At 38.4% G+C, this 57,671-nt stretch carries 56 protein-coding genes, 5 tRNA genes and 5 pseudogenes (1 of these 66 running past the window's edge); 59 read left to right on the top strand and 7 right to left on the bottom strand.

Annotated elements, in window-relative coordinates; genetic code table 11:
* The 29 genes and pseudogenes from dnaK to N178_RS10480 form a co-directional block, all read left to right on the top strand.
* Positions 1–1,595, top strand: partial view of a molecular chaperone DnaK gene (gene dnaK / locus N178_RS10615; RefSeq protein ID WP_013059242.1) — the 3' portion only. 223 nt of this gene lie to the left of the window's left edge; the window shows 1,595 of its 1,818 coding nt (coding positions 224–1,818); the start codon falls outside the window, past its left edge; its stop codon occupies positions 1,593–1,595.
* Positions 1,596–1,830: 235 nt separating this feature from the next.
* Positions 1,831–2,961 (top strand): molecular chaperone DnaJ, encoded by a 1,131-nt coding sequence (gene dnaJ, locus N178_RS10610; RefSeq protein ID WP_013059241.1) that lies wholly within the window; start codon positions 1,831–1,833, stop codon positions 2,959–2,961.
* Positions 2,962–3,078: 117 nt separating this feature from the next.
* Complete coding sequence (gene prmA / locus N178_RS10605; RefSeq protein WP_028411654.1) at positions 3,079–4,020, top strand: 50S ribosomal protein L11 methyltransferase; 942 nt, start codon at positions 3,079–3,081, stop codon at positions 4,018–4,020.
* Between the two features lie 19 nt (positions 4,021–4,039).
* On the top strand, positions 4,040–4,792 hold the full coding sequence (locus N178_RS10600; protein WP_045292084.1) for a 16S rRNA (uracil(1498)-N(3))-methyltransferase: 753 nt from the start codon (positions 4,040–4,042) through the stop codon (positions 4,790–4,792).
* Positions 4,793–4,797: 5 nt separating this feature from the next.
* Positions 4,798–6,156 (top strand): tRNA (N(6)-L-threonylcarbamoyladenosine(37)-C(2))-methylthiotransferase MtaB, encoded by a 1,359-nt coding sequence (gene mtaB / locus N178_RS10595; RefSeq protein ID WP_045292083.1) that lies wholly within the window; start codon positions 4,798–4,800, stop codon positions 6,154–6,156.
* Positions 6,157–6,382: 226 nt separating this feature from the next.
* Positions 6,383–6,556 (top strand): 30S ribosomal protein S21, encoded by a 174-nt coding sequence (gene rpsU / locus N178_RS10590; protein ID WP_013059237.1) that lies wholly within the window; start codon positions 6,383–6,385, stop codon positions 6,554–6,556.
* Between the two features lie 15 nt (positions 6,557–6,571).
* Entirely contained in the window at positions 6,572–7,015 is a 444-nt protein-coding gene (locus tag N178_RS10585) for a GatB/YqeY domain-containing protein (RefSeq protein WP_013059236.1), read from the top strand.
* A gap of 178 nt (positions 7,016–7,193) precedes the next feature.
* Positions 7,194–8,525: an NfeD family protein gene (locus tag N178_RS10580; RefSeq protein ID WP_045292082.1), complete on the top strand. Its 1,332-nt coding sequence runs from the start codon at positions 7,194–7,196 to the stop codon at positions 8,523–8,525.
* Positions 8,525–9,508, top strand: a complete 984-nt coding sequence (gene floA / locus N178_RS10575; protein ID WP_013059234.1) for a flotillin-like protein FloA — start codon at positions 8,525–8,527, stop codon at positions 9,506–9,508. Before N178_RS10580 ends, floA begins: the two co-directional genes overlap by 1 nt.
* Before the next feature lie 31 nt (positions 9,509–9,539).
* On the top strand, positions 9,540–10,001 hold the full coding sequence (locus N178_RS10570) for a hypothetical protein (protein WP_045292081.1): 462 nt from the start codon (positions 9,540–9,542) through the stop codon (positions 9,999–10,001).
* Positions 10,002–10,060: 59 nt separating this feature from the next.
* Entirely contained in the window at positions 10,061–10,345 is a 285-nt protein-coding gene (gene yqfC / locus N178_RS10565) for a sporulation protein YqfC (protein WP_013059232.1), read from the top strand.
* 16 nt (positions 10,346–10,361) lie between these two features.
* Positions 10,362–11,548: pseudogene (gene yqfD / locus N178_RS10560) on the top strand (sporulation protein YqfD).
* A gap of 3 nt (positions 11,549–11,551) precedes the next feature.
* Positions 11,552–12,526 (top strand): PhoH family protein, encoded by a 975-nt coding sequence (locus N178_RS10555; protein ID WP_045292080.1) that lies wholly within the window; start codon positions 11,552–11,554, stop codon positions 12,524–12,526.
* Between the two features lie 63 nt (positions 12,527–12,589).
* Complete coding sequence (locus tag N178_RS10550; RefSeq protein WP_045292157.1) at positions 12,590–14,698, top strand: HD family phosphohydrolase; 2,109 nt, start codon at positions 12,590–12,592, stop codon at positions 14,696–14,698.
* The gene (gene ybeY, locus N178_RS10545; RefSeq protein WP_045292079.1) at positions 14,695–15,165 is read left to right on the top strand and encodes an rRNA maturation RNase YbeY; all 471 of its coding nucleotides are present in this window, start codon (positions 14,695–14,697) and stop codon (positions 15,163–15,165) included. Before N178_RS10550 ends, ybeY begins: the two co-directional genes overlap by 4 nt.
* The gene (locus N178_RS10540) at positions 15,149–15,520 is read left to right on the top strand and encodes a diacylglycerol kinase family protein (RefSeq protein WP_016765589.1); all 372 of its coding nucleotides are present in this window, start codon (positions 15,149–15,151) and stop codon (positions 15,518–15,520) included. The genes ybeY and N178_RS10540 overlap by 17 nt, the downstream gene beginning before the upstream one ends.
* A 91-nt stretch (positions 15,521–15,611) precedes the next feature.
* Positions 15,612–16,010 carry a cytidine deaminase gene (locus tag N178_RS10535; protein ID WP_013059226.1) on the top strand — a complete coding sequence of 133 codons (399 nt, stop codon included), beginning with the start codon at positions 15,612–15,614 and terminating at the stop codon, positions 16,008–16,010.
* Positions 16,003–16,908: a GTPase Era gene (gene era / locus N178_RS10530; RefSeq protein ID WP_045292078.1), complete on the top strand. Its 906-nt coding sequence runs from the start codon at positions 16,003–16,005 to the stop codon at positions 16,906–16,908. The genes N178_RS10535 and era overlap by 8 nt, the downstream gene beginning before the upstream one ends.
* 155 nt (positions 16,909–17,063) lie before the next feature.
* Entirely contained in the window at positions 17,064–17,207 is a 144-nt protein-coding gene (locus tag N178_RS25880) for a YqzL family protein (protein WP_014458193.1), read from the top strand.
* Positions 17,208–17,234: 27 nt separating this feature from the next.
* Positions 17,235–17,999 (top strand): DNA repair protein RecO, encoded by a 765-nt coding sequence (recO, locus tag N178_RS10525; RefSeq protein ID WP_045292077.1) that lies wholly within the window; start codon positions 17,235–17,237, stop codon positions 17,997–17,999.
* Positions 18,000–18,257: 258 nt separating this feature from the next.
* Positions 18,258–18,896 (top strand): transcriptional regulator CcpN, encoded by a 639-nt coding sequence (gene ccpN, locus N178_RS10520; protein ID WP_025750542.1) that lies wholly within the window; start codon positions 18,258–18,260, stop codon positions 18,894–18,896.
* 33 nt (positions 18,897–18,929) lie between these two features.
* Positions 18,930–19,733 (top strand): pyruvate, water dikinase regulatory protein, encoded by an 804-nt coding sequence (locus N178_RS10515; RefSeq protein WP_013059222.1) that lies wholly within the window; start codon positions 18,930–18,932, stop codon positions 19,731–19,733.
* A 311-nt stretch (positions 19,734–20,044) separates the two neighbouring features.
* Positions 20,045–20,515, top strand: a complete 471-nt coding sequence (locus tag N178_RS10510; RefSeq protein ID WP_028411643.1) for a YaiI/YqxD family protein — start codon at positions 20,045–20,047, stop codon at positions 20,513–20,515.
* A 41-nt stretch (positions 20,516–20,556) separates the two neighbouring features.
* Positions 20,557–22,359, top strand: a complete 1,803-nt coding sequence (dnaG, locus tag N178_RS10505; RefSeq protein WP_045292076.1) for a DNA primase — start codon at positions 20,557–20,559, stop codon at positions 22,357–22,359.
* A gap of 70 nt (positions 22,360–22,429) precedes the next feature.
* Positions 22,430–23,563, top strand: a complete 1,134-nt coding sequence (gene rpoD / locus N178_RS10500; protein WP_013059219.1) for an RNA polymerase sigma factor RpoD — start codon at positions 22,430–22,432, stop codon at positions 23,561–23,563.
* Positions 23,564–23,944: 381 nt separating this feature from the next.
* Entirely contained in the window at positions 23,945–25,084 is a 1,140-nt protein-coding gene (locus tag N178_RS10495; protein WP_045292075.1) for an acyl-CoA dehydrogenase family protein, read from the top strand.
* A 131-nt stretch (positions 25,085–25,215) separates the two neighbouring features.
* Complete coding sequence (gene cccA / locus N178_RS10490; RefSeq protein WP_013059217.1) at positions 25,216–25,575, top strand: cytochrome c550; 360 nt, start codon at positions 25,216–25,218, stop codon at positions 25,573–25,575.
* 169 nt (positions 25,576–25,744) lie between these two features.
* Positions 25,745–26,449, top strand: a complete 705-nt coding sequence (locus tag N178_RS10485) for a tRNA (adenine(22)-N(1))-methyltransferase (protein WP_045292074.1) — start codon at positions 25,745–25,747, stop codon at positions 26,447–26,449.
* Positions 26,446–27,567 carry a Nif3-like dinuclear metal center hexameric protein gene (locus tag N178_RS10480; protein WP_045292073.1) on the top strand — a complete coding sequence of 374 codons (1,122 nt, stop codon included), beginning with the start codon at positions 26,446–26,448 and terminating at the stop codon, positions 27,565–27,567. The genes N178_RS10485 and N178_RS10480 overlap by 4 nt, the downstream gene beginning before the upstream one ends.
* A 55-nt stretch (positions 27,568–27,622) precedes the next feature.
* Here N178_RS10480 and N178_RS10475 read toward each other — a convergent pair whose 3' ends face one another.
* Both N178_RS10475 and N178_RS10470 read right to left on the bottom strand, forming a co-directional pair.
* Positions 27,623–28,573 (bottom strand): 4-hydroxy-3-methylbut-2-enyl diphosphate reductase, encoded by a 951-nt coding sequence (locus N178_RS10475; RefSeq protein ID WP_045292072.1) that lies wholly within the window; start codon positions 28,571–28,573, stop codon positions 27,623–27,625.
* 128 nt (positions 28,574–28,701) lie between these two features.
* Positions 28,702–29,415: a YqfQ family protein gene (locus tag N178_RS10470; protein ID WP_235915207.1), complete on the bottom strand. Its 714-nt coding sequence runs from the start codon at positions 29,413–29,415 to the stop codon at positions 28,702–28,704.
* A 176-nt stretch (positions 29,416–29,591) separates the two neighbouring features.
* On the opposite strand from N178_RS10470, the gene N178_RS10465 reads away from it, so the two are divergent.
* The gene (locus tag N178_RS10465) at positions 29,592–30,911 is read left to right on the top strand and encodes a DEAD/DEAH box helicase (RefSeq protein ID WP_013059212.1); all 1,320 of its coding nucleotides are present in this window, start codon (positions 29,592–29,594) and stop codon (positions 30,909–30,911) included.
* A gap of 28 nt (positions 30,912–30,939) precedes the next feature.
* Complete coding sequence (locus N178_RS10460; protein WP_045292070.1) at positions 30,940–31,827, top strand: deoxyribonuclease IV; 888 nt, start codon at positions 30,940–30,942, stop codon at positions 31,825–31,827.
* A 49-nt stretch (positions 31,828–31,876) separates the two neighbouring features.
* Here N178_RS10460 and N178_RS10455 read toward each other — a convergent pair whose 3' ends face one another.
* Positions 31,877–32,128 (bottom strand): DUF2624 domain-containing protein, encoded by a 252-nt coding sequence (locus N178_RS10455; RefSeq protein WP_013059210.1) that lies wholly within the window; start codon positions 32,126–32,128, stop codon positions 31,877–31,879.
* 273 nt (positions 32,129–32,401) lie between these two features.
* Here N178_RS10455 and N178_RS10450 point away from each other — a divergent pair, with 273 nt between their 5' ends.
* From N178_RS10450 to N178_RS10440, 3 genes are read left to right on the top strand one after another with little or no spacing between them, the layout of a single operon-like run.
* A complete protein-coding gene (locus N178_RS10450) occupies positions 32,402–33,181 on the top strand; it encodes a metal ABC transporter ATP-binding protein (protein WP_028411634.1) in 780 nt (259 codons plus the stop codon).
* Entirely contained in the window at positions 33,178–34,020 is an 843-nt protein-coding gene (locus N178_RS10445) for a metal ABC transporter permease (RefSeq protein WP_028411633.1), read from the top strand. Before N178_RS10450 ends, N178_RS10445 begins: the two co-directional genes overlap by 4 nt.
* Positions 34,017–34,430: a Fur family transcriptional regulator gene (locus N178_RS10440; protein ID WP_013059207.1), complete on the top strand. Its 414-nt coding sequence runs from the start codon at positions 34,017–34,019 to the stop codon at positions 34,428–34,430. Before N178_RS10445 ends, N178_RS10440 begins: the two co-directional genes overlap by 4 nt.
* A 30-nt stretch (positions 34,431–34,460) precedes the next feature.
* On the opposite strand, the gene N178_RS10435 is transcribed toward N178_RS10440, so the two are convergent.
* Positions 34,461–35,036 carry a 5' nucleotidase, NT5C type gene (locus N178_RS10435; protein WP_045292069.1) on the bottom strand — a complete coding sequence of 192 codons (576 nt, stop codon included), beginning with the start codon at positions 35,034–35,036 and terminating at the stop codon, positions 34,461–34,463.
* A 259-nt stretch (positions 35,037–35,295) separates the two neighbouring features.
* On the opposite strand from N178_RS10435, the gene N178_RS10430 reads away from it, so the two are divergent.
* On the top strand, positions 35,296–35,661 hold the full coding sequence (locus tag N178_RS10430) for a G protein-coupled receptor family protein (RefSeq protein ID WP_045292068.1): 366 nt from the start codon (positions 35,296–35,298) through the stop codon (positions 35,659–35,661).
* A 41-nt stretch (positions 35,662–35,702) separates the two neighbouring features.
* Here the strand turns inward: N178_RS10430 and ispG are convergent, their stop codons facing one another.
* Both ispG and N178_RS10420 read right to left on the bottom strand, forming a co-directional pair.
* Positions 35,703–36,806 carry a flavodoxin-dependent (E)-4-hydroxy-3-methylbut-2-enyl-diphosphate synthase gene (gene ispG / locus N178_RS10425; protein ID WP_201763664.1) on the bottom strand — a complete coding sequence of 368 codons (1,104 nt, stop codon included), beginning with the start codon at positions 36,804–36,806 and terminating at the stop codon, positions 35,703–35,705.
* Between the two features lie 151 nt (positions 36,807–36,957).
* Positions 36,958–37,290 carry a hypothetical protein gene (locus tag N178_RS10420; protein WP_045292067.1) on the bottom strand — a complete coding sequence of 111 codons (333 nt, stop codon included), beginning with the start codon at positions 37,288–37,290 and terminating at the stop codon, positions 36,958–36,960.
* A 76-nt stretch (positions 37,291–37,366) separates the two neighbouring features.
* Between N178_RS10420 and N178_RS10415 the strand changes: the two genes are divergently transcribed.
* Positions 37,367–38,575, top strand: coding sequence for an MFS transporter (locus tag N178_RS10415; protein WP_052942385.1), 1,209 nt, complete (start codon positions 37,367–37,369; stop codon positions 38,573–38,575).
* A gap of 147 nt (positions 38,576–38,722) precedes the next feature.
* Here N178_RS10415 and N178_RS10410 read toward each other — a convergent pair whose 3' ends face one another.
* Entirely contained in the window at positions 38,723–39,514 is a 792-nt protein-coding gene (locus tag N178_RS10410; RefSeq protein ID WP_045292066.1) for a DUF1189 domain-containing protein, read from the bottom strand.
* Between the two features lie 342 nt (positions 39,515–39,856).
* Here N178_RS10410 and N178_RS10405 point away from each other — a divergent pair, with 342 nt between their 5' ends.
* The 23 genes and pseudogenes from N178_RS10405 to N178_RS10310 all read left to right on the top strand — a co-directional run bounded on the left by N178_RS10405 (position 39,857) and on the right by N178_RS10310 (position 57,642).
* Positions 39,857–40,342, top strand: coding sequence for a DUF456 domain-containing protein (locus tag N178_RS10405; protein ID WP_045292065.1), 486 nt, complete (start codon positions 39,857–39,859; stop codon positions 40,340–40,342).
* A gap of 62 nt (positions 40,343–40,404) precedes the next feature.
* A tRNA-Asn gene (locus tag N178_RS10400) sits at positions 40,405–40,479 on the top strand.
* Between the two features lies 1 nt (position 40,480).
* Positions 40,481–40,554: transfer RNA gene (locus N178_RS10395), tRNA-Met, on the top strand.
* A gap of 40 nt (positions 40,555–40,594) precedes the next feature.
* Positions 40,595–40,669: transfer RNA gene (locus N178_RS10390), tRNA-Asn, on the top strand.
* A gap of 3 nt (positions 40,670–40,672) precedes the next feature.
* Positions 40,673–40,749 (top strand) — tRNA-Ile (locus tag N178_RS10385).
* Positions 40,750–40,760: 11 nt separating this feature from the next.
* Positions 40,761–40,853: transfer RNA gene (locus N178_RS10380), tRNA-Ser, on the top strand.
* Positions 40,854–41,050: 197 nt separating this feature from the next.
* Positions 41,051–41,659, top strand: coding sequence for a superoxide dismutase SodA (gene sodA, locus N178_RS10375; RefSeq protein ID WP_013059198.1), 609 nt, complete (start codon positions 41,051–41,053; stop codon positions 41,657–41,659).
* A gap of 129 nt (positions 41,660–41,788) precedes the next feature.
* A pseudogene (locus N178_RS10370) lies at positions 41,789–43,067 on the top strand (MFS transporter).
* A gap of 161 nt (positions 43,068–43,228) precedes the next feature.
* Positions 43,229–45,407, top strand: a pseudogene (locus N178_RS10365) (peptidoglycan D,D-transpeptidase FtsI family protein).
* Positions 45,408–45,856: 449 nt separating this feature from the next.
* Positions 45,857–46,654, top strand: coding sequence for a phosphate ABC transporter ATP-binding protein PstB (gene pstB, locus N178_RS10360; protein ID WP_370506071.1), 798 nt, complete (start codon positions 45,857–45,859; stop codon positions 46,652–46,654).
* 22 nt (positions 46,655–46,676) lie between these two features.
* Positions 46,677–47,336 (top strand): phosphate signaling complex protein PhoU, encoded by a 660-nt coding sequence (gene phoU / locus N178_RS10355; protein WP_045292064.1) that lies wholly within the window; start codon positions 46,677–46,679, stop codon positions 47,334–47,336.
* 193 nt (positions 47,337–47,529) lie between these two features.
* A complete protein-coding gene (locus N178_RS10350; protein WP_045292063.1) occupies positions 47,530–48,024 on the top strand; it encodes a DUF4912 domain-containing protein in 495 nt (164 codons plus the stop codon).
* Positions 48,017–50,335, top strand: coding sequence for a glycosyltransferase (locus tag N178_RS10345; protein WP_045292062.1), 2,319 nt, complete (start codon positions 48,017–48,019; stop codon positions 50,333–50,335). The genes N178_RS10350 and N178_RS10345 overlap by 8 nt, the downstream gene beginning before the upstream one ends.
* Positions 50,332–52,611 carry a sugar phosphate nucleotidyltransferase gene (locus tag N178_RS10340; RefSeq protein ID WP_045292061.1) on the top strand — a complete coding sequence of 760 codons (2,280 nt, stop codon included), beginning with the start codon at positions 50,332–50,334 and terminating at the stop codon, positions 52,609–52,611. The genes N178_RS10345 and N178_RS10340 overlap by 4 nt, the downstream gene beginning before the upstream one ends.
* Positions 52,612–52,852: 241 nt before the next feature.
* Positions 52,853–53,002: a 50S ribosomal protein L33 gene (gene rpmG, locus N178_RS10335; RefSeq protein ID WP_013059189.1), complete on the top strand. Its 150-nt coding sequence runs from the start codon at positions 52,853–52,855 to the stop codon at positions 53,000–53,002.
* 46 nt (positions 53,003–53,048) lie between these two features.
* Entirely contained in the window at positions 53,049–53,615 is a 567-nt protein-coding gene (locus N178_RS10330) for a 5-formyltetrahydrofolate cyclo-ligase (RefSeq protein ID WP_045292060.1), read from the top strand.
* Positions 53,616–53,622: 7 nt separating this feature from the next.
* Positions 53,623–54,398: pseudogene (locus tag N178_RS10325) on the top strand (DUF92 domain-containing protein).
* 51 nt (positions 54,399–54,449) lie between these two features.
* On the top strand, positions 54,450–54,626 hold the full coding sequence (locus N178_RS27005; protein ID WP_013059186.1) for a hypothetical protein: 177 nt from the start codon (positions 54,450–54,452) through the stop codon (positions 54,624–54,626).
* A gap of 134 nt (positions 54,627–54,760) precedes the next feature.
* Positions 54,761–55,918: a rhomboid family intramembrane serine protease gene (locus N178_RS10320; RefSeq protein ID WP_237758441.1), complete on the top strand. Its 1,158-nt coding sequence runs from the start codon at positions 54,761–54,763 to the stop codon at positions 55,916–55,918.
* A pseudogene (locus tag N178_RS27990) lies at positions 55,809–56,093 on the top strand (rhomboid family protein); the annotation flags it as partial. The gene N178_RS10320 and the pseudogene N178_RS27990, both read left to right, overlap by 110 nt.
* A gap of 15 nt (positions 56,094–56,108) precedes the next feature.
* Entirely contained in the window at positions 56,109–56,282 is a 174-nt protein-coding gene (locus N178_RS27520; RefSeq protein WP_237758440.1) for a hypothetical protein, read from the top strand.
* Positions 56,283–56,464: 182 nt separating this feature from the next.
* On the top strand, positions 56,465–56,671 hold the full coding sequence (locus N178_RS10315; protein ID WP_028411617.1) for a YqgQ family protein: 207 nt from the start codon (positions 56,465–56,467) through the stop codon (positions 56,669–56,671).
* Between the two features lie 2 nt (positions 56,672–56,673).
* A complete protein-coding gene (locus N178_RS10310) occupies positions 56,674–57,642 on the top strand; it encodes an ROK family glucokinase (protein ID WP_013059183.1) in 969 nt (322 codons plus the stop codon).
* Positions 57,643–57,671: the final 29 nt, after the last annotated feature.

Raw genomic sequence — 57,671 nt, 5'->3', positions numbered from 1 at the left:
ATAAGGTGGAAGCTGAAGGCAAGCAATACACGCCTCAAGAAATGTCAGCTATCATTCTTCAACATTTAAAAGGTTATGCTGAAGAGTATTTAGGTGAGCCTGTAACAAAAGCTGTTATCACAGTTCCTGCTTACTTTAATGATGCTGAGCGTCAAGCAACAAAAGATGCTGGTAAAATTGCTGGTTTAGAAGTAGAGCGTATTATTAACGAGCCTACTGCAGCAGCACTTGCATACGGATTAGAAAAAACAGATGAAGATCAAACAGTTTTAGTTTATGACCTTGGTGGCGGTACGTTTGACGTATCTATTCTAGAACTTGGCGACGGCGTATTTGAAGTTCGCGCAACTGCAGGTGACAACCGCCTTGGTGGTGACGACTTTGACCAAGTAATCATCGACTATTTAGTAGCTGAATTCAAAAAAGAAAACGGCGTTGATTTAAGCAAAGATAAAATGGCGCTTCAACGTTTAAAGGATGCGGCTGAAAAAGCGAAAAAAGATTTATCAGGCGTAACATCTACGCAAATTTCTTTACCATTTATCACTGCTGGAGAAGCTGGTCCTCTTCACTTAGAGGTATCTTTATCACGTGCTAAATTTGACGAGTTATCAGCAGGTCTTGTAGAGCGTACAATGGCTCCTGTGCGTCAAGCTTTAAAAGATGCAGGTCTTTCTGCAAGCGAACTTGATAAAGTAATCTTAGTTGGTGGTTCAACTCGTATCCCAGCCGTACAAGATGCAATCAAAAAAGAAACTGGTCAAGATCCTCATAAAGGTGTAAATCCTGATGAAGTAGTTGCACTTGGTGCAGCAATTCAAGGTGGCGTATTAACTGGTGATGTAAAAGACGTTGTATTACTAGACGTAACGCCTTTATCACTAGGTATCGAAACAATGGGTGGCGTATTTACAAAGCTAATTGAGCGTAATACGACGATTCCAACAAGTAAATCACAAGTATTCTCAACGGCTGCAGATAGCCAAACGGCTGTAGATATTCACGTTCTTCAAGGTGAGCGCCCAATGTCTGCAGACAACAAAACGCTAGGACGTTTCCAATTAACAGACATTCCTCCTGCACCACGCGGAGTACCTCAAATCGAAGTATCATTCGATATTGATAAGAACGGCATCGTAAACGTTCGTGCAAAAGATTTAGGTACAAACAAAGAGCAGGCTATTACAATTAAATCTTCAACTGGTTTATCAGATGACGAAATCGACCGCATGGTAAAAGAAGCGGAAGAAAACGCAGATGCTGATAAGCAACGTAAAGAAGAAGTGGAACTACGCAACGAAGCAGATCAATTAGTGTTCACAACTGAAAAAACATTAAAAGATCTTGAAGGAAAAGTAGAAGAAGCTGAAGTAACAAAAGCTAACGAAGCAAAAGATGCTTTAAAAGCTGCGATTGAAAAGAATGACCTTGAAGAAATCAAAGCGAAAAAAGATGAACTTCAAGAAATCGTTCAAGCGTTAACTGTAAAATTGTATGAGCAAGCTCAACAAGCTCAGCAAGCAGGTGAACAAGGCGCTCAAAATGATGATGTTGTAGATGCAGAGTTTGAAGAAGTAAACGACGACAAAAAATAATGCATCTTGACGACTAACGTGAATGACGCCATGGTGCGATTCACATCTTTTTAAAAAGTCAAAGTCAAGCTTATTTCTTGGCTTTGACTTTTTTAACGTGGAAAAGCGAAAGGGAAAGTTTTTCTCTTGGCTCTCTGCGTGCATGGGAGCAATAGAAAGTAACTTTTATGTTGCTATGGAATTATTAATAATGATACAATTACGTTTATGTGAAACGATTCGGGAGTGAGTATTGATGAGTAAGCGAGATTACTATGAAGTACTCGGTATCAGTAAGAGCGCTACAAAAGATGAAATAAAAAAAGCATACCGCAAGCTTTCTAAACAATATCATCCAGATATTAACAAAGCGGAAGATGCTGCTGACAAATTTAAAGAAGTAAAAGAAGCATATGAAGTATTGAGTGATGACCAAAAAAAAGCACAATACGATCAATTTGGTCATACTGATCCAAATCAAGGCTTTGGCGGCTTTGGTGGAGGCGGCTCAGACTTTGGCGGCTTCGGCTTTGAAGATATTTTCAGCTCAATCTTTGGTGGTGGTGGTCGCAGACGTGACCCTAATGCTCCGAGACAAGGTGCCGATTTACAATATACGATGACACTTTCTTTTGAAGAAGCTGTTTTCGGAAAAGAAACAACAATTGAAATTCCACGTGAAGAAACGTGTGAAACATGTCACGGTTCAGGTGCAAAACCTGGAACAAAAGTTGATACATGTTCGCACTGTAATGGTTCAGGTCAGTTAAACGTTGAACAAAACACGCCGTTTGGCCGCGTGGTAAATCGACGTGCGTGCCATCATTGTAATGGTACGGGAAAAATCATTAAAGACAAATGTGCAACGTGCCACGGTGACGGTAAAGTAACAAAACGACGTAAAATTAATGTTAAAATTCCAGCTGGGGTAGATGATGGTCAACAGCTGCGCGTTAGTGCTCAAGGAGAACCAGGGGTAAATGGTGGTCCTCCGGGAGATTTATACGTAGTGTTCCACGTGCGCACTCATGAATTCTTTGAACGTGATGGAGACGATATCTACTGTGAAATGCCTTTAACGTTTGCTCAGGCAGCGCTAGGTGATGAAGTAGAAGTACCAACTCTACACGGCAAGGTGAAACTGAAGATTCCTGCTGGTACACAAACGGGGACGAAATTCCGTTTAAAAGGAAAAGGTGTCGCAAATGTACGTGGGTATGGTCAAGGAGATCAGCATATTCACGTTCGCGTTGTAACACCAACAAAAATATCAGAAAAACAAAAACAATTATTGCGTGAGTTCGCTGAACTGAGCGGTCAAGAAGCCGTTGATGAGCAGCATGATTCCTTTTTTGCAAAAGTAAAACGAGCAATTAAAGGAGAATAATTGTCTTTCATAGTAAACAGAGACAGGTTGGTAAAGGTACTTTGCCAACCTGTCATCTGTCATGTTCATATTTAAAATCCTATATTACTGAAGGCAGAAAGGATGAAGTTGGTAGCAATGAAATGGTCTGAAATTTGTATTCATACAGCGCAAGAAGCAATTGAACCCATCTCTCATATTTTACATGAATCAGGAGCTAGCGGGGTAGTTATTGAAGATCCTGCTGATTTAGTGAAGGACAGAGATACAACTTTTGGTGAAATCTATGATTTAAACGTAGAAGACTACCCAGAGGAAGGTGTAGTGATTAAAGCATACCTTCCAGTTAACAGCTTTTTAGCAGAAACTGTGGATGGTATCAAAAAAGAAATTAATGGACTGCTTGTTTACGACTTTGATTTAGGAGCTAACAAAGTTACGATCAGTGAAGTGAACGAGGAAGAGTGGGCCACAGCTTGGAAAAAATATTACCACCCCGTGAAAATTTCAGAGCGTTTTACGATTGTACCAACTTGGGAAAACTATGAAAAAGTAAGCACAGATGAATTGATTATCGAGCTTGATCCCGGAATGGCTTTTGGTACAGGTACGCATCCAACGACGGTTATGTCTCTTCAAGCATTGGAAAGAACAGTGAAAGCAGGAGATACCGTTATCGACGTAGGTACAGGTTCAGGAGTGCTAAGTATTGGCGCAGCTCTGTTAGGAGCAAGTAATGTACAAGCTCTAGATCTTGATGAAGTAGCCGTACGTTCTGCCCGCGAAAATATTGAACTGAATCAAGTTGGAAATATCGTAACAGTAGGTCAAAACAACTTATTGCAAGGTATAGAAGGACCGGTTGACATTGTTGTGGCGAATATTCTAGCTGAGGTAATCGTTCGTTTTGTAGACGATGCTGCAAAGGTATTAAAGCCAGGAGGCATGTTCATTACATCAGGTATTATTAGTGCGAAAAAAGAAGATGTCAAAAAAGCGTTAACGGGAGCGGGCTTTGTTATTCAAGAAGTAACGCTTATGGAAGACTGGGTAGCAATTATTGCGCAAAAACAAGCTTAACAAGTGAGAAGGTGTCAAGATGCAACGTTATTTTCTGCCAAATGATCAATTTCAAGAGCAAAGTGTCACAGTGACACAAGATGATGCCCATCATATCTCACGCGTCATGAGAATGAATGAAGGATCACAGTTTATTGCCTGTAATGAACAGGGGCAAGCTGCTTTGTGTGAAATTGAAAATATTTCCGCTAACGAAGTGAAAGCATCTATTATAGAATGGATAAGCGAAGAAAAAGAGCTTCCAGTCCATGTTACAATTGTGAACGGTCTGCCTAAAGGGGATAAGCTCGAGCTTATTATCCAAAAAGGGACAGAACTTGGGGCGTATAGGTTTATCCCTTTTATTGCGGCTCGTTCAGTTGTTAAATGGGATGATAAAAAGAGTCAAAAAAAATTAGATCGCTGGAACAAGATTGCTAAAGAGGCTGCAGAACAATCTCATCGTACGATTGTACCAGCAGTAGAAGCCCCAATTTCTTTTAAAAAACTAGTAGAAATTAGCGGTGACTATACTCATAAAGTTGTAGCCTATGAAGAAAGAGCAAAGCAAGGAGAAACATCTCATCTGCACGCTGTTCTTTCAGCTTTAAAACCCGGCAATTCCGTGCTTGTGGTTGTAGGCCCTGAAGGTGGTTTGACCGAGCAGGAAGTAGAAGTATTAGAAGAAAATGAATTTACAATAAGCGGATTTGGTCCGCGGATTTTACGAGCAGAAACAGCTCCTTTATATGCGCTGTCTGCTATATCTTATCAAACTGAGTTAATGAGGTGACGATTATGTCAACAGTTGCTTTTCACACGCTAGGGTGTAAAGTAAATCACTATGAAACAGAAGCAATTTGGCAATTGTTCAAAGGCCAAGGCTATGAGCGTGTTGAATATGAACAAACTGCCGATGTATATGTAATTAATACATGTACGGTAACAAATACAGGAGACAAAAAAAGCCGTCAAGTTATTCGCAGAGCTGTGCGAAAAAATCCAGATGCGGTTATTTGTGTAACGGGGTGTTATGCTCAAACTTCGCCAGCTGAAATTATGGCAATTCCTGGCGTTGATATCGTAGTAGGTACACAAGATCGTGTTAAGATGCTTGATTATATTGAACAATTTAAAAAAGAGCGTCAGCCGATTAACGGTGTAGGAAACATTATGAAAACACGCGTATATGAAGAGCTAGATGTACCGGCATTTACAGACCGTACGCGTGCTTCGTTAAAAATTCAAGAAGGCTGTAACAACTTCTGTACATTCTGTATTATTCCATGGGCGCGCGGTTTAATGCGATCTCGTGATCCTAAAGAAGTAGTAGCACAAGCACAGCAGCTAGTGGATGCGGGCTATAAAGAAATCGTGTTAACAGGTATTCACACTGGCGGATACGGAGAAGACATGAAAGATTACAATCTTGCCCAGCTTCTTCGCGATTTAGAATCTCAAGTAAAAGGACTAAAACGTATTCGCATTTCGTCAATCGAGGCAAGCCAAATTACGGACGAAGTGATAGAGGTACTAGATCAGTCAGAAATGGTTGTACGTCATTTGCATATTCCTCTTCAATCAGGTTCAAATACGGTATTGAAGCGCATGCGTCGTAAGTATACAATGGAGTTCTTTGGTGAGCGCTTAAACCGTCTGAAAGAAGCTCTTCCTGGATTAGCGATTACATCAGATGTGATTGTCGGGTTCCCAGGTGAGACAGAAGAAGAGTTTATGGAGACGTATAACTTTATTAAAGAGCACGGTTTTTCAGAGCTTCACGTATTCCCGTATTCTAAACGTACAGGTACGCCAGCAGCTCGTATGACCGACCAAATTGATGAAGAAGTAAAAAATCAACGTGTGCATCGTTTAATCGAACTTTCAAATCAATTGGCAAAAGAATATGCTTCAACGTTTGAAGGAGAAGTACTGGAAGTAATTCCGGAAGAAAAATATAAAGAAGACCCTGAAAGTGGTTTATACGTAGGATATACCGATAACTACTTAAAGGTAGTGTTTAAAGCTTCGGAAGAAATGGTTGGAAAGCTTGTAAAAGTTAAAATTACAAAAGCTGGATATCCTTATAATGAAGGTGAGTTTGTTCGCGTGCTAGATGAGGTTCATCTTCAAGATCAGGTGAAAATGAGCTCATAACACTTATTGGAAAGCTGCGTGTTTACGCAGCTTTTTTCATACGTATAAAACAGCTGAGCGAGTAATGTTTTATCAAGAAAGTTCATAAAATAAAGGGGGAATAACTGCATTACTTTATGTAAAGCGGTTGACCTTAAGGAATCATTATATTATAATTGCAAAAGACATGTCTAACATGTCATTTCATTATGATGTTAGTGGTTTTGTTCGGAGGGAGGGAATTAGAATGTCAAGAACAGTTGTTCGTAAAAACGAATCGCTTGAAGATGCTCTTCGTCGCTTCAAACGTTCAGTTTCAAAAACTGGTACGTTACAAGAAGCAAGAAAGCGCGAATTCTATGAAAAGCCTAGCGTAAAGCGTAAGAAGAAATCTGAAGCTGCTAGAAAACGCAAGTTCTAATAAGAGGGTGGATTTATGAGTCTTCTCGAGCGTTTAAATAGTGATATGAAACAAGCGATGAAAAACAAAGAGAAAGAGAAGCTTGGGGTCATTCGTATGGTCAAAGCATCTCTTCAAAACGAAGCCATTAAGTTAGGGACTGACCTAACTGAAGCAGACGAGTTGACGGTTATTTCTCGCGAATTCAAACAACGTAAAGACTCCCTCCATGAATTTGAGAAAGCAGGTCGTCAAGATCTTGTTGATAAAATTCATTCTGAATTAGCGGTTTTAGAAGTTTACGCTCCTAAACAGCTAACCGAAGAAGAGTTATCTGAAATTATTAAAACGACGATTGAAGAAACGCAGTCTTCCTCTAAAGCTGATATGGGGAAAGTTATGGGAGCGCTTATGCCGAAAGTAAAAGGCAAAGCGGATGGCTCTCTTGTTAATAAGCTTGTCCTTCAACACTTATCATAAAAAACACCTTACCTTGTGTAAGGTGTTTTTTATATGGATAATAATCGAACTTATGTTTTGTTTTTCGAGTGTAAAGAAGAAAATAGATAAATTTTAAAAAATTTGAAACTATTGTTAAAGTTATACGTATATACAGGTACATACTCATACTATCTATGGAAGGAGGGAAGTGTATTCGGTGAAAACCTTATTTTCTTTCGCGTGCTTTCTTATTTTAGCCACTGGGTTATTCCCCACTATTAGCACCGCTGACGTGAAGCGCGTACACGTTATTCCTGTCAATAAAACGGTAGAAAATGGATTGCTTTCTTTTTTAAACAGATCCATTGAAGATGCGGAAAATGACGGTGCAGATTTGATTATATTGGACATAGATACTCCTGGAGGAGCTGTAGATGCAGCTTCTGAAATAGCTAAAAGCTTAACCTCAACACCTATTCCTACCGCTGCTTTTGTCGATAAAAAAGCATTATCAGCCGGAGCGTATATTGCACTTAACGCCGATCAAATTTATATGACACCCGGCTCTACAATGGGATCGGCAGCTGTGATTGACCAACAGGGAAATGCAGCAGGAAAAAAAGCTCAGTCTTATTGGTTATCGGCTATGAAGAGCGCAGCAGAACAAAATAACCGAAACCCTAAATATGCAGAAGCGATGGCAAACACAAAGATGGTAATACCTGAGCTCAACTTAAAAGGAAACGAATTGCTGACGCTCACTCCGAAGCAAGCCGAGCAAGTTGGTTATTCAGAAGGAACTGTAAAAAATTTAGATGATCTCCTGAGCGTACTTGGCTATGAAGATGCTAAACTGACGTATGCAAAAATGAGTGTAAGTGAACAAATTGCTCGTTTTCTTACCCATCCTCTTGTTGTTCCCATTTTATTATCCATTGGTGCTTTAGGAATTGTAATTGAATTGTTTACGCCTTCATTTGGTATTGCGGGCTCTATTGGAGTCTCTTCGCTTCTTTTATTTTTCTATGGTCATATGGTAGCAGGATTAGCAGGAATGGAAGCCCTCGTTTTATTTATAGCAGGAATTATACTGCTTCTGTTAGAGATTGTAGTACCAGGCGGAGTTTTAGGACTGCTAGGGCTTGGAGCTATCATTTTAAGTTTTTTTATGTCAACAGATAATAATATCGAAATGGGAATTTCTCTTGTAATTGCAATAGTGGTGGCACTGGGAGGTGCATTTGTGATGATGAAATTTTTTAAAAGAAAGCTTACACCTTTCAAAAAAATGGTGCTTAATGATTCACTTAATACCGAATCTGGTTATGTATCGAATCAAAATCGTTATGAATTAATAGGAAAGCAAGGTAAAACAACAACACCGCTGCGTCCTTCAGGTACCGTGCTCATCGATGAAGAGTATGTGGATGTAGTCACTGAAGGCGGATATTTAGACAAAGATGTGTTAGTAAATATTATAAAAGTAGAGGGATCAAGGGTTGTGGTGCGGAAGCTCACAGAGCCTTTGAAAAAGGAGGACCTTAATTAATGGAAGTAGGTAGCGTATTGTTTTTTGTAGTTATTGGTCTAGCAATTATTGCTTTAGCTGTTTTTTTCACTTTTGTACCGATTATGCTATGGATCTCAGCATTAGCAGCAGGCGTTCGTATTAGTATTTTCACACTGGTCGGAATGAGACTTCGTCGAGTGATACCATCTCGCGTTGTGAACCCGTTAATTAAAGCAAGTAAAGCAGGTTTAGGCATTACCATTAATCAGTTAGAAAGCCACTATTTAGCAGGCGGTAACGTTGACCGCGTGGTAAATGCGTTGATTGCAGCGCACAGAGCAAATATTGAGTTAACATTTGAGCGCGGAGCAGCTATCGACTTAGCAGGCCGTGATGTGTTAGAAGCTGTACAAATGAGCGTTAATCCAAAAGTTATTGAAACACCTTTTATTGCAGGGGTGGCTATGGATGGAATCGAAGTCAAAGCAAAAGCTCGAATTACCGTTCGTGCAAACATTGATCGACTAGTAGGGGGAGCTGGAGAAGAAACGATTATTGCCCGTGTTGGCGAGGGGATTGTTTCTACAATCGGTTCACAAAAAGATCACAAAAAAGTATTGGAAAATCCTGATATGATTTCTCAAACAGTTTTAGGAAAAGGGTTGGATTCCGGAACAGCATTTGAAATCTTATCCATCGATATTGCTGATATCGATATTGGTAAAAATATTGGGGCAGTTCTTCAAACAGACCAGGCGGAAGCAGACAAAAATATTGCACAAGCAAAAGCCGAAGAACGTCGCGCTATGGCCGTTGCTCAAGAACAAGAAATGCGTGCAAAAGTAGAAGAAATGCGTGCAAAAGTAGTAGAAGCAGAAGCAGAAGTACCATTAGCGATGGCAGAAGCACTGCGCTCTGGCAATATTGGCGTCATGGATTATATGAATATTCAAAACTTGACTGCTGATACGGATATGCGTGATTCAATTGGAAAAATGTCTAAAGAAGACGATGAGAAATAATGAATCAGTTTAACAAGGAGGTTTTCTCCTAATGAATATTGTTGAAACGCTTATTAAACTAATTATTAATAATGCTTTCATTTTTGTCATCATTGGAGGGATTATTTTTAATGTTGTGCAGCGTTTTATGGCTCAGTCAAAAGAGGAAGAGCAGCAGCGTTCTAAAAGAGCTCCTATGCCTCCTGTAAACAATCCTTCAAGACGGGAAAGGCCTAGATATCGTCCTGTCAAAGAAGAGCCCAAAACAGCTCGTATGGAGCCGGAAACTGTTCCTTCAGCAGAAACAAATCCTTTGCAAGAAAAACTGGAAGAACTGAAAAACCGTTCGTATCATGAACCGTCTATTCAAAAGAAAATCACAGTTGAAAAGCCAAAAATCACGGGTGAGAAAAACGTTTTTCAGCCCATTTCTCGTAAAGAAGCTGTTCAAGGAGTGATATGGTCCGAAATTCTAGGGCCGCCAAAATCGAAACAACGTAAATATAAACGATAAATAGATGTGATACATTAACCCCCTTTCTCATAAACATGAGATGAAAGGGGGTTCTTTTTATGAGCAAAAAGTGGAGACACCAAATGAAAAGATGGATGACAAAAACAATGGAACTACCCGCTGATGTATTAATGGATCTTCCCCGTATTACGTTAGTTGGACAAATACACATTTATATTGAAAATCATAAAGGTTTATTAGCCTTTTCTGATACTGAAATACGCGTGTTACTAAAACAGGGACAAATGTTAATTCGAGGTGAAGGACTGGTCATTAAAGTAATACTGCCGGAAGAACTGGTTTTAGAAGGTAAAATCAATCAAGTTCTTTATTTAGAACAATAACACAAGGAGGAAAAAAATGAAGAATGGATGGACAAACTTTGTTATTGGTACCGTACGTATTCGAATTGTTGGAAAAGGAATTGAACGTTTTTTAAATAATTGTGTGAGACAACAGATTATGATTTCGAATGTCCATAAAGTTGACGGTCAGCTAGCGACAGCAACGATATTATTGAAAGATGTAAAGAAAATTCGTATACTAATTCGCAACGCAGACTGTAAAATTTATTTTATAAGAGGCCGAGGTTTTCCTTTTTTAACAAAACGAGTGATCAAAAATAGTGGGTTTGCTTTAGGTTTTCTTTCTTTTTTTATTATTCTTGGTTTGCTTTCCAACATGGTGTGGAAAGTGGAAATTAGCGGTGCAGAACCACAAACAGAACATCAAATGACTAAGCAGCTAGCCAAAATAGGTGTAAAAAGAGGAGAGTTTCAATTTCTGTTAGAGAGTCCTGAAAAAATTCAGCGCTATTTAACGGATAATATGAACAATATTACCTGGGTGGGAGTAGAAGTGCGCGGCACTTCTTATCACTTCCAAGTGGTTGAAAAAAATGAGCCCAAGCCTCAGCAAAAAACACCTTACCAACATTTAATTGCTAAAAAGAAAGCCATTATTACGAATTTGTTTGTCGAAAAAGGACAACCTTTAGTCAAGGTTAACGATTTTGTCAATGAAGGCGAGGTCTTAGTTTCCGGTATTATTGGAAACGAAAAAATAAAAAAGTAGTAGCTGCTAAAGGGAAAGTCTACGGTGAAACATGGTATAAGTCTGAGGTGAAAGTACCTTTAAAAACTGATTTTCAGGTATTAACGGGTAATGGATATACGAAGCACTATTTAGATTTTCAAGCTTTTAAAATGCCTCTTTGGGCTTTTAACAAAGAGAAATACGGCTCAAAGGTGACAGAAAAAGTGGAGCATCCACTCTATTTTTTTAAATGGAAATTACCTCTGTCGTATGAGAAAGTTGCTGTACGAGAAGAACAGAACTCGCAGCGCGTCTATTCTAAACAAGAGGCGGTGGAAAAAGCTTTGGAAATCGGTCGAAAAAAATTACTATCAACTTTAGGTGAGGATGCTAAAATAAAAGGTGAAAAAGTTTTGCACCAAGAACAGGACAATGGTAAAGTTAGATTATCAATACATTACCAAGTTATAGAAAATATTGCGAACACTCAACCAATTATTCAAGGAGATTGATGAATGTCAGAACAGCTAGTAACAATTAACGTACAACTTGATGATTCAAACGAAGCCATTTCATTATTTGGCGTACAAGATGCGAATTTAAAGCGAATTGAAGAAGAAATGCAGGTCTCGATCATTTCAAGAGGTGAGACTGTTGTAGTCTCCGGAAGTACAGAAAATGTTCAGCTAGTGGAAGAAATGCTTAAAAAGTTACTGAACATTATCCGAAAAAATATTTCCATATCTGAACGAGATGTTGTGTATGCGATTCAATTAGCTAAGAAAAATTCTCTTGAGTTTTTTGAAGATGTATATGAAGAAGAGATTGGTAAAAATGTAAAAGGTAAGACTATTCGTGTTAAGACATTAGGACAAAGTCAATACATTTCTGCTATTAAGAAAAATGATTTGGTATTTGGAATTGGGCCTGCTGGTACGGGTAAAACGTATTTAGCCGTTGTCATGGCTGTTAATGCTCTTAAAAATGGTCACGTACAGCGTATTATTTTAACACGTCCTGCTGTTGAAGCAGGTGAAAGTCTTGGCTTCTTGCCAGGAGATTTGAAAGAAAAAGTAGATCCGTATTTGCGGCCTCTGTACGATGCATTACATGATGTATTAGGAACAGAACATACGCAACGCCTAATCGAACGCGGAGTTATTGAAATAGCACCCCTTGCTTATATGCGAGGTCGTACATTAGATGATGCGTTTGTTATCTTAGACGAAGCACAAAACACCACGATGGCGCAAATGAAGATGTTTTTAACACGACTAGGATTTGGGTCTAAAATGGTGATTACAGGAGATATTTCACAAATTGATTTACCAAAAGGAGCTCAGTCTGGTCTAGCGGCTGTCTCGAAAATCCTGACCAATGTTAAAGGTATTTCGTTTGTTCATCTAGAACAGTCAGATGTTGTGCGCCATCCACTTGTGGGACGCATCATTCAAGCGTACGAACACGCTGACCAAAAGACCCTTTCTTAATAGGGTCTATTTTTTGTAAAAGGGGGTACGTTTGTGTCAACGTTTCGGATAATCAAGCAAACAATGGCACAGATCGAGCGATTACGGTTAATTCAAATTGGGTTATATGCCTTGTTAGGTATAATGATGTTTGCGTCTATGTATAGCAATGTAAAGCCGCAGGAATTAGATCTTAGACTACTGTCTATTTCCCCGCAAACCATTTACTCACCCGTTACCATTGAAGATAAAGAGAGTACAGAGAAAAAACGGGCAGAGGCAGAACAAGCCGTTGAAGATGTGTATACACAAAAAACAGAATACGCACAGAACCAAGTCGATCTTGTTGCATCTATTTTTGATGCGATGATGGAAGTTAATACAGAATATGAAAAAGAAGATCATGAAGATGACAGTATAGATGCCGTATTAAAAACTAAACAAAAAATGCTAGAGGACAAGCTTCCTGAAGATATTCAAAAAAACTTGCCAAAAGATACTATTAAGCAGCTTCTTCAGTCTTCTAACAGTGATTTATCGATTGCGAAAGACGCTGTAGTCACAGCCGTTCATCATGTGATGAAAGATCAAGTGAAGATTAGCGATGTAGAAGAGAAAAAAGACCAGGTAGAAGGTCAGCTTGTTTACACCAATGTCAGCAACTCCCTAAAGGATTCAATGAATGCCATTGCGAAATTTGCTATTATTCCAAATGTGATTTATGATCCCAAAAAAACAGCTGAAAACCGTCAAGCAGCTGTGGAAAAAGTGGAGCCTGTTCGAATCAAACAAGGCCAGATTATTGTAGAAGAAAATCAGCTTATTAATCCTGATATATATCGTCAGCTCCAGCTCGCGGGATTGTTGAATAACAAAGGATCTATTCAGCCTTTTGCGGGATTAGCTTTGCTGATTGTGATGATGATAGCCGGCCTCATTTACTATTTGCGTGAATTTCACACCAAGACATATCAGCCCTTGCTGTTGTACGTATTGGTAGCAACCATTACGATTGGCCTCATGAAAATCTTAAGCTTGTTTCAGCAAATTGATTTATCGGAAATTGGTTTCTTAGCTCCTGTTGCGGTGGGAGGTTTGCTGATTCGAATTTTAATGGATGAACGCATTGCTATTTTATCAAGCATTGTATTTGCTATTTGTGGAAGCATTATTTTTAATGGTGAATTGACAACCTCGTTTAATATGAACATTGGGATCTACTTTTTAATTAGCAATATTGCTGCTATTTTATTTTTAAGCAGGCAGCACAGGCGTTCACGGATTTTGCAGGCAGGTCTATTTGTGGCCATGGTAAACGTAATTATTAGCTTTGCTATTATTTTTATTAAAAATGGCCAAATTGGTACTGTAGAGCTTGGCTATTACAGCATGATGTCAATTGCATCTGGTGTTATTGCTTCCGTTTTAACTATAGGTTTGCTTCCGTTTTTTGAAAGTGGATTTGGCATTTTATCTACGATGAAGCTGATTGAATTATCGAGTCCTAATCATCCGCTATTACGTAAAATTTTAACCGAAACACCGGGAACGTATCATCACAGTGTAATGGTGGCAAACTTATCTGAAGCGGCGTGCGAAACGATAGGAGCTAATGGTTTATTAGCGAGAGTGGGGGCTTATTACCACGATATTGGTAAAACGAAGCGACCGCAGTATTTTATTGAAAATCAAATGAATATTACCAATCCGCATGATAAACTAAGTCCGAAGACTAGTAAAAATATTATAATCGCACATGCTACAGATGGAGCTACCATTTTGCGAAATCACAAGTTTCCAAAAGAGATTGTAGATATTGCAGAGCAGCATCACGGAACGACCCTGCTTAAGTTTTTCTATCATAAGGCACTTGAACAAACAGAAGAAAAAATTGATGAAAAAGAATATCGCTATCCTGGACCAAAGCCTCAGTCAAAAGAAGCAGCGGTTATTTGCATAGCTGATAGTGTAGAAGCAGCCGTAAGGTCAATGTCCAATCCAACTCCGGAAAAGATTGAGAACTTGGTGCGAAATATTATTAAAGATCGCTTGCAGGATGAGCAGCTTAGCGAGTGTAACGTAACGCTCAAAGAGCTAGAGTTAATTCGCCAAGCACTATGTGAAACTTTAAATGGGATTTTTCATTCCCGAATTGAATATCCAGAGATAAAAAAAGAGAAGGTGAAGGTATGAGTTTAGTTATTGATTTTGTTGATGAAACAAACGAAGTGAGTAAAGAGCAGCAAAAAGAGCTTGAGCAGCTGCTTGAAGCCGCTGCTATATATGAAAATCTGCAAGAGGATGCAGAAGTATCCGTTACATTTGTGGATAATGATCGAATTCAAGAAATCAATCATCAATACCGCCATAAAAATCAGCCAACGGATGTAATATCGTTTGCGCTAGAAGAAATGGGCGAAGATGAAATGCAAATTATCGGAGATGAGATGCCAAGAGTCCTAGGGGACATTGTCATTTCGATTCCAAAAGCTCATGAGCAAGCAGAAGAATACAACCACTCGTTTATGAGGGAGCTAGGCTTCTTAACGGTTCACGGTTTCTTGCACTTGCTTGGATATGACCATGAAACATCAGAAGATGAAAAAGAGATGTTTACACGTCAAAAAGATATTTTAGAACAATATGGACTCTCGCGATAAAAAAGGGATAGCTAAAGTTGTCAGTAGCTTTGGTTATGCAATAGAAGGGTTTCTCTATGTTTGTAAAACACAGAGAAATATGCAAATTCACGTAGCAGCTTCTTTCATCGTCCTTCTCTTGGGCGCCGTGCTGTCAATTACAGCTGGTGAATGGACGGTTGTGCTGCTTCTGATTGCAGGCATGTTCAGCTTAGAGTTAATGAATACAGCGGTTGAAAAAGTTGTCGATTTAGTTTCTCCTGAATATCACATACTAGCAAAACACGCAAAAGATGCAGCCGCAGCCGCGGTGTTGGTCTATGCGTGTTTTGCTGTCCTTATAGGAGGAATTATTTTCTTAAAGTATTTGTTTTAAAAAGGATTCTTTTTGGTTCTTTACACCCCCGTGGTATAATAAAAAAGGACAAGTTAAAAGACATGTAGAAGCGCAAAAGGAGAGCGAATAAATGGATAAGACCGGACTGATTGATGAGGCGAAAAAAGCTCGTGAAATGGCTTATGTACCGTATTCAAAATTTAAAGTTGGTGCAGCTTTATTGACGAAAGATGGAAAGGTTTATCGCGGCTGCAATATTGAAAATGCAGCTTATAGCATGTGCAATTGTGCTGAGCGTACGGCTTTATTTAAAGCCTATTCAGAAGGAGATAAAGAGTATGCAGCACTTGCTGTAGTAGCTGATACTGATCGTCCTGTTTCTCCGTGTGGAGCATGCAGACAAGTAATCTCTGAGCTTTGTCCAAAAGAAATGAAAGTTATATTAACCAATTTAAAAAATGACATACAAGAACTAACTGTGGAAGAATTACTTCCAGGAGCATTTTCATCGGAGGATTTACATGAGTAATAATGAATTTAAGTCAGGTTTTGTTTCAATTATTGGAAGACCAAACGTAGGGAAATCAACTTTTTTGAACCGAGTAATTGGTCAAAAGATTGCGATTATGAGTGACAAACCGCAAACAACTAGAAATAAAATTCAGGGTGTATACACGGAAGATCAGGCGCAAATTGTGTTTATTGATACACCAGGAATTCATAAACCAAAGCATAAATTAGGCGACTTTATGATGAAGGTAGCGCAAAATACGCTTAAAGAAGTAGATTTAATTTTATTTATGATTAACGCAACAGAAGGCTTAGGTCGAGGCGATGAATTTATTATCGAGCGTTTAAAGGATACAAAAACGCCTGTTTTCCTTGTGATTAATAAAATTGATGAAATTCATCCAGACGAATTGTTTTCAATTATCACGAATTATAAAGACTTATATCCTTTTGCTGAAATTGTGCCGATTTCAGCTTTACAAGGAAATAACGTGGAGCGTTTGCTTGATCAAATCAAGCAGCGATTGCCGGAAGGTCCGCAATATTACCCGGCAGATCAGGTAACAGATCACCCAGAGCGCTTTATTGTTACGGAATTAATTCGTGAAAAAGTGCTGCATGCAACGAGGGAAGAAATACCTCATTCTATTGCCGTTGTGATGGATTCTATGCAAAGACGAGATAATGGCGCTGTTTACGTCGGGGCTACAATTATCGTCGAAAGAGATTCACAAAAAGGCATCGTAATTGGAAAGCAAGGAAAGATGTTAAAAGAGGTAGGAAGAAAAGCAAGAGCAGACATTGAAGCCCTTTTAGGTTCAAAAGTATTTTTAGAACTATGGGTAAAAGTGCAAAAAGATTGGCGGAACCGAGCGTCACATCTCCGTGACTTTGGATTTAGAGAAGACGAATATTAATCATTTGAGTTCTTGTTTGCGTCGATTTATATCCCTTCATAAAAGAAGGTAATTTGTAAAAAATTGTGTTACATGATTTTACGTCGGAAGGCTATTCTAAACATAAGGAATTGAAATATGTATCTGATCTTTATGGTTAGAAAGGTGGGAGTTCTATGTTGAATTTTACTTGGAACATTTTTTCACAAACAGGTAGCATTGATACTTATCTCATTTTTAAGGAACTTGAAAATGAAGTGAAAGAAAGACCCGAAACATATGAGGACAACAGCGAAAGTCTCAATTCTCCCTTGTCTTAGCCTTCTGTAAGATGGCGGTGATGATGATTGTTTAAAAAGTGTGAAGGAATTGTCATTCGAACGAATGATTACGGTGAATCAAATAAAATTGTCACCATTTATTCACGTGAACTCGGAAAAGTGGGTCTTATGGCAAGAGGGGCAAAAAAGCCCAGTAGTCGCTTAGCTTCCGTCACACAATTATTTACGTATGGATACTTTTTTATACAAGCAGGTTCAGGAATGGGTACTCTCCATCAAGGAGAAGTTATCTCATCTATGAGAAGCATACGCGAAGATATCTTCACAACAGCGTATGCTTCTTATATTCTTGAATTAACAGATAAAGCTACTGAGAACAATAAACCAAATCCATTTCTATTTGAACTGCTGCACCAAACCATTCATTATATGAACGAAGAGTATGATGCAGAGATCTTAACATTTATTTATGAAATGAAAATGTTAAACGTTCTAGGCCTTCATCCTACATTAAATGAATGTGCAGTCTGTCATCAAGGTGAAGGAACATTTCATTTTTCCATTCGAGAAGGCGGGTTTATTTGTCATCGATGCTTAGAAAAAGATCCTTATCATTTGAAAATTAGTCCGATGACGGTTAAACTATTAAGGCTATTTTATTACATTGATTTAAAGCGGTTAGGTTCTATTTCTGTTAAGCCCGAAACAAAAAAACAACTAAAATTTGTAATTGATCAATATTACGAAGAATATTCGGGATTGTTTTTAAAAACAAAGCGGTTTTTGAATCAGATGGAGTCTTTAAAACACTCGCTCTCTGATGAGAAATAGAAAAGATAATCAGTGATATGCAAGGAATTGCTGTCGCTAGGGTGCCTCGTAGTATGTAGGGGACACCCTTTTTACTGTGGAGCAAAGAGGTAGTTTCACTTTTTGTAAGCGTAATGTCTGCTTTTTTTGAGAAGCCGTGGTAAAATAAACGGCATTCTAAAAAGATAAAATGCTAAAATTAATAAGTTATAGCTTTTACTTTTGCTTAAAAAGTATATAATGTTTTATAAATAGTATGTCACATTTAATGATTAGGTGGTGAGTACAATCGAACTGAATAAACGACAAGAACAAATTTTACAAATTGTGAAAGATGAAGGCCCTATTACAGGCGAACATATTGCAGATCAGCTTAGTCTTACTCGGGCAACGCTAAGACCCGACCTTGCTATTTTAACAATGGCCGGCTATTTAGAAGCGCGACCCCGCGTAGGTTACTTTTACACAGGTAAAACAGGAGCACAGCTTCTTACAGATAAAATAAAAAAAATACAGGTGCAAGAATATCAGTCTATCCCGGTAGTCGTGAACGAAAATGTGTCGGTATATGATGCTATTTGTACAATGTTTCTAGAAGACGTGGGGACCCTTTTTGTAGTGGATGAGAAATCTCAGCTAGTGGGAGTACTGTCGCGTAAAGATTTATTGCGCGCGAGTATTGGAAAGCAAGAGCTAACATCTATTCCTGTTCATATTATCATGACGAGAATGCCCAACATTACATATTGCTATCGCGAAGATTTGTTAATTGATATTGCTAAGATTTTAATTGAAAAACAGATTGATGCTATGCCCGTTATTAAAGAGGGAGACGGCAATTTTGAAGTGGTGGGACGCATTACCAAAACAAATATTACAAAATTACTAGTAGCATTAGCAAATGATGAAGTATTATAAGTGAAAAAGGATTAAAAAGGGGATGCACAAAATATGAACAACCCATGTCTTTATGTCATTTCGGATTCTGTAGGTGAGACAGCTGAACTAGTTGTAAAGGCTGCCTCAAGTCAGTTCAATATGACAGACTTTGTAATTAAAAGAGTACCTTACGTAGAGGACATCGCAACACTTTCAGAAGTGGTTTCAGTAGCAAAGATGAACAACGCTATTATTGGCTTTACGTTAGTAAAGCCCGAAATGAGAGAATTTTTAATTCAAGAAGCGTCTAAGAACGGGGTAGAGGTATTTGATATTATTGGACCTTTAATTGATAAAATTCAATCTTCTTATCAACTTTCTCCTCGCTATGAGCCTGGTATGGCTAGAAAATTAGACGAAGATTATTTTAAGAAAGTAGAAGCGATTGAATTTGCAGTGAAATATGATGATGGGCGTGACCCGAGAGGAATTCTTAGAGCGGATATCGTATTAATCGGTGTATCAAGGACGTCTAAAACACCTCTTTCTCAATTTTTAGCACACAAGCGTTTGAAAGTAGCCAATGTTCCGATTGTACCTGAGGTAGATCCACCAGAAGAGCTGTTTCACGTATCACCTGAAAAGTGTATAGGGCTTACTATTAGTCCCGAAAAATTAAACGATATTCGTAAAGAGCGTTTAAAGTCTCTTGGTCTAAACGATAAAGCAATTTATGCTAATATTGGTCGTATTAAAGAAGAACTTGAATTTTTCCAAGGGATTGTAGATAAGATTGGCTGTGAAGTGGTTGACGTATCCAACAGAGCCGTAGAAGAAACAGCTGGTATCATTCTCAATACCATCAAAAAGAAATAAAAGATGGATCTCCTCCGTGCGTGAAATAAAGGAGATTGCTTTCTTATGTTTGTATGCTGTAAGCCTAAGAAAATATACCAAAGATGAATATGACAGAACTTTTAAAAACAAGTGACTTTTGTATAGAAAATATAGGTTGTTTATATTATAATAAAAAATTGTGATAAAAAAGAATAGTTTTAGGTTTAGACTTTGTTAAGAACGAATAAACTATTTATATAAAAGTCAAGTCAAAATCGAAAAAAGTATTCGACAAATGCCATCTACAGGAAATAACAAATTGTTAGAAGGAATCTCTGGAGGGATGTAGAATACAGAGTTATAGTAAAAGAAAAAGTAAAGTTTTTGTCGATGCTGATGCATGCCCTGTTAAAGCAGAAATCGTTGAACTTACACATACATATGACATCGAGCTTGTGTTTGTTGCTTCCTATGCTCACATGCAAACAAATCCTACACCAGGAAAATGGGTCTATGTGGATGCAGAAAAGGAAGCCGCAGATTTATATATTTTAAATCACGCAGCCAAGCAGGATATTGTCGTAACTCAAGATACTGGCTTAGCAAGCATGTTAGTAAGTAGAGGAGTTTACGCACTGTCTCCTCGTGGAAAGTACTATAATGACGACGAAATGAATACGGTGCTTTTCTTTCGCTATGTTTCTGCAAAAGAGCGACGGTCAGGGCGTCATACTAAAGGCCCAAAGGCATTTAGTGAAGAAGATCGCCAGCATTTCATTCAAGCTTTTGAAAAAATGTTGTCGAAACTTGCAGGAATTTAGCACTTAGTGAAGAATATTATATGAAATACGGAGCTGTTACTATGGCAAATCGAATTCCTGATGAAGTAATCGACCGTATTCGGCATTCAGTAGATATTGTCGACGTCATAAGCGATTATGTACAACTAAAAAAACAAGGGCGCAATTATTTTGGACTCTGTCCGTTTCATGGGGAAAGCACACCATCTTTTTCAGTATCGCCTGATAAACAAATTTATCATTGCTTTGGATGCGGTGCAGGAGGGAATTCATTTTCATTCATAATGGAATTAGAAGGACTGTCCTTCACGGAAGCAGCTCAGCAGCTTGCTGAAAAAGGAGATATTCCTTTCGAACATGAGATACATCCTCATGAAGAAGATAATCAAAAGCCTAGCAATAAAATGATTGAAGCACACGAGCTTTTAAAGAAATTTTACCATCATTTATTGGTAAATACAAAAGAAGGCCAAGATGCTTATGATTATTTAATAAATCGAGGGTTTTCGCGAGAAATTATCGATGAATTTGAGATAGGTTTTGCTTTAGATTCGTGGGAATTTGTAAGTAAGTTCTTAACAAAACGTGGGTTTAATCCGCAAGAGATGGAACATGCAGGTTTAATCATTAAACGCAACCAAGATGAAACGTACTTTGATCGTTTTCGTGATCGAATTATGTTTCCTATTGCTGACTTGCAAGGCAAAACAATTGCATTTTCAGGGCGCCTGCTAAAAGAGATAAAAGGGCAGCCTAAATATTTAAACAGTCCCGAAACTTCTATTTTTAACAAAAGTCGCACACTCTACAACTTTCACCGCGCTAAAAAACATATACGCAAAAATCAGCAGGTTATTTTATTTGAAGGATTTGCAGATGTTATTTCAGCTGTTAAAGCGGGGTGCCCAAACGCAATTGCAACAATGGGAACTGCCTTAACCGAAGAACAAGCTAAGATTATTCGCCGAAATGTAGAGTCCGTTATCATTTGCTATGATGCAGATTCTGCCGGAATTGAAGCAGCGCACAAAGCAACTGCTATCTTAACAAATGTGGGTTGTACCGTTAAGATTGCTGTGATGCCGGATGGTTATGACCCGGATGATTATATTAAAGAATACGGGGCAGAGAAGTTTCAAAATGATGTTATTAATAGCAGCTTGACCTTTATGGCATTTCAAATGAGGTATCTCCGCCGAAAACGAAATCTACAAAATGAATCTGAACGTATGCAATACATTGAAGACGTTTTGAAAGAAATAAGCCTCCTTACGAAAGCTGTAGAGAGAGATCATTATTTACGCCAATTGGCACAAGAGTTTTCCATTTCATTAGATGCGCTTAAAGAACAGCAGTATCAAGTGTATCGAACTGAAAAAAAGAAAAAGGATAATGATTCTCCAAATCGAAATAATATAAATAGACAACCAGTCGTAAAGAGAAGCTTATTACCGGCTTATCAAAATGCAGAACGCTTTTTAATCGCTCATATGTTGAAAGATAAGGATGTAGCATTTAGAATTCAAGACCGACTTCAAGGTCAGTTCAATGTTGAGGAACATCGTGCGCTTGTTCTATATTTGTATGCTTATTACGAGGAAGGACACGAGCCTAATCCGAGCGGATTTATCGAACGGTTGCCCGAGTCTTCGTTGTCTAGTCTAGCTTCAGAATTGGCGATGATGTCAATCAATGATGAATTGTCGGAGCAAGCTTTGAATGATTATATCCAAACGATATTGATTTATCCACAAAGGGTAGCGATAGAAAAAAAAGAAGCAGAAAAGCAAGAAGCAGAGCGTCAAAAAGATTATTTAAAAGCTGCGACAATAGCAATGGAAATTTTACAGTTAAAAAAACGTTAAAATAAACGATGTTGCGTATTAGTCCCACTTTTAGAAGGTTTTCCTTAAAATTTTGGAAGGAGGGGATCTGATGGCTGAAAAATCAGCTCAATCAAAACAACTTGATTCAGATTTAACAATTGAACAAGTAAAAGATCAATTGACCGAAATCGGAAAAAAACGTGGTGTGCTCACATACGAAGAAATTGCAGAGCGTATGGCGAACTTCGAAATTGAATCCGATCAAATGGATGAATATTATGAATACCTTGGAGAACAAGGTGTTGAAGTAATGAGTGAATCTGAAGCAAATGATGACGATGCCGATCCCGATATTCAAGAACTGTCAAAAGAAGAAGAGTTTGATTTAAATGATTTAAGTGTACCTCCTGGTGTGAAAATTAATGATCCAGTTCGTATGTACTTAAAAGAAATCGGACGCGTTGACTTATTGTCGGCAGAGGAAGAAATCAATTTAGCAAAACGTATTGAAGAAGGCGATGAAGAAGCGAAACGTCGTCTTGCTGAAGCAAACTTACGTCTTGTTGTAAGTATCGCTAAACGCTATGTCGGGCGCGGTATGCTGTTTCTTGATTTAATTCAAGAAGGAAACATGGGCCTTATTAAAGCGGTAGAAAAATTTGATTATCGCAAAGGTTATAAATTCAGTACGTATGCGACATGGTGGATTCGTCAAGCCATTACTCGTGCAATTGCTGACCAAGCAAGAACGATTCGTATTCCCGTTCATATGGTTGAAACGATTAACAAGCTAATTCGTGTTCAACGTCAGCTTCTACAAGATTTAGGGCGCGAACCATCTCCTGAAGAAATTGCAGAAGATATGGACTTAACACCAGAAAAAGTTCGTGAAATCTTAAAAATTGCCCAAGAGCCGGTTTCTCTTGAAACACCAATTGGTGAGGAAGATGACTCTCATTTAGGTGACTTCATTGAAGACCAAGATGCAACATCACCTTCTGAACATGCTGCGTATGAATTATTAAAAGAGCAGTTAGAAGACGTCCTTGATACGTTAACAGATCGCGAAGAAAATGTTCTTAGACTCCGCTTTGGTCTGGACGATGGACGTACGCGTACACTTGAAGAAGTAGGAAAAGTATTTGGCGTAACGCGTGAGCGTATTCGTCAAATTGAAGCTAAAGCGCTTCGTAAGCTTCGTCACCCTAGCCGCAGCAAACGGTTAAAAGATTTCTTAGAATAGATAAAAGCGTAAATAGCGCTTATGAGATAGCTTCTTTCCTTGAGGAAAGGGGCTATCTATTTTTATGGAATAAATTTCATAAAAACGCATTTTGAAGAAGTATATTGATTTTTTTACCAACTTTTCTTCTTTCATATATTTTACTGAATTGTCCTTCATTTTGCAAATGCTCCTTTATATTCTTTTGTTATAGAACATAAGCTGTTCAAATTCCTTTTAAACATCCGAAAAATGGAATCGCTATCATTTTATTCATGCTTTGATTAGTATTCTTCTATTATAACATGAAAAAATTAAAACGTTTTAAAAGTTGAGAAAATTTACAAAAATGAATTATAATTAAATAATGTAAGCGTATACATTTTTTTAGGGGGAATAAAAATGAATTTTGAATTAACCAATGAACAAAAGATGATTCAACGAACGCTCAGAGAGTTTTCAGAGGCAGAAGTAGCACCGAATGCATTAGAGCGCGATCGAAGTAAGCAATTTCCGCTTGAGGTTTTTAAAAAGTTAAGTGAGCTTGGTGTAATGGGTCTTCCTTTTCCTGAAGAGTATGGAGGAGGAGGAGCAGATACGGTTAGTTTTGCTATTGTCGTAGAGGAGTTAAGTAAAGCTTGTGGCTCTACAGGAATTACATACTCAGCTCATGTTTCGCTCGGGGGGGCACCTATTTATTTATTCGGAACAAAGGAGCAAAAAGAACAGTACCTACCTGCTTTATGCTCCGGGGAATCTTTTGGAGCGTTTGGTTTAACCGAACCGAACGCAGGAAGTGATGCGGGGGGAACGGAGACCGAAGCAGTGTTGAAGGATGGGACATTTAGGGTTAATGGAAGTAAATGCTATATTACGAATGCCAGCTATGCAAAGTTTTTAGCTTTAACAGCTGTTACAAATCGTACAGAAGGGAAAAAAGAAATCTCAGCTATTATCGTGCCTACAGAAGCTCGAGGTTTTACTGTAATAGACAATTACGAGAAAATGGGTCTACATGCTTCAAATACAACTGAACTTGTTTTAGAGGATGTTGAAGTGCCTGAAGAGAATTTACTCGGTGTAAGAGGAGAAGGTTTCAAACAATTTCTAATGACGCTTGACGGGGGAAGGATTGGAATTGGAGCAATGGCCGTTGGAATCGCTCAAGCTGCGTATGAAAAAGCACTGTCATATGCGCAGGAAAGAAAGCAATTTGGGAAAGCTATTTCATCGTTTCAAGCGATTCAGTTTAAATTAGCTGATATGGCGATGAAAATCGAGTTAGCAAGAAATATGGTATATAAAGCAGCGTGGTTAAAAGACCAAGGAAAGCCATTTACGAAAGAAGCAGCTATGTGTAAACTGTATGCTTCTGAAATTTGTATGGAAGTAGCCAGTCAAGCTGTTCAGATTCATGGAGGATACGGCTACATGAAGGAGTATCACGTGGAGCGGTATCTACGAGATGCCAAGCTTTTAGAAATTGGAGAAGGAACTTCAGAAATTCAGCGCTCGGTTATTGCAAGGCAAATTGGCTGTTAAGATACGCAATAAGAAATTAGTTAATTATGTAAATAAAACCCTTTCACTTATGAGCATTTTCAAGTAAAATAAAAGTGCTTATACTATTTTGTTATTTCTAGGGATGGGAATACATAAAGGGGGTATAGTGAGTGAAGCGAAATCCGCTAATACCATTTTTATTAATTGCGGTAATTGGGATTGCTTTAATGTTAACGCTTTCGTTCAACGGATTGAACAATGCAAAAGAAATTGCGGCTGAAAAAGAAGGCGGTGGCGCGGAACAGCAGGCTTCAGCTAAACCAGAAGAAATTTATCAAAAAACTTGTATTGGTTGTCACGGTGATCAGTATCAAGGTGGAGTAGGCCCTTCGTTAAAAGGAATTGGGAAAAAAGTTTCTCAAGACGAAATTGCAGATATTGTTGTAAACGGTAAAGGAAACATGCCGCCTGGGCTGGTTCCTCCGGAAAAAGCGAAGGAAATGGCTAAATGGGTATCAGAAATTAAATAGAGTTCAGAAACATGATTTTCTGGAAAGCCGCTCATTTATAAAGCAGGCTTTTTTTTTATGACTTTTTTATACGCATTGAGTTAAAAGGAAAACATGAAGAGAAATAGGAATCATGCAGCTATCTATGTTAAAATAATGAACAGTAATCACATAGAGAATAGGTGACAAAATGAATGAATTAAACTTATCAACAAGACTTGAAGAAGTAGTAAAGTCGATTCCTTTGGGAGCAAAGATAGCAGACATTGGCTCAGATCATGCGTACTTGCCGTGTTTTGCTTATTTAAATGGATATATTAGCGGCGCCGTAGCAGGAGAAATTACAGAAGGTCCTCTTCAATCGGCTATTCAGCAGGTGAAAAAAACAAACTTAACGGATGTCATTGATGTTCGAAAAGGAAACGGCCTAGAAGTAATATCACCGAATGAAGTGGACTGTATTACAATCTGCGGAATGGGCGGAACGCTTATTACGATGATTTTAGAAGAAGGAAAAGAAAAGTTAGAAGGAGTAAAAAGACTTGTGCTTCAGCCGAATATTGGCTCACATCATATTCGCAGCTGGCTGATTCAACACAACTGGGAAATCATTGATGAAAAAATCATCGAAGAAGACGGTCGTATGTATGAAGTCATCGTTGCTGAACCTGGAAATGCCTTAGCTCCTTATAACGGGGAAGTGGAAGCTGGTATATTAATGGGCCCTATTTTAAAAGAAAAACGTTCTTCTGCTTTTATGACAAAGTGGACGCATGAGTTAAATCATCTTAAACAAATTGTTAGCCAAATGAAGCAGGCTCAGTCAGAGGAAAGCAAAGCAAAACTTCAAAAACTTACCCAAGACATCTCATTAATTGAGGAGGCGTTAAAATGAGTAAAATCCCTAACGGATTTCAAGTAATTGAAGCATTTGAATCATTTTCTCCCAAGCATTTAGCGGTTGAAGGAGATAAAATTGGTTTACAGATTGGAACGTTAAACAAGCCTGTAAAAAAAGTAATGGTAACGTTAGATGTTCTTGAAACGGTCGTAGACGAAGCGATTGAAAAACAAGTGGATTTAATTATTGCTCATCATCCTCCTATTTTTAGACCTCTAAAACAAGTGGTTACAGATCGTCCTGAAGGACGTATTTTAGAGAAATGCATCAAGCATGATATTGCCGTATATGCTGCTCATACAAACTTAGATATAGCTAAAGGCGGAGTAAATGACTTGTTAGCCGAAGCGTTGGGGCTAGAAGAGACAAAAGTGCTGGTTCCGACAACGTCTATTCAATTAAAAAAGCTAGCTGTATTTGTTCCTTCAAATGACGCTGAAGCAGTGCGCACAGCTATTTGTGAGGCAGGAGCTGGACATGTTGGCCTTTACAGCGACTGTACGTTTTCAACAGAAGGCGAAGGCACATTTAAACCTTCTTCAGAAGCTAATCCATACATTGGCTCAAAAGGAGAGCTAGAACGTGTCAATGAAACAAAAGTTGAAACTATTTTTGAAGCAAGTCAACAAAATAAAATTATTCGCGCTATGCTCAGTGCTCATCCTTACGAAGAAGTAGCCTATGATATTTATCCAGTGGAACAAACGGGCGAGACGCTTGGACTTGGCCGAATTGGTAAGTTAAAAGAAGAGATGACGTTAAAACAGTTTGCCGCTCACGTTAAGCAAGCATTGGACGTAGATGGTGTCAGAGTCGTAGGATCTATGGATGCAACAGTGAAAAAAGTAGCTGTTCTTGGGGGCGATGGAAACAAATATATTACAAACGCAAAATTTAGCGGGGCAGATGCCTATGTAACAGGCGATTTGTATTTCCACGTTGCGCATGATGCAATGGCAATGGGCTTAAATGTTGTAGATCCTGGTCATCATGTTGAAAAAGTTATGAGACAAGGTGTAACGCGTGTATTAAACAGTCTTTTTGCTGCGAAAAACTTTGAGTGTGAAGTATTTGATTCAAAAGTAGACACAAACCCATTTACGTTTATGTAACAAAGAAAGAAGGTGTTGACGAATGTCAACACCTTCTTTTGCGTCTATTAGTCTGTTAAGACGATTTTTTTGTTCGAACTTTTGGTAAAATTTTTGAAAGAGGCACGCTTTTTTCACGTGTCCATGTTGTTTCATCTTCTGGATCGAACTGATCTAGAAAATTGATGACCTCTTTTGTAATTGGAGTAGGGGTAGATGCGCCTGCCGTAACGGCTACGGTTTTTGCGTTCATCAACCATTCGATCTGAAGCTCTGAGATGTCACCGATGCGGTATGCCTCAGTGCCGGCAATCTCCATTGATACTTGAGCCAAACGGTTTGAATTGTTACTTTTAGGATCTCCTACTACGATTGTAACATCTGCTTCACCTGCTTGCTCAGCTACAGCTTCTTGGCGAACTTGTGTAGCTAAACAAATTTCCTTGTGAACTTCAGCATGCGGATATTTTTCTTTTACTTTTTCCATTACATCTGCAACGTCCCACTGACTCATTGTTGTCTGGTTTGTTACAATGATTTTCTCGCGTTGAATATTTAAATGGGCTACATCTTCTGCTTTTTCAATTAAATGAACGATATCTGGTGCGATGCCAAGTGCACCTTCTGGCTCAGGGTGATTTCGTTTTCCGATATAAATAACGTCATAACCTTCTTTTTCTTTTTGGCGAATAAGGTCATGGGTTTTTGTAACATCCGGACATGTAGCATCGATTGTTGTTAAACCTTTTTCTTTTGCTCGTTCTTTTACTTCGGGAGATACTCCGTGCGCCGTAAAAATAACGGTTCCTTCATTTATTTGGTCTAAGATTTCTAGGCGATTAGCACCGTCCAGTGTGATAATGCCGTCCTCTTCAAACGCATCTGTAACGTGTTTATTATGAACAATCATTCCTAAGATATAGATTGGTCGAGGCAATGATTTATCTAAAGCGGCGTTTCGTGCAATGACCATTGCGTCTACTACACCATAACAATAGCCGCGCGGTGCGATTTTAATAACTTTCATTTCAATTTCCTCCTCATCATAATCCTGACGAGCAATTCAACTCGCTTCTATTATATAAAAGAGGAAGGAAGAATACAAAGATATTCTTTTTTTACTCACTGTATTTCATTAAGGAGTCAGCTGATTTATCAAATATAAAGTTTTGGTTTAGACACTCGATCTCTAGAGGAAAGTTCAATTTCTTCTTCGAAGAAATCCAGCTCATCATCAGATGAATCCGTGCTTTCTGTGCCTGCTGACAAAACCTTACTGTCTTTACTTTCATCAGTTTCAGAAACCTCTGTTCCTTCTGCTTCGAGTACTTCATCTGTATCATCACTTGAGCGCAGGGCCTGATAGATTTTCCATAGAGAAGGAGCATTTTTGACAAGAGGTCCGTATTGTTGAATCATAGGTCCCATCGTTTCCGCAGCTTTTAACACTCGCTGAACATTTCCCATCATGGAGCTTAAGTTAGCAGGGTTCGTTAAACCTTGCAAACCTCCAAGCAGGGAAGAAGAGTTGGTCGCTCCTGCAGCACCTTGGGCTCCTGAAAGGCCTGAAAACAAAGAACCTCGAGGAGCAGCAGCTGCTGCTTGTTGAAAGGGGATGTTTCTATTGCCGCCTCTTCGGAATAGGCGAGTTAAGAAGTTACCTCCTCCACGGTTCAGGCCTTGCTGATTCGGGTAAAATGATTGTTGAGCATTTGTCTGCTGGGCAAAGTTACGAAACTGCTGTAATGGATTAAATTGGCCAAAGTTACCAGGTTGTTGCCCAAAACCGTTTTGCGGTGGCATTCCTGGCATCATTCTTCTTTGCATACCGGGTGGAAATGGTGGTCTTCGCTGTAGCAAAGGACGCACCTCCTTTAGTAAAGTAGATTTTCTTTTACTATCGTATGCAACTCGCGATAAAATGTTTTTGAAACAGGTAATAAGTTTTAGTAATATGAATGAGAAGTAGTCACAGAAGGAAAAATCGATTATAATCATATATTGTGCCTTAAAAGATGAACGTGAATGTAAAAAAGGAGACTATTATGGAAAAAACAAACTTTGAACGTTTTGAGTTTCAACCATTTTTAATAGAAGCAATTAAACAATTAGGTTTTTATCAACCTACAGAGATTCAGGAGCGCTTAATTCCTTCCGTTTTAAAAGGGGAAAGTGTAATTGGTCAGTCACAAACAGGGACGGGCAAAACACACGCTTATTTATTGCCTTTACTTGAAAAGGTAGATCCTAAAAAAGAAGAAGTACAAGTTGTGATTACCGCTCCAACTCGTGAGCTTGCTTCTCAAATTTATCAAGAAGTATTAAAGCTAACAAAACACAGTGCTGAAGGAGAAGAAATCTCAGCAAAATGTTTCATCGGTGGTACAGATAAACAGCGTACAATCGACAAATTAAAGAAGCAGCCTCAAGTTGTCGTAGGAACACCGGCTCGTTTGTTTGATTTAGTAAATGAAAAAGCGTTAGTTGTGTACACAACTAAAGCGCTAGTAGTAGACGAAGCTGATTTAATGCTTGATATGGGATTTTTAGAAGATGTGGACCGTTTGGCAAGCAATATGCCTGAAAAATTACAGATGCTTGTTTTTTCAGCAACTATTCCTGAAAAACTAAAGCCATTCTTAAAAAAATACATGGAAAATCCAAAATTTACGCATGTTTCGCCAAAGCAAGCGGCAGCGGCTAAATTAGAGCATGTATTAGTTCCACTACGTCATCGTAACAAGTTTAAGCTGCTGCATGATATGCTTATTTCGTATAACCCTTATTTAGCTATTGTCTTTACAAATACAAAGAAAATGGCGGACGAAGTAGCAGATGATCTACTGTCTAAAGGCTTAAAAGTAGGAAGAATTCACGGAGACTTATCTCCTCGTGACCGTAAGAAAATGATGAAACAAATTAATAATTTAGAATTTCAATACGTAGTAGCGACAGATTTAGCAGCTCGCGGTATTGATATTGAAGGAATTTCACACGTCATTAACTTTGAGCTTCCTTCAGATCTAGATTTCTACATTCACCGCGTAGGACGTACAGCTCGTGCCGGTCATTCTGGAATTGCTGCTACAATCTTCGATGTGGAAGATGAAGATGCAGTAAATAAGCTGGAGAAAATGGGGATCGAATTTGTAAACAAAGATCTTCAAAAGCAAGAATGGGTTTCCATTGATGACCGCAACCGTCGTAAAAAGCGTGTGAAGAAAGCGGATGAAGTTGGAGAAGAGGCACATCGCTTTATTCAAAAGCCGAAGAAAGTAAAGCCTGGCTACAAGAAAAAACGTGCTCGTGAAATTACAAAGTACGTTCAAAAGAAAAAGCGTAGTGAAAGACGCAACAATCGTTAATCGCAATAGGTTAGAGGTGTAAAAAGGAATGTTGAAAATTGGTTCTCACGTATCGATGAGCGGCAAAAAGATGCTTTTAGGAGCAAGTGAAGAGGCAGCTTCTTACGGAGCAAATACGTTTATGATCTATACAGGCGCTCCACAAAATACTCGTCGCAAAAAGATTGAAGAGCTTAATATTGAAGCTGGTCTTTTGCATATGAAAGAGCATGGAATGAAAGATATTGTTGTACATGCTCCCTATATCATTAATTTAGGAAATACAACAAAGCCCGAAACATTTGAGCTTGGAGTAGATTTCTTAACGTCTGAAATTCAGCGCACCCATGCTCTTGGCGCAAAGCAAATTGTTCTTCATCCAGGGGCTCATGTGGGCGCTGGAGCAGATGCCGGTATTCAGCAAATTATCAAGGGTCTAAACGAAGTATTGACAGCTGATCAAGAAGTTCAAATTGCGCTTGAGACAATGGCTGGAAAAGGAACAGAGTGTGGAAGAAGCTTTGAAGAAATTGCCCAAATTATTGATGGCGTGACGCACAATGAAAAGCTCTCTGTTTGTTTTGACACATGTCACGTACATGATGCTGGTTATGATATCGTTCAAGACTTTGACGGTGTATTAAATGAATTTGACAAAACCGTAGGAATACAGCGAATTAAAGTGCTTCACATCAATGATAGTAAAAATGTATGCGGTGCCCGAAAAGACCGCCATGAAAACATTGGATTTGGTGAAATCGGATTTGGTGCACTGAATTATATTGTTCATCACCCAGCGTTTAAAGATGTTCCTAAAATTCTAGAAACTCCTTATGTAGGAGAAGATAAGAAAAATAAAAGAGCGCCATATCAATTGGAAATTGATATGATTCGTACACAAAGCTTTGATTCAGAGCTAAAACAAAAGCTTATGTAATTTCATATGTGATTGAAAGAGGTCATGTCTATAGACATGACCTCTTCTTTTACATCAACTGCTGAAATAATTCGTTCACTCGTCTGGCAGTTTCACGATCTGTTACTTGAGCAATTTGTTTGATTAAATTTCGGCGCTCTTCAAGGTTATAAATATTTACGGGCTGCTGTCTAATGACGGATACAAGGGTGTGTGCCTGCTGATCTGTAATGGGGATGTTGTATTGTTTGCTATACTTTAAAAGCTCTTTCGGGGTAATGTTGTTTACTTTCTTATTGACAATCTGCTGTACAATTTTCATATGATTACCTCCTCGTCATATACAGTTTATGAATAAAAAAGAAAGATGTGACTATATTGTGTAATAAAACAACATTTTGAGTCAGATAAACTTACGGAGGCAAGAAAGCGAAGGAGTGAAACGGCTTAGTTTACAAATAAAAGACAATCCTGTATACTACATTAATGACTAAATCGTAATGATTCTGAGAAAGTAAATGGGTAACGGAGTATACGATAGAAACCGTGCCCTCTTTTGTATGGAGAAATATAAAAAAAGAATGGTGAGGCGCATATGAATACACCTGATATCATTGAAATTGATCATTTATCATTTCAATATGATGGAGTGAATGTATTAGAAGATATAAGTTTTTCAATTCCAAAAGGAGCTTTTTTAGGTCTCGTTGGTCCAAATGGTTCTGGGAAATCAACGCTAATCAAATGTTTGCTTGGTTTGCAAAAACCATCTCAAGGTTCAATTCGTTTATTTGGAAAAGATCAGAGAAGGTTTAAAGAACGAAGTAAAATTGGATATGTATCGCAAAAAGCGAATAGTTTCAACAGCGGCTTTCCTGCTACCGTTTTTGAAGTGGTTTCGACGGGTCTTACTTCAAAATTAGGTTTGTTTCGCTTTATGAATGCTTCTCATAAACAAAAAGTAAAAGAAGCGGTAGAAGCAGTGGGGATGAGCGAATTTTTAAATCGAAACATAGGAGAACTATCCGGTGGTCAGCAGCAGCGAATTTTTATTGCACGCGCGCTTGTAAGTGAACCGGAGCTGTTAATTTTAGATGAGCCCACGGTCGGGGTGGATGCACAAAATGTGTACACTTTTTATGAGCTTCTTGAAAAGTTAAATAAAGAAAAAGGAATTACGCTTGTGCTTGTTACTCACGATATTGGCACTGTCTCGGAAAAAGTAACCCACGTTGCATGTTTAAATAAATTTCTACACTTTCATGGGAATGCCAAAGAATTCGAACAGCTTTGTGAACATGACGTATCAATGTTTTATGGCCATAATGTTCATGTGTTAACCCATGATCATCATCATGGAGGGCAGCACGTATGATAAGCAGTTTATTTCAATTTGAGTTTTTACGAAATGCATTTTTAACCGGTATGATTATTGGTGTCTTGGCTCCTTTATTGGGGACATTTATCGTAGTGAGACGCCTTTCTTTAATCGCAGACGCTTTAAGTCACGTAACGCTAGCGGGAATTTCTGCGAGCTTGCTGCTTAGTCAAAAAATAGGGTTTATGCAAGGAGTGAACCCGGTTTATTTAGGAATGGTGTCTTCCGTTACAGGCGCTCTTTTTATTGAAAAACTTCGAGGAGTCTACAAGCATTATCAAGAGCTCGCTATTCCGATTATTTTATCGGGCGGAATTGGTATTAGTGCCATTTGTATCTCGCTGGCGGACGGTTTTAATAATGATTTAATGAATTATTTGTTTGGAAGCGTGAGTGCGGTGAGTCGTTCGGATCTTTGGACAGTTGTTGTCATAGCCGTATTTGTAATAGCTATTGTCTTTTTCTTATATAAAGAATTGTTTATTTTATCGTTTGACGAGGAGCATGCTTCTGCTTCTGGAATTAAATCCAAGTGGATGCACTTTTTATTTATTGTGATGGTTGCTCTTGTCATTGCTGTATCGATGCGTATTGTCGGTATTTTATTGGTGTCATCTCTTATGACTCTTCCTGTAGCAGCAAGCATTCGCTTAGCGAGAGGCTTTAAGCAAACGATTCTGCTTTCGGTGATTTTTGGTGAAATATCTGTTTTAGGCGGATTATTTTCAGCGTACTACTTGGATTTAGCACCAGGGGGTACAATTGTTGTCATCGCTGTTGTTATTTTAATCATATCTATTATGATTAATAAAGGACGGAAGGGGAAACAAAAATGAATTTAACTGAAGCCATTCATTTATTAAAAGATCAAGGATATAAACATACGGGAAAACGTGAAGAAATGCTTGCCCTGTTTTCAAAATCAAATAAGTACTTAACGGCAAAAGATGTATTAGAATATATGAAGCCTGATTATCCTGGTCTAAGTTTTGATACAATCTACCGTAATTTATCATTATTTGTGGAGTTAGGCGTACTTGAAATGACGGAGCTTTCGAGCGAAAAGCACTTTCGATTTAAATGTGCAACCGCTCATCATCATCACCACTTCATTTGTTTAGATTGTGGAAAAACAAAAGAAATTGAAGCTTGTCCGATGGAGTATGTAGACGAGGATTTGCGAGGGTATAATATTACAGGCCATAAATTTGAAATTTACGGTCAATGTATAGAATGTAATCAATAAAAAAGAGAGGGCGCTATGCACCTCTCTTTTTTATTTTTGCTGTTCTTTTAACCAGTTGGCTACCCACTGATCTGCTTCTAGCCAATTGTATACGCGAACCACTCCTTTTGGAACAGGCAAGCGATTATAAGGAGTATCAAATAAGATAACGGGAATATCGCATTCTTCACTGATTTCACAAGCATTATCATGTTTGTCTTCAAAAAAGATATCAACATCGTATCGTTTTGCTGTCTCAACTTTAAAATGAGAGCCGACTAATTCAATGTGATGAAACGATAGTTCATTTTTTTGAAACCATTCTTCCGTGACGTCTAATAGCTTATCGTGCCTTGCACTAATAAAGAATAATTCGTGCTTTTGATGCCACTTTTGCAAAACCGCTTTTGCATCGTCTGCAAGGGGAGAGGTTTCGTAAATAGAGCGTTCATTTGCTTTAAACCATTTACCAAGTTCTGCAGGTGATACATTTACAAAAGGGCTGAAATCATATTCTGTAATATCTTCAAGTGTTAAATTTAAGTTAAAGGCTTTATTTAAATGAGGAACAAAAGTTTCAGGAGAGGTAACAGTTCCATCAATGTCAATTCCAAACTTTTTTGTCAACTACGTGCACTCCTTTAGTACGTTTATTCTACTTAGATGCTTGATTATTCTTGTCTAGTGTAACATAAAGCCTAAAGAGAAACAGTAATACTTTTTATACTCCTTAAGAAAAAAGATAAGGATGATTATGCGGTGTGGGAATCGTGTAGGTATTTATGTTTGTAAGAAAATGAGCAGCTGTATAAGATTAACACTTATAATTTTTCCTCGCATTCAGATACTATAAATGCTCCTTATTTACGAAAGCGAGGGATTAAGCATGGAGAATGAAGAACAAAGGCGTAGAAAAGATGTATATGAAGCTGATTTCATGGAAGAAACTGCAGCTGAAGTGGGCGTTCCTTACCGAGTAGGAGAGCCTCATGCAGAGCGTGAAGTTATAGATATGGATCGCAATCGCAATCATGAAGTCGCTGGACGAGGAGAAGGAACGGGATACGGTCGTTTCGCACTCGTGCTTTCGATTCTTTCACTATTCTTTTTACCAATTATTCTTGGTGCCGCTGGGATTATTCTAGGGTTTATCGCACGCAGAAAAGGAGCACTTACGCTAGGAGCATGGGCAATAGGGATCGGAGTTGTATCGATTATTGTCGGTACATTTATATTACCGTTCTTTTCATAAAAAAAACGAGGCGCATATGCGCCTCGCTTTTTTTGATTATGTTATGATTTAGCTGCAGCTTTTTCAGCTTCTTGCTTTGCGTGATATTCAGCAGCGATTTTATCAATTTCTTTTTTTAGTTCTTCAACCATTGTTTCTTCAGGAACTTTGCGTACGATTTCACCTTTGCGGAATAGTAGACCTTCACCGCGTGCTCCTGCAATCCCGATATCAGCTTCACGAGCTTCACCAGGACCGTTTACAGCGCAGCCAAGTACCGCTACTTTAATCGGTGCTTTTACAGTTGAGATATACTCTTCAACTTCATTAGCAATGCTAATTAAATCAATTTCAATACGTCCACAAGTTGGGCAAGAAATAAGAGTTGCAGCATTGGAAGCTAAACCGAATGATTTTAGCAACTCGCGCGCAACTTTTACTTCTTCTACAGGATCCGCACTTAAAGAAATACGTAATGTATTTCCGATTCCTTTAGATAAAATAGCGCCAAGACCTGCTGCGCTTTTTACGGTTCCTGCAAATAATGTACCCGATTCTGTAATTCCTAAGTGAAGAGGGTAGTCAAATGCTTGAGCAGCTTTTTCATAAGCTTCAATTGCCAAGTTAACATCGGATGCTTTCATTGAAACGATGATGTCATGGAAATCAAGGTCTTCTAAAATTTTAATGTGATGAAGTGCACTTTCTACCATGCCATCTGCTGTAGGGTAGCCGTATTTATCTAAAATACGTTTTTCAAGTGAACCGGCGTTAACTCCAATACGAATTGGAATGTTTTTAGCTTTTGCAGCATTTACAACAGCTTCAACTTTTTCACGGCGTCCAATATTACCTGGGTTGATACGAATTTTATCCGCTCCGCCTTCAATTGCTTTTAACGCTAAGCGATAGTCAAAATGAATATCTACAACTAATGGAATGTTAATGCGTTTTTTAATTTCAGGGATTGCATCTGCTGCGCGCTCGTCTGGACAAGCAACACGAACAACTTGGCATCCTGCTTCTTCTAAACGTTTAATTTCTGCAACCGTTGCTTCAACATCATGTGTTTTAGTGGTTGTCATACTTTGAATAACTAATTCGTTACTGCCCCCAATTGTTAAATCTCCAACTTTAACGGGGCGTGTTTTTGTACGATGTATAATTTCACTCACGTGATAATCTCTCCTTCAAAATGAAATCAAGAATTTGAATTCATTAATAGAATAACTCTTTATGAACAAAATAACTAGTAGAAAGTACTACCTTAGCTATTTTAACAATGACTATCCCATCTTGACAAGAAGAATGCTGTCATTACTTGTAAATAGGGAACTTATACGTTTTTCCAATTTGAATATCTTCAGGCGCTGTACTATTATTTAACTTCTTAAAGTCTTTAATCATTTGGTTCATGGAAACCGGTATCGATTTTTTTGTAAGCTCCTCAATTACGGACAAAACTGTATCACCTGGCTTAATTTTTATTTTTGTATAGGTGGAAGAAGAGCTGGCGGCTTTTGTTTCTGCAGGCTGCGCTTTGCTGACTTGAACTGCTTCAGTAGCAGTGGGAATGGTCCCGTATTTAATGTCGTAGTGACAAATATATCCGATAAAAGCGAAAGCGGCTAATGCACATAGCTTTTTCATTATGCTCCTCCTTCATTCTTTTGCTTATGTGTAAAGCCTATGCTTGTCTTACTTAAATATGATTGGAGAACGAAAATTGAAAGAAAAATTAATGATTGTTTCATTAGGCTTATTGCCTTTAATCATGGTGCTGGGAAATTCCATGCTCATTCCTCTGCTGCCGAGCATTCAAAAGTCACTTCACTTAAGCGGAGTTCAAACCAGTTTAATACTGAGTGCATTTTCGATTCCAGCCGCATTGTGTATCCCTGCTGTAGGGATTTTATCAGACCGGTATGGGCGTAAAAAGTTAATCATATATTCACTCGTCATGATGATAATAGGTAGTGTCATCGCTGCTAGTAGTGCTTCATTCTCTTCTGGAAGCTTTGCTGTGTTGATGGCTGGCAGAGTGATTCAAGGGATTGGAGCTGCAGGTACTACAACGTTAGCAATGGCATTAACTGGAGATGTATTTACAGAGGAAAAAAGAGCAAAAGTTCTCGGGATTTTAGAAGTATATAACGGAGCTGGAAAAGTGGTTGCGCCTATAATTGGAGCATCGGCAGCACTCGTCGTATGGTATGCCGCATTTTTGGTCTATCCTTTAGCTGCAGGCGCTGCTTTAGTAGGTATAGCGATGTATGTGAGAGAAGCGAAAACAGGTTCGGATTCAGTATCTGTTGGAAAGTATTTAAAGAGAGCTATTGGGATTGTTTATGATAAAAGAAAATCGCTTTTTCCTTTATTCTTTGTCGGGGGATTGGGGTTGTTTTTATTATTTGGCATTTTATATTATTTATCTTTTTTAATAGAGGAAACGTATCATATAGACGGGTTTTTCAAAGGAACCGCTTTTTTATTTCCTCTTGGCGCGATGACGATTGTTTCTTATTGGACCGGTCAGCGAATCAAAACAGATGTAGAGCTCATGAAAAAATTGATGATAGTAGGAATGATTCTTTTATTCGTAATGTTTGGAGTATTAACGATGATTTACACGCTTCCTGTGCTGATGTTTTGTTTGACAGTTGCCTTTGGCGGCTTAGGATTTGTTCTTCCGTGTATTAATATGATGATTACTTCAGCAGCTTCAGACGAAGAAAGAGGGTTTATTGTATCCATTTATGGAACGGTGAGATTTTTAGGAGTGGCGTTGGGACCTGTTGTTTTTGAAGTGTGGATGCATACTGAAAGGCTGATGTTTATTTATAGCTTTCTACTGCTCGCAGCAGGAGGGTTATGGGTTTTGTATCAGTTGAAAATTCTTTCTTCTGCAATGGGAAGAAAAGTTGTACAGAAATAAAGAGGCTGAGACTTAACTAAATCACTCCAATCACCAGCTAGAAGCATCTACATACATGAAAACCGCGTTCACCATATCAATAAAAAAATCCGAACGAGTTGAATTCTCTATCAAGAATCTAGAGTCCTCGTTTGGATTTTCCTTCAACTAAAATACGTTTGTCCCAGCCTCTTTATTAGGTTTTACCTTTTTTCTTATAGGAACCCTTGTGACGAGCAATAAGTAAATGAAGAACGTTCCTATCCAGTAAAGAGAGCTGTGCGTTGCTAGAGACAAAGAAAAAGCTTCAAAAAGCGTATAAAGCAGTGTGAAGGTTACCGTACTATAAGCGCTCAGTGCCCATAGCTGCTTAAAAGGAATCTGCTTTTTGGTAATGAGTCCAATCAGCTTTCCAAGATAAGCAAGGCAGGTAATAGAAAGGAAGCTTAGTCCAGCTGTTAATACGTACAGTAAAAGCATAGCGATAGGGACAAGTATGTATAAAGAAAATTTTTGTTCGTGCAGCAAGTTTAACAGTTCATTTTTATCTTTATGATGCCAGTTTAGCAACTCATATGAATACGTTTGTGTTTGTGAATTAGTCGTGATATATATTCCATCCTTTAAAAAACCAATTGCATGAGCAGGGGAATGAAACCGTTCAATAGACTGTGAGGGGTTTAAGATAAAAGCGGTACCGTTTACTTTTTTTGTGAAAGGTTGACTTGACGTAAGCTGTGAATTTGAGATAGCAAAAGAAGAAACAGATTTCGGGAGATCTGTAGTAGCGATATGATAGCCGTTTACAATCGTCAAAGCCATAAAGAAAAATGTAGGCAGCAAAGAAATGAATGTTAAAAATAGCACAAAGCCAATTGTTTTATTCGTATGCTCAAAGCGAAGCGATCTTATTTTTTGGAAGGAAGTAAAACTCCATGCCATCTTTTTCAGCATGCTCATTGTAAAGCCTCCTATTATTAAAAATTCTGATTATAACCTATTTTATAGCGAAAATTTAAGGTTTACAATAGATTTTAGAAACCGTTACCAATTACAATGATACGATGGAGCGCTTTGTTAAAAGCATATCTTTATATGTACAGATTTTGCTGTCATTGTTTTTGGAGATATTACCGGCAGCTTGAGGACCGTGCTGTTAATATTGCAGTGGTACACTCGAAAATCGTTATCTGAAGACGTATTCGAAAGTAAAATAAAGGAAGGTCTCGTGGTGCAAGGTCTTTCTTTATAGGAGTGGTTATTGTATGATAAATAGTAATAATAAAAAGGATAGGTGCGGGCATGGCTATTTTATGTTGGGCATTAGTTATCATTAGCTTTGTTGTATCGTTTATTGGGTTGGTTTATCCCATCATCCCAAGCGTGCTGTTTGTAGCTCTAGGATTTGTTATATACGGTTTATTTTATGATTTTAGCTCCTATAGCTGGTTATTTTGGGTGATACAAGGATTGTTAGTTGTCGCACTTTTTTTAGCAGACTATATAGCTAATATTATTGGTGTAAAAAAATTCGGAGGCACTAAAGCAGGCGTTTGGGGAAGCACAGTTGGGCTGCTTGTGGGTCCGTTTGTTATTCCGGGATTTGGGATTATTTTAGGGCCGTTTATCGGAGCGATTGTAGGAGAACTGATTGTTCATCGGACCACAATTAGCAACGCAGTAAAAATTGGAGTAGGTTCGGTTATTGGCTTTTTTAGTGGCGCTATCTCGAAAGGATTTATTCAACTGTTGATGATTGCCTATTTTTTATATGCTGTTTTAAAATAATATATTGACTTTAGGCCAAAAACATGTTAAATTTTTAATGTCGCTAGTAAATGTTATATTGTTCCACAGTAGCTCAGTGGTAGAGCTATCGGCTGTTAACCGATCGGTCGTAGGTTCGAGTCCTACCTGTGGAGCCATGGCGGTGTAGCTCAGCTGGCTAGAGCGTACGGTTCATACCCGTGAGGTCGGGGGTTCGATCCCCTCCGCCGCTATTTTCCAATTTACGTTTGTGACATACATAATTCATATTGTTCCACAGTAGCTCAGTGGTAGAGCTATCGGCTGTTAACCGATCGGTCGTAGGTTCGAGTCCTACCTGTGGAGCCATGTGGACCCTTAGCTCAGCTGGTTAGAGCAGACGGCTCATAACCGTCCGGTCGCAGGTTCGAGTCCTGCAGGGTCCACCATTTATAGGGTTGGAGGAATACCCAAGTCCGGCTGAAGGGATCGGTCTTGAAAACCGACAGGGGTGTTAAAGCCCGCGGGGGTTCGAATCCCTCTTCCTCCGCCATACTATTGTCTATTCAAAGCTTCTTTTGAGAAAAAGAAGCTTTTTTTATGTTTAAAAGAATAGCGAATGGGAATTAGGTAAATATAAATCATGGATTAGGTACTTTTTATTTGAAACAGTAGGGTAAATTTGCTAATCTAAACGTATATGGTGCTTTTGCGCCAAAATGCTTACATATTTTGAAGGAGGAATTATTCATGGCTTACAAATTACCAGAACTACCTTATGCATACGATGCACTGGAACCACATATCGACAAAGAAACAATGAATATTCACCACACAAAACATCACAACACATATGTTACAAACCTAAACGCTGCTGTTGAAGGCAAAGCGGATTTAGAAAGCAAAAGTATTGAAGAGTTAATTTCAAACTTAGATGCTGTTCCTGAAGATATCCGTACAGCAGTACGCAATAACGGTGGCGGTCATGCCAACCACTCATTATTTTGGACAATCCTTTGCCCTAACGGCGGCGGTGCTCCAACTGGTGAATTAGCAGACGCTATCGCTAGCAAATTCGGAAGCTTTGATCAATTCAAAGAAGAATTTGCAAATGCAGCTAAAACTCGCTTCGGTTCTGGCTGGGCTTGGTTAGTTGTAAATAACGGCGAATTAGAAGTAACAAGCACACCAAACCAAGATAGCCCATTAATGGAAGGCAAAACGCCAATTCTTGGTCTAGACGTTTGGGAGCACGCTTACTACTTAAATTATCAAAACCGCCGTCCAGATTACATTTCAGCATTCTTTAATGTTGTAAAATGGGACGAAGTTGCTAAGCGTTACGACGCTGCAAAATAAGCTGAAGACGTATTTAAGAGCCAGTAAAGTAATTATTACCTTTACTGGCTTTTTTGTTTTCCAATTCTTTTACATATCTCCTTTTCTTTTTCACACACTAGGTGTAGAAGAGAAAAGGAGTTTTTTGATATGCCTTTATTAAAAAAAGTAGTTGGAGATGTAGAAGTTAGTAAAGATTTACTTTTGCTTTTAATTATAGGCGGTCTTTACGCCTTGGCTATTTCAATTTCCAATTCGTTTGTTAACATTTATCTGTGGAAACAATCAGGCGAATTTTCGGATCTCGCTATTTATAATTTAGCGGTAGTGGTGCTTCAGCCGCTTACGTTTATTTTAGCAGGTAAATGGGCCAAACGAATTGACCGGGTTGTGGTTTTAAGGTTAGGCGTATCTTTTTTGGCTGTTTTTTATATCGCTGTATTAGTCAGTGGAGCTAACGCAGCCGAGTATTTAGTATTGCTTGGTGGACTGCTAGGGATAGGATATGGCTTTTATTGGCTCGCTTTTAATGTGCTAACTTTTGAAATTACTGAACCCGATACAAGAGACTTTTTTAACGGATTTTTAGGGATCTTAAACTCTTTTGCAGGGATGATTGGTCCTTTAGGAGCGGGCTTCGTTATTTCCGCTTTGTATGAATCACTTGGGTATAAAATTGTGTTTGGTGTATCTCTGCTATTGTTTGTCGGTGCCGTTGTGCTTTAGTTTTTTTATTACAAGACGTGCAGCTGAGGGAGTATACAAATTTAAAGAAGTATGGGCTGAACGAAAAGTCAACAAAGACTGGAATCGAATATTGCAGGCTCATTTCTTTCAAGGATTGCGTGAAGGTACGTTCATTTTTGTCGTATCCGTCATGGTATTTATTACAACAGGAAGTGAATTAGCTTTAGGAACTTATGGACTGGTGAATTCAGCGGTTGCGTTTGTAGGATACTATGTAGCCTCAAGGTTTATTAAGCAAAAAAATCGCCTTCGATTTATTTTCACGGGGGGCCTCCTTCTCTATGGAGCAGTCTTTTTGCTTATCTTTAACTTATCGTATCCAAAGTTAATTATATATGCTGTTTGCATTGCCATTGCCTATCCTATTTTGTTGGTTCCATTCATTTCTCTAACGTACGATGTGATTGGACGGGCAAAAGACGTTGTTTCAAAAAGAATTGAATACATTGTTGTCAGAGAAGTATTTCTGAATATTGGGCGCGTCGTTTCCATATCTTTATTTTTAATAGCTGTACTATTTTTTGATGAAGCAAAAAGCATTCCCATTTTATTAGCTATTGTTGGAGCTGGGCATACGATCATTTATTTTTGTGTGAGACATATCTCACAGCCTCTGCACAAAAAAGAAACGACTGTTACTCCTCCAGTATTAAATGAAGGAGACGGAGAGTCTCCAGCGTAGAGTATTGTCAGCTCCTTCATTTGTACTATGGAAAATGTATCGCTTTTCTTTTAGAATAAATACGTTGTGTAAATAGGCACCTGCCAGGTGTCTATTTATTTGCTAAATATCTGATTTTATGGTGTTATGGTATATATGTTTTATAAAGTGTAGGTGTTGGTATGAAAAAGAAAAAAAGAAGAAAAAGTCACGTGCCTTTTCGTGTGAACTTACTTTTCTTGACCGTATTTGCCCTATTTTCCGTATTAATTTTGCGGTTGGGACTTGTTCAAATTGTGTACGGTGAGAATTATGAACGAGAAGTCGAAAAAACACAGGACGTTACAGTCAGTACGCCTGTTCCTCGAGGGAAAATGTACGATCGGTATAACCGCGTAATTGTAGATAATACCTCTTTAAATACGATTACATATACTCGTTTTCAAGGAAACACAGCTGAAGAAAGGCTGCGCATCGCTAAAAAGTTAGCCACTATGATCGATGTTCCTTACGCCACAAATGTGATTGATATTCCAGAAAATAAAAAGAATAAAGATGCTAAAAAACGTGGTAAAAATTACAGAACGCGACATGAAAGATTATTGGATTATGCTTCACCCTAAAGAAGCGGAGCAGAAAATTACGAAAGCTGATCGCAAAAAAGTTCAAGATGGTGAAATGACTGATGATGAACTGTATCAACGTCAGTTAGACCGCATTTCTAAAAAAGATTTAGAAAGTTTAAAGAATGATTTAGAAGTTCTAGCTATTAAGCGCCAAATGGAGGCAGGTTATTCTAACACCCCGCAAATTGTTAAAAGCGGTGTGACAAATGAAGAGTATGCCGTTGTAAGTGAGCACTTAGATGAACTTCCAGGTGTGGATACAACAACGTATTGGGATCGCTCATACCCAGAAAACAGCACTCTCCGTACTTTGCTTGGAAATGTATCCTCTGCCAACGAGGGTCTGCCCAAAGATAAAGTACAGTATTACTTATCAAGAGGATATAGCCGAAATGACCAAGTTGGGACGAGCTATTTAGAGAAGCAATACGAAGCTCAGCTCAGCGGTCAAAAAGAAAAAGTCCAGTATGTAACAGATGATAAAGGAAATCTCCTTGATACAATTCAAGTGTCTAAAGGCGAACGGGGCAGTGATTTAGTTTTAACTATTGATATGGAGCTTCAAAAAGCAGTAGAAAAACAAATTACGGACCAGCTTTTAGCCAAAAAGAAAATGAAAGGAACTCAGTTTTTAGACCGTGCTTTTGTAATTATGATGGATCCTCACACAGGAGAAATCTTAACAATGGCTGGTAAAAAATACACCATTGATAAGAAGACTGGGGTACCTAAAATAGAAGATTTTGCATTAGGGAATATTTCAACATCTTATACAATGGGCTCTGTTGTAAAAGGGGCAACGGTTCTGGCTGGCTTAGATTCAGGAGCTATTAAGCCAAACACAGTGTTCGTTGATGAACCGTTAAAAATTAAAGGAACACCAATTAAGAAATCAGCTGAGGCTGAGGGGTTAGGACCCTTAACGTATTCATCCGCGTTAAAATATTCATCCAACGTATTTATGTTTAAAACGGTAATGGCGATGGCTGGATTACAGTACCATAAGAACATGACTTTACCGATTAAACCTGACACATTCAGCGAACTGCGTTCGTACTACAGTCAGTTCGGCTTAGGCGTATCAACAGGCATAAACCTCGATAACGAATCAACAGGTGTACAAGGCGGAAGCAACGTTCCAGGTACAGCACTTGATTTAGGAATTGGTCAGTATGATACGTACACGCCGCTGCAGCTTGTGCAATACACTTCTGCAATAGCTAATGGAGGGTATCGCATCAAGCCGCAGCTGGTAAAAGAAATTCGAAAACCAACGATAAAGACCGATGAAATTGGCGGTACGCAGCATTCATTTGAACCTGATGTGTTAAATCGTATCACGATGAAAGAAGAATACATTAAAGATGTTCAAAATGGCTTTAAGCGCGTTACGCAGGAACAAGGCGGTACAGGGTACGCAGCTTTCCATACAGCGAACTATAATCCTGCTGGTAAATCAGGAACGGCACAAGCCTATGAGAAAAACCCAAGCGGAGGGGATCCGATTAAAGTTAATAATTCAAACTTTGTCGCCTTTGCTCCGGCAAATGACCCTGAAATTGCAGTAGCTGTCGTGGTACCATCGGCATTTGTGCCAAGTGCACCAAATACCATTACAAAAGAGCTTGCTCGTTCTGCGCTCGATACGTATTTTGATTTAAAGAAAAAAGGTGAACAACAAGTAAAAGATCAAGAAGAGAATCAACAGGCTGTCATTGCAAACGACGCCAATTAAAGAAGCTGGGAAAAAGCATATTAGTTGAAATAAGATCCGAACGACGTTGATTAAGAATCAGCTTCGTTCGGATTTTTTTATTGGTAGAGTGAACGTAGATTAAATCAATTTAGCTATGTCTCAACCTCTTCATTTTTTTAGAAATCTTTACATATATGGTTTTTTATTGAATTTAAGGGTCGTAAGAACTAGTTTTCTACCTAAAAAACACGCAGATAGACCTTCGTTTACAAAAGCTTTACATTGAATTAAAACACAATTAATAGTCGGCTATTATTCTGTAAGTGTAAGGATTAATAGGAAATGATCAAAATAAGGGGAAGCGTTTCGGCTTCTCGTATTTATTTACACTGATAGTAAACAATAGATATTAAATAGATATAGAGAGACTTTTATTGTGCTCAAAACGGTTAAAGAAGATGAAGGAGGATTATCCAATGGCAATAACAATGGAATTAACTAACAAAGAAAAAGTAAATACTCCGCAAACAAAAGAAATTGTATATAAAACAAAAGGTTTGAATTTATGGTATGGCAACACACATGCTTTGAAAAATATTGATTTAGACATTCATGCTAACGAAGTTACCGCGATCATTGGTCCATCAGGCTGCGGAAAATCAACATATATTAAAACGTTAAATCGTATGGTAGAAATGACCCCAATTGTCCGCACATCAGGTGAAATTGAGTATAGAGGAAAAAATATTTTTGATAAATCGTACCATGTGGAAGAGCTGCGCACGCAAGTAGGAATGGTTTTCCAAAAGCCAAATCCGTTCCCAAAATCTATTTATGATAATATTGCGTACGGTCCAAGGATTCATGGCGTTCGCAACAAGAAAAAACTAGATGAGATTGTTGAAAAAAGTTTACGAGGAGCAGCTATTTGGGACGAAGTTAAAGATCGTTTGAATCAAAATGCGAATGGGTTGTCAGGTGGACAACAGCAGCGTATCTGTATTGCGCGCTGCTTGGCTATTGAACCCGACGTTATTTTAATGGATGAGCCTACTTCTGCACTCGATCCAATTTCAACATTAAAAGTAGAAGAATTAGTACAAGAATTAAAGAAAGACTTCAGTATTATTATTGTTACACATAATATGCAGCAAGCGGCACGTATTTCAGATAAAACAGCATTTTTCTTAAATGGAGAAGTGGTAGAGTACGCAGAAACAGATAAAATCTTCTCAATGCCATCTGATAAACGCACAGAAGATTATATTACAGGTCGTTTCGGTTAAGACATACAAGGAGATGGGATAAGTGGTTGTACGCGAAAAGTTTCATGGTGATTTAAAGATATTACGTGAAAAATTATTAGAAATAGGGCGCTTAACGCATGAGGCGCTATCAAAATCAATTGAAGCGTTGCAAACAAGCAACGTTGAGCTGGCGCTAGAAATTATCGACGGCGATGCATACGTGGATGACTTAGAAGAAGAAATCAATGACCTAGCTATCTTGCTTATTGCAAAGCAGCAGCCGGTGGCTATCGATTTAAGACGTATCATTGTGGCAATTAAAATTGCTTCGGACGTTGAGCGTATGGCAGATTTTGCGGTTAACGTAGCAAAATCGGCTATACGAATTGGAAATGAAGAATTAATTAAGCCGTTAGAACATGTGAAGAAAATGCACGATATTTCAATTGAAATGCTGAGTCTTTCGTTAAAAGCTTATCACGAGGAAGATCTTGTTTTAGCTAAAAAAGTAGCGGAAATGGACGATGAAGTGGATGAGCTTTACGGAATAACAATCAAAGAACTTTTAAGTCTTGCTAAAGAAAAGCAGGAGGCTATGAACCAAATTACGCAGCTTTTATTTGTAGCCCGCTATTTAGAGCGTATGGCTGATCATACAACGAACGTAGCAGAAAGCGTATTTTACCTTGTGAAAGGCAAACGCTACGATTTAAACGAATAGTAGAAAAACCTCTTCTAATAAGCGAAGAGGTTTTTTTGTTAGTACATTACAATCACTATGTTTATCTTAGTTTTTAACACAAATCGACAAATTGTGTTTATTGTGGCAACTTTTTCTGAATGGTAAGATGTTAATAAGTTTATACGGCATTGATATGTAGAAAAAACAATCTAAGAAACGAAGTGATAAAACAGTGGCTCCTAATCTTATTCAAAACTTAAATGTGTGTATAGCTACTCAGCTTGACTCATCTCGTATTTATGTTCACTGGTCGTTTTCTGAGCATATTCGAGAGATGGTAGAAAGTATGTTTTCGACACGGTGGGAAGAATTGAATCTAGCTATGTGTACGTATGATATAACAGGTCTTCATTTTAACGGCCATGAATCAAACCGCTATTATATGAAGAGTCTTACTGCTCATCAAGACTTCATGTTTATGAATAGCTTGGAAAGCGAGCGCACGTATGTAATAGATATTGGTATTCAAGATAAAGAAGGAAGTTTTTTTTCCCTTCTTCGTTCGAATCCGGTTTATTTGATGAAAGAACAGCATGAACAAGTGAATGTAACTTCGTTAAGCTGGATGTACGAACCTGTAAAAGTTCACCAGGGTGTTCAAAATGAATTTAGCACATATTCCTTATATTCAAATGACTTGGAGCAGGTGAAGAAGCAATATGAATAGTGATGACTGTATTCTTTTAACTTATATGCATTATCCGTTGCTACATGTACTTCAAGCAGAGAGTGAGTATCCGCTGTTTGAACAAGTAACGAACGAATTCATCCCTTTTTTAGATCAAATTGAATCTAAGAAATTGATAGGTGCAACAGCTGTGATGTCTTGTGTATTTTTGAACGTATTAAACGACGAGAAGTTTAATGCTCGTTACGCTCGGTATTTACACCAGTTTTCAAGCCAGCAGCATCAGAGAGCACTCACTTTTTTAAAAAAGTGGGACGGGAGCTTGTTCTCAGCCTGCAAATATTTCTTTCAGCATGACATGATGGAATGTATTCCTACTACCGTAACGAACGCGTTCGTTTCCATCCTTAAAACGGAACAAACATTAAATCTCCAAATTACAGAAGCAATACGTGTTTTTCAACAGTTTTTTGAAAAAAAGCCCGTCGGTTTTTTTATACAGCAAGGAGAGTATACTCATCAAGTAGATATGCTCCTGAAATCTCATGGAATGCGCTATACCTTTGTGAAGTCATCAACAGATGAACTAAAAAAGTCGCCTGCTGGCATTATCTTGTTTCCATATCCTAAGCAAGGAAAACAAGTTGAGGAAGGAACAATGAATAAAGCGAGCGCTGTTTTGGATTTGAAAGCGAAGCACACGCTTAGCTTTCAGCGAATGCAAGCAGCAAGCGGGACATTTCAATATCCTTTAGATTACGCGAGGAATATACAGTTTCACCAAAACGAAACTCTTGCACTCTACGGTGCAACAAAAAGCGCCGAATTTGTCAGTGAGAACAATCAATTGTTTATTTCAACCGTACAGAAGACAGAGGCGATGCTAGATGTTATCGATTTTAAACATCCTAACGTGGTGAATGCTATCTACCGACAGTGGCTCCTTTTAAGTAGCAGCGACTGGCTTTATAATTTTAAAAAGGTCAGAGATGAATACGAAAGGCAAGTAAAACTGTTTGATTTCCTTTGTCATGATGAGAATCCAAGGATGGATAGTGAAAACAGTTTTCTTTCAGGAAGTTCTTTTTTATACCCTGCAAAAGAGACAGAGCCGGCGGCTTTATCAGTAAATCAATATAAAGGCGGTCTCTCCATTTTAATGCTTGCATGGGAATTCCCTCCGCTAGTTATCGGAGGACTTGCACGACATGTATTTGATTTATCCAGAGCGTTAGCAAAGGCGGGCCATCACGTTAGTGTATTAACGACATATGTAGAGGGGCTGCCGGAATATGAGCGTTTATACGGGGTTCACGTTTACCGAGTTAAAAGCCTGCAGCCTCATCATCCGGATTTTTTGACATGGGTAAACAGTTTGAACGTGGCTATGGCTCTTAGAGGACTGCAGTTAGGCTACAAGCTGTCTTTTGACGTTATTCATGCTCATGACTGGCTTGTTGCATCCGCAGCAAAATGTTTAGCAGATAAAACGGATAGACCGCTAATTACGACCATTCATGCGACAGAACATGGGCGCAATAATGGTATTCATAATGACATGCAGCAGAAAATTCACTTGCAAGAAGAGGAGCTAATTCGACAATCAAGCTCAATCATTGTCTGCAGTGACTATATGAAGAAAGAATTAATCACTTTATTTCACGTAGAACAAGATAAAATTGCTATATTTCCAAATGGAATTGACAAGCAGCTGGTAGTCGACGCAGTAAATGAGCGGTTAAAAGAAAGTTTACAAAAGAAATATAATTTTAGAAAGGCCCCTATTATTTTTTCAATTGGACGAATTGTATATGAAAAAGGATTTCAGCTATTTATTGAAGCAGCGGAACTATTTAAGAAAAAACAAATAGATGTTCAATTCGTTGTGGCGGGAAAAGGGCCTTTACTTCATGAGTTTCGAACACAGGTAAGTGAAAAGCAATTGGACAAATACGTGTATTTTATTGGATACATTACCGATAACGAGCGAAATCAGCTTCTTCAAGCTTGCAAAATGGTTGTTTTTCCAAGTCTATATGAACCTTTTGGAATTGTTGCTTTAGAGGGTATGGTAGCCAAGAAGCCAACCATCGTTGCCGATACAGGAGGTCTAAGCGATATTATTTCACATTTCGACACGGGCCTGACGTTTGCCCGAGGAGATACGCTCGAATTAATCAACTGTATTGAATTTTTGTTAAAAAATGAAAAAATAGCTGCGAAAATCAGCGAAAATGGGTATAGAAAAGCAACAACTATGTTTAGCTGGGAAAAAATCGCTATCGATACAAGTAAGCTGTTTCAACATCACATTTGCCAGGATAAAAAAAGGAGGGAGGAAAAAAATTGAAAGCCATTATACTTGCTGGCGGTAAAGGAACAAGACTGCAGCCCTTGACCTACACAATTCCAAAGCCTATGCTGCCGCTTTACGATAAACCTGTGATGGAATATAGCATTGAGCTGCTTAAGAAACATGGAATTACAGAGATTGGGATTACGCTGCAGTATAGGCATGAACAAATTATTGAATACTTTGGGGATGGCTCTCAGTGGGGAGTGACGCTTACTTATTTTATCGAAAAAGAGCCTCTTGGAACAGCGGGCGGAATTAAGCGAGCAGAGGCCTTTATTGAGGAAGACTGTATTATTATTAGTGGAGATGCCTTAACAGAAATTAATCTTCAAGACGTTATTCATTTTCATTATGAACAAAAAAGCGAAATGACCATTGTTACAAAAGAAGTAAACGACGTGCGGGGTTATGGAGTGGTGACGATAGATGAAGGGAATCGAGTCACGGGATTTGTAGAGAAACCAACCTACGAACAGGCCAATAGCCGATTGATTAATACGGGAGTGTATGTGATCAAAAAATCCGTTCTTGATTACGTGAATTCTTATGGTCCTACGGATTTTAGCTTTGACATTATCCCACTTCTTTTGGAATATAATCATACTGTGTGCAGTTTTGTAACGGAAGATTATTGGATTGATATTGGGCAAATTCACCATTATCGTCAAGCACACTATGATTTGTGGAGCAAGTGGTTTGGCAATAGACAGGAAAGTATTGTCTCAGATGACGCGCTTATAGAAGAAGGGGTGACTGTTTACGATCCGGTTTACGTAGGAGAAAATGTGGTGATTAGAAAAGGTGCTTCAATTGGTCCTTACACGATTATCGGAACCAATAGTATCATAGAAGCACATGCTGCAATCGATAAAACGATTTTGCTTCAAAACGTAACGGTCGGGGCAGAATCTTTTTTATACAACGCTACGATAGGTCCTTATGTAAATGTTCAACCAATGACTACGTATGTCCAAGATACAGTAGCTGAAAATCAAGTGCTACCTCAACTTTCTGTGAAACCAGATGTTTCCATCTTCAAAAACGGTCGCCTGTATGTCCATTCATCTGTTGATCGAGAAAGACTATACAATGCGTTATTACTTGTATGCAAACATCAAGGGTCGTTCTGTCTAGCAAGCGATGATGAAGAAGAAGCCATTCAACTTCGCAAAGAATGCTTTTCTTTTTTACGGAGTAATCATTCTGCTGTGTATGATATTAAAAAAGAAGCTCTTCCGTTATTTCGATATTACATGATGACTTCACAAGCGAGCATTGGTGTTTATATTGGTGTGGATAGCAAAAACAGCAGCCTTTTTTTAGAAATATATGACAAAAAAGGGCAATTAGTTAATCAGCTTATTGAAAAAAAGATTGAGCGGATGTACCTTCAAGCTAAAAAAGCAAACATGACGATTTCTGCTCCACTTAAAAAAACAAGCATAGGAAATATCAGGGAAGAATATTGTGATGCTTTAGTAAAATCCATTAATCAGCATGTTTTATTAGAAGACAGTATGCGAATTGGAGTGATTTGTTCACCGTTTATACAGGAAGTTGTCGAATTATTATGTAAGCGTCTTCGTGTCCATGTGTTGTTTTTAAACAAATGGGAGAAAACAGAAGAAATCAAACGAATGATTAAAAAAAATAAGCTGTCTTTTTGTATTCAGATTAAAGAAGATGGAGAAACATTTGCTCTATATGATGAAAAAGGCTGCAGCGTAAATGATTCAGAAATTATGTCGCTTTATATTTATAGCGTGTACATGACAAAAAAAGTAGCATTCGTTCCTATTCCTATACACTATTCATCCACACTAGAAACATTTGCCCAATCTCTCAATCAATCATTTATGAGGACAAAAGCAAAAAAACGTGATTTGCTTAGTCTTTTGGGGCCCGTTCAATTTCAGTTAGATGCCATGTACGCTTTATGTCAGCTGATCGAATTAATTAGGGTGCAGCAGCGGAAAATTTCTGAAATGATTCAATATGTCCCGCACGCTTATATGAACTGGCGCTATATTTCATGTCCGCTAGAAATTCAAGAACAAGTGATGAAGAAGTTGTTAGAAGAAGCAATCGGTAAACAAGTATATGTCATTGATGGCTTAAAAATTTACCATGATCCCCATGAATGGACGCTGATTTTGCCCGATGGTCACTTGCCTGTATTAAATATTTATTCAGAGGCGTTAAACACTCAGACCGCCAAGAAGCTGTCGGCATATTTTGTGGAAAAAATACAAGAGTATCAAAGAGTGTAAATAATGGATTTTATTTAAAAGAAAGGAAGTACACCTCTCAGAAAAGAGTTCCGCTTATTTTAAGAAACTTCATCTATGTATAAGGCGTAGCAGAGAAGGAGCTCAGGACTCTAAGAGGAAAGAAAAAGTGAAGAAATGAAATTAAATGACTTTCTTCAAAAAAACAGACTGGCATTTCCTTTCGAAAAATGATATTATATTAAAGTCTGATTTATGTTTATAATGTTTGGAGGGAAAATAGATGCGCGTAAACGTTACATTAGCTTGCACTGAAACTGGTGACCGTAATTACATTACAACTAAAAACAAGCGTAATAACCCAGATCGTCTTGAGTTAAAAAAATACAGCCCAAGACTTAAAAAAGTTACACTTCATCGTGAAACAAAGTAAGCAGTAGGAGTACAATCCTGCTGTTTTTTTTATAGGGGGAATTAAAATGAAATCTCATCTGCGCAAAGAGATGAAGCGCGTTCTTAATTTAATTTCTGAAGAGCAGCACGAGGCGCATTCAACAAGCATAGCAAATGCACTGTATGAAACTTGTTTATGGAAAGAAGCTAGAGTCATTGCAGCTACGGTTTCAAGAAATAAAGAAGTTAATACGAAAGCCATCATTGAACGTGCTTGGAAAGATGGAAAAAAAGTAGCTGTTCCAAAATGCAACCCCACAACATCTCAAATGGTTTTCTACGAGATTACGAATTTTTCACAGCTTGAAACAGTGTACTACGGGTTAGCCGAACCAATTGTTGAAGAAACTGTTTCCGTTTCAAAATCTTCAATTGATTTACTCCTTGTGCCTGGCGTGGTATATAGCAAGAATGGATATCGCATCGGCTATGGAGGCGGTTATTACGATCGTTATTTAGCAGATTATACCGGACAGAAGCTAAGCCTTGCGTTTGATTGTCAAGTCGTTTCAGAGGTTCCATATGAATCTCATGATATTCCCGTTGAATATATTTTGACAGAGAAGGAGCTTATTTGCTGTGAATCCGTTTGATGCTGTCATGATAATTGTAATATTACTCATGGCAGGAGCAGGCTACATAGCAAAAGCACTGACAGTATCGGGAGCCTGCATGTCTTTCATCGTAGGAGCGAGCGTTTATATCGGTTTTTCGCTTCAAGGTTTTTTACTCTTACTCTTATTTTTTAGCACTTCTACGCTGTTTAGTAAGTATAAAAAAGAAAAAAACGCGCGTTAGAAGAAAAGCTAGAGAAGCACGACAGGCGAGATTATATTCAAGTCCTTGCTAATGGAGGTGTAGCTGCTGCTTGCGGTTTGTTATATGCTGCAACAGCTTTGCCTGTTTATATGTGGATGTTTATGATTAGTATCTCAGCTGCTAATGCCGACACATGGGCATCTGAAATAGGGTCTCTTAGTAAGAAGCCGCCGTTTTACATTTGGACGTTAAAGAGAGTAGAAGCGGGTACTTCAGGAGCCGTTTCACTTTTAGGTACAGCAGCCGGAGCAGCTGGAGCTTTTCTTATTGCTGCCGCTTGTTATTTTGCTTTTCCATCCGTATCGCTGAGTAGTATATTGCTAGTCGGGTGCTTTGGTTTTATTGGAAACGCTATAGACACTCTTCTTGGAGCAAGTGTGCAAGTTCGCTTTCGCTGTCAAAGCTGCGGTATTGAAACGGAAAGGAAAGATCATTGCCGCAAGCCGACGGTAAAAGAAAAAGGAATAACTTTCTTTAACAATGATGTTGTGAATCTTGCCGCTATTTTGCTTGCTGCCTTTACAGGCGGAATCCTTATCCTGCTTTTACCTATATAAGAGCATAAAATGTTCGTCATAGGAGCAAAGTAAACGTAAGGAGGCTTGAAAATGAGACATATTGTATTAGTACTTACGCTTTTAGTTGTTGGAACGCTGGGCTACCAAATGAGATACCGTGTTTTAAATTCGCTGTTTGGAAATTCATTTATCCGCAGTCTAGCTGTTCGTTCATTTTTTAATTTGCCGTTTGTTCGGGATCGTTTAATGAAGCAGGTCTTCCGCTAAGAGCGAAAGATACATAAAAAACACCTTACCGACCTGTAAGGTGTTTTTTTGTAGAAAAAGAAAAAGGGAAAATCGTTGCTTTTTTCCTGGCTTTCTGCCATCTTTACATATAGAGAGTGTGAGGAGGTGACTATTTGTCTAGGCAAGATTTTTATTATTTGCAGCTGGCACAGCAATTGCTTGGCCATTCTTCATATGAGCTGATTTCGATGAAAGCTGATGCTTCAGAGCTGTGGTTTCAATCTTCGCATCGCAAAGATAAGTCAATTGTCCGCATAGTCCGCCGGAGTTTTAAATCAGCCGTTGAGCAGCAAAAAGATGTATTGTATGCATTACAAAGAGCTGAGAATGTGCGAAAGCAGAGAGGTAAATCAACGCTTACTCTTAACACGATTTACTTTGCTGATTTTGATCCTTTTTATACAGAGCAGTCCTTAGAAAGTGCGCCAAGTCCCTCTAAAGTGAATAGTTACGTTGAACAACTAACGGCAGAGAAAGCAAGCGCTTATGAACCTCTATTCGAACGGCTGGGTCTTACATTAGAAAGCGCAGACAATTTCTCTTCCGAAGAAGAAGCTCAGCGAATAGAACAGTGGAAACATAAAATTGTGCTTTTTGTGCAGAAAAAACAAAGCGAAGAACAGCAAATAGCTGGATACGGGAAATCTATTTTTACATATATATTTTTAGCGATGCAGATCTTAATGTTTCTATTTCTGGAGTGGAAGAGCAGTACGCAAAATACGCTCACTCTCATTCAATACGGAGCTAAATACAACCCCTTAATTATGGAAGGCGAGTGGTGGCGTTTTTTTACACCTATAATTTTGCATATAGGACTTCTGCATTTGCTTATGAATAGTGTAGCCCTGTATTATTTAGGAACGCTTGTAGAGAGGATATATGGCAGCGGGCGTTTTGTCTTTATTTATATCTTTGCCGGGTTTGCAGGATCTCTAGGAAGTTTTATATGGAATACGTCTATTTCCGCAGGAGCCTCAGGGGCCATTTTCGGTTGCTTTGGAGCTTTACTGTTTTTAGCAAGAACAAATCCACGCTTCTTTTTTCGAACAATGGGATCGAGTTTCATTGTAATCATTGTGATTAACTTGATTTTTGGATTTGTTGCGCCGAACGTCGATAATGCAGGGCATATTGGCGGTTTGGTTGGCGGATTTCTAGCTGCGAGCATCGTCAGTTTACCGAAACAAAAAAAGACTGTATATTCAGATTCCGGCTTTCATTTGCACGCTTTTATTAGTAGGCAGTCTGCTTTTTTATGGATATCATGAGCGTTCTGTTTATCAAGATGAGCCCTATGCACTCAGCGTAGCGGCTACGTATCTTCAGCAGAAGCAGTATGAAGAAGCAAAAGACGCCATCAAGCTTTTTATTGAAAAAGGGACAAGCAATAGTAACATATATTTTATCAGTGCTAGCGCAGAATTTTATCTTGAAAATTATCAAGAAGCTAAACAGCAATTGAATCAGGCTGTAAAGTATGATTCAACTTTTCATGAGGCGTATTACAATTTAGCTCTGGTGAATATGAAACTGAATGATATTCCCGCGGCCACACAAAATATCGACAAAGCAATTGCGCTTGAACCACAAAGTGAAAAATATGAAAAGCTGAAGCGACAGCTAGAAAATTAAAACTGTTGAATGATGAATTTAATATTTTATACTTTACTATTGTGAGAACGTTTACTAGAATATTAATATGTAGACCTAGCAGTGGGCGTTAAATACGGCCGCTGTTTATGACTGAATGACTGTTGAGTTATCTCAAAAATAAATGAATCATATCACCTAGAAAATAGGATAAAGGTGACAGAATGAATACGTTATATGATGTACAACAATTATTAAAGTCCTTCGGCATTTTTATATACGTGGGCGATCGTACTGCTGATTTAGAGCTGATGGAAGCGGAAGTAAAAGAGTTATATCAGTCTAATTTGATTGATGTACGTGACTATCAAATGGCAATTCTTTTGCTTCGTCGAGAGTTAAAACAACAAAAAGAGAAAAAGGATGAATGAACATGGATGACAAATGGTTAGTTGGAGTTGATTTAGGCGGTACAACAATAAAAATGGCCTTTATTAATCATTATGGAGAAATCATTCACAAGTGGGAAATCAATACGGATGTGAGCGAGCAAGGCCGTAAAATTCCAACAGATATTGCAAAAGCAATTGATAAAAAGTTAAACGATCTTGGAGAAGTAAAGTCAAGGTTAGTAGGAATTGGTATTGGTGCACCGGGCCCTGTCAACTTTGCAAACGGTTCGATTGAAGTAGCTGTCAATTTAGGGTGGGAAAAGTTTCCTATCAAAGATATCTTGGAAGTGGAAACTTCTCTTCCTGTTGTAGTAGACAATGATGCAAACATTGCGGCGATTGGAGAAATGTGGAAAGGTGCTGGAGACGGAGCAAAAGATTTGCTGTGCGTTACGCTTGGCACAGGTGTTGGCGGCGGTGTCATTGCCAACGGTGAAATTGTACAAGGCGTAAATGGAGCAGCTGGTGAGATTGGCCACATCACATCTATTCCTGAAGGCGGGGCACCGTGTAACTGCGGCAAAACCGGCTGTTTAGAAACAATTGCTTCAGCAACTGGGATTGTACGTTTAACGATGGAAGAATTAACGGAAACGGACAAACCAAGTGAGCTTCGCACAGTGTTAGAGCAAAATGGACAAGTTACATCTAAAGATGTATTTGATGCTGCTCGTTCAAAAGACGAGTTAGCTATGCATGTTGTAGACAAAGTTGCCTTTCATTTAGGTTTAGCACTAGCAAACTCTGCCAATGCATTAAACCCTGAGAAAATTGTTCTAGGCGGCGGCGTGTCTCGTGCAGGCGAGGTATTACTTGCACCGGTAAGAGATTATTTCAAACGTTTTGCATTTCCTCGCGTAGCGCAAGGTGCTGAACTAGCAATTGCTACTTTAGGAAACGATGCGGGAATTATTGGAGGAGCTTGGTTAGTTAAATCTTATTTTGAATAATAAGCAAGAATCTAACTGAGATAAAAAAG

It is taken from the genome of Priestia aryabhattai B8W22 (genome assembly GCF_000956595.1).
Lineage (GTDB): Bacteria > Bacillota > Bacilli > Bacillales > Bacillaceae_H > Priestia > Priestia aryabhattai.
Note: the sequence above shows the minus strand (reverse complement) of the source record. Positions and strands in the feature narration are given on the sequence as shown.

Coding starts and splice junctions, on each gene's coding strand:
- N178_RS10410 (WP_045292066.1), bottom strand. CDS start 39,514: ATGAGCATGCTGAAAAAGATGGCATGGAGTTTTACTTCCTTCCAAAAA.
- N178_RS10585 (WP_013059236.1), top strand. CDS start 6,572: ATGAGTCTTCTCGAGCGTTTAAATAGTGATATGAAACAAGCGATGAAA.
- N178_RS10315 (WP_028411617.1), top strand. CDS start 56,465: ATGAATACGTTATATGATGTACAACAATTATTAAAGTCCTTCGGCATT.
- N178_RS10420 (WP_045292067.1), bottom strand. CDS start 37,290: ATGAAAAAGCTATGTGCATTAGCCGCTTTCGCTTTTATCGGATATATT.
- N178_RS10455 (WP_013059210.1), bottom strand. CDS start 32,128: ATGAAAATTGTACAGCAGATTGTCAATAAGAAAGTAAACAACATTACC.
- ybeY (WP_045292079.1), top strand. CDS start 14,695: ATGAGTTTAGTTATTGATTTTGTTGATGAAACAAACGAAGTGAGTAAA.
- N178_RS10450 (WP_028411634.1), top strand. CDS start 32,402: ATGAATACACCTGATATCATTGAAATTGATCATTTATCATTTCAATAT.
- N178_RS10430 (WP_045292068.1), top strand. CDS start 35,296: ATGGAGAATGAAGAACAAAGGCGTAGAAAAGATGTATATGAAGCTGAT.
- N178_RS10405 (WP_045292065.1), top strand. CDS start 39,857: ATGGCTATTTTATGTTGGGCATTAGTTATCATTAGCTTTGTTGTATCG.
- N178_RS25880 (WP_014458193.1), top strand. CDS start 17,064: ATGTTGAATTTTACTTGGAACATTTTTTCACAAACAGGTAGCATTGAT.
- rpmG (WP_013059189.1), top strand. CDS start 52,853: ATGCGCGTAAACGTTACATTAGCTTGCACTGAAACTGGTGACCGTAAT.
- era (WP_045292078.1), top strand. CDS start 16,003: ATGAGTAATAATGAATTTAAGTCAGGTTTTGTTTCAATTATTGGAAGA.
- dnaJ (WP_013059241.1), top strand. CDS start 1,831: ATGAGTAAGCGAGATTACTATGAAGTACTCGGTATCAGTAAGAGCGCT.
- N178_RS10475 (WP_045292072.1), bottom strand. CDS start 28,573: ATGAAAGTTATTAAAATCGCACCGCGCGGCTATTGTTATGGTGTAGTA.
- N178_RS10550 (WP_045292157.1), top strand. CDS start 12,590: ATGGCACAGATCGAGCGATTACGGTTAATTCAAATTGGGTTATATGCC.
- floA (WP_013059234.1), top strand. CDS start 8,525: ATGGAAGTAGGTAGCGTATTGTTTTTTGTAGTTATTGGTCTAGCAATT.
- N178_RS10460 (WP_045292070.1), top strand. CDS start 30,940: ATGTTGAAAATTGGTTCTCACGTATCGATGAGCGGCAAAAAGATGCTT.
- dnaG (WP_045292076.1), top strand. CDS start 20,557: ATGGCAAATCGAATTCCTGATGAAGTAATCGACCGTATTCGGCATTCA.
- sodA (WP_013059198.1), top strand. CDS start 41,051: ATGGCTTACAAATTACCAGAACTACCTTATGCATACGATGCACTGGAA.
- N178_RS10345 (WP_045292062.1), top strand. CDS start 48,017: ATGAATAGTGATGACTGTATTCTTTTAACTTATATGCATTATCCGTTG.
- prmA (WP_028411654.1), top strand. CDS start 3,079: ATGAAATGGTCTGAAATTTGTATTCATACAGCGCAAGAAGCAATTGAA.
- N178_RS10310 (WP_013059183.1), top strand. CDS start 56,674: ATGGATGACAAATGGTTAGTTGGAGTTGATTTAGGCGGTACAACAATA.
- N178_RS10495 (WP_045292075.1), top strand. CDS start 23,945: ATGAATTTTGAATTAACCAATGAACAAAAGATGATTCAACGAACGCTC.
- mtaB (WP_045292083.1), top strand. CDS start 4,798: ATGTCAACAGTTGCTTTTCACACGCTAGGGTGTAAAGTAAATCACTAT.
- N178_RS10330 (WP_045292060.1), top strand. CDS start 53,049: ATGAAATCTCATCTGCGCAAAGAGATGAAGCGCGTTCTTAATTTAATT.
- N178_RS10445 (WP_028411633.1), top strand. CDS start 33,178: ATGATAAGCAGTTTATTTCAATTTGAGTTTTTACGAAATGCATTTTTA.
- N178_RS10555 (WP_045292080.1), top strand. CDS start 11,552: ATGTCAGAACAGCTAGTAACAATTAACGTACAACTTGATGATTCAAAC.
- rpoD (WP_013059219.1), top strand. CDS start 22,430: ATGGCTGAAAAATCAGCTCAATCAAAACAACTTGATTCAGATTTAACA.
- rpsU (WP_013059237.1), top strand. CDS start 6,383: ATGTCAAGAACAGTTGTTCGTAAAAACGAATCGCTTGAAGATGCTCTT.
- N178_RS10570 (WP_045292081.1), top strand. CDS start 9,540: ATGAATATTGTTGAAACGCTTATTAAACTAATTATTAATAATGCTTTC.
- N178_RS10440 (WP_013059207.1), top strand. CDS start 34,017: ATGAATTTAACTGAAGCCATTCATTTATTAAAAGATCAAGGATATAAA.
- N178_RS10485 (WP_045292074.1), top strand. CDS start 25,745: ATGAATGAATTAAACTTATCAACAAGACTTGAAGAAGTAGTAAAGTCG.
- N178_RS10480 (WP_045292073.1), top strand. CDS start 26,446: ATGAGTAAAATCCCTAACGGATTTCAAGTAATTGAAGCATTTGAATCA.
- N178_RS10540 (WP_016765589.1), top strand. CDS start 15,149: ATGGACTCTCGCGATAAAAAAGGGATAGCTAAAGTTGTCAGTAGCTTT.
- N178_RS27005 (WP_013059186.1), top strand. CDS start 54,450: ATGAGACATATTGTATTAGTACTTACGCTTTTAGTTGTTGGAACGCTG.
- yqfC (WP_013059232.1), top strand. CDS start 10,061: ATGAGCAAAAAGTGGAGACACCAAATGAAAAGATGGATGACAAAAACA.
- N178_RS10465 (WP_013059212.1), top strand. CDS start 29,592: ATGGAAAAAACAAACTTTGAACGTTTTGAGTTTCAACCATTTTTAATA.
- pstB (WP_370506071.1), top strand. CDS start 45,857: ATGGAATTAACTAACAAAGAAAAAGTAAATACTCCGCAAACAAAAGAA.
- N178_RS10600 (WP_045292084.1), top strand. CDS start 4,040: ATGCAACGTTATTTTCTGCCAAATGATCAATTTCAAGAGCAAAGTGTC.
- N178_RS10535 (WP_013059226.1), top strand. CDS start 15,612: ATGGATAAGACCGGACTGATTGATGAGGCGAAAAAAGCTCGTGAAATG.
- N178_RS10515 (WP_013059222.1), top strand. CDS start 18,930: ATGAACAACCCATGTCTTTATGTCATTTCGGATTCTGTAGGTGAGACA.